This window comes from Nonomuraea sp. H19 (assembly GCF_052068215.1).
Taxonomy (GTDB): Bacteria; Actinomycetota; Actinomycetes; order Streptosporangiales; family Streptosporangiaceae; genus Nonomuraea.
On the sequence record NZ_JBQHCV010000046.1, the window covers coordinates 1 to 45870 of the forward strand.

General features: G+C 65.0%; 33 protein-coding genes and 2 pseudogenes. 21 read left to right on the forward strand and 14 right to left on the reverse strand.

All coding sequences use genetic code 11. The features are described 5' to 3' along the window. Positions 1-294: 294 nt before the first annotated feature. The 3 genes from ACTMTI_RS52210 to ACTMTI_RS52220 form a co-directional block, all read right to left on the reverse strand. On the reverse strand, positions 295-1860 hold the full coding sequence (locus tag ACTMTI_RS52210; RefSeq protein ID WP_441128378.1) for a tyrosine-type recombinase/integrase: 1566 nt from the start codon (positions 1858-1860) through the stop codon (positions 295-297). Positions 1861-3006: 1146 nt separating this feature from the next. Further along, the gene (locus ACTMTI_RS52215; RefSeq protein ID WP_441128380.1) at positions 3007-3414 is read right to left on the reverse strand and encodes a hypothetical protein; all 408 of its coding nucleotides are present in this window, start codon (positions 3412-3414) and stop codon (positions 3007-3009) included. 186 nt (positions 3415-3600) lie between these two features. Continuing rightward, positions 3601-4668 (reverse strand): integrase core domain-containing protein, encoded by a 1068-nt coding sequence (locus tag ACTMTI_RS52220; protein ID WP_441128382.1) that lies wholly within the window; start codon positions 4666-4668, stop codon positions 3601-3603. 11 nt (positions 4669-4679) lie between these two features. Here ACTMTI_RS52220 and ACTMTI_RS52225 point away from each other — a divergent pair, with 11 nt between their 5' ends. The 11 genes from ACTMTI_RS52225 to ACTMTI_RS52275 all read left to right on the forward strand — a co-directional run bounded on the left by ACTMTI_RS52225 (position 4680) and on the right by ACTMTI_RS52275 (position 16312). Next, positions 4680-5015: a hypothetical protein gene (locus tag ACTMTI_RS52225; RefSeq protein WP_441128384.1), complete on the forward strand. Its 336-nt coding sequence runs from the start codon at positions 4680-4682 to the stop codon at positions 5013-5015. A gap of 709 nt (positions 5016-5724) precedes the next feature. Beyond that, entirely contained in the window at positions 5725-6603 is an 879-nt protein-coding gene (locus ACTMTI_RS52230; RefSeq protein WP_441128386.1) for a hypothetical protein, read from the forward strand. Positions 6604-6724: 121 nt separating this feature from the next. Further along, complete coding sequence (locus ACTMTI_RS52235; protein ID WP_441128387.1) at positions 6725-6895, forward strand: hypothetical protein; 171 nt, start codon at positions 6725-6727, stop codon at positions 6893-6895. A 338-nt stretch (positions 6896-7233) separates the two neighbouring features. Beyond that, entirely contained in the window at positions 7234-8793 is a 1560-nt protein-coding gene (locus ACTMTI_RS52240) for a GMC family oxidoreductase (RefSeq protein WP_441128389.1), read from the forward strand. A gap of 650 nt (positions 8794-9443) precedes the next feature. After that, on the forward strand, positions 9444-10220 hold the full coding sequence (locus ACTMTI_RS52245; RefSeq protein ID WP_441128391.1) for a hypothetical protein: 777 nt from the start codon (positions 9444-9446) through the stop codon (positions 10218-10220). Positions 10221-10320: 100 nt separating this feature from the next. Beyond that, positions 10321-10725 carry an acyl carrier protein gene (locus ACTMTI_RS52250; RefSeq protein ID WP_441128393.1) on the forward strand — a complete coding sequence of 135 codons (405 nt, stop codon included), beginning with the start codon at positions 10321-10323 and terminating at the stop codon, positions 10723-10725. Positions 10726-10732: 7 nt separating this feature from the next. Then, positions 10733-11056, forward strand: a complete 324-nt coding sequence (locus ACTMTI_RS52255; protein WP_441128395.1) for a phosphopantetheine-binding protein — start codon at positions 10733-10735, stop codon at positions 11054-11056. Then, complete coding sequence (locus ACTMTI_RS52260; protein WP_441128397.1) at positions 11016-12020, forward strand: LLM class flavin-dependent oxidoreductase; 1005 nt, start codon at positions 11016-11018, stop codon at positions 12018-12020. Before ACTMTI_RS52255 ends, ACTMTI_RS52260 begins: the two co-directional genes overlap by 41 nt. A 30-nt stretch (positions 12021-12050) precedes the next feature. After that, positions 12051-12863: a phytanoyl-CoA dioxygenase family protein gene (locus tag ACTMTI_RS52265; protein ID WP_441128399.1), complete on the forward strand. Its 813-nt coding sequence runs from the start codon at positions 12051-12053 to the stop codon at positions 12861-12863. Positions 12864-13064: 201 nt separating this feature from the next. Beyond that, on the forward strand, positions 13065-15515 hold the full coding sequence (locus tag ACTMTI_RS52270; protein WP_441128400.1) for a non-ribosomal peptide synthetase: 2451 nt from the start codon (positions 13065-13067) through the stop codon (positions 15513-15515). 101 nt (positions 15516-15616) lie between these two features. After that, positions 15617-16312 carry a hypothetical protein gene (locus ACTMTI_RS52275; RefSeq protein WP_441128402.1) on the forward strand — a complete coding sequence of 232 codons (696 nt, stop codon included), beginning with the start codon at positions 15617-15619 and terminating at the stop codon, positions 16310-16312. 70 nt (positions 16313-16382) lie between these two features. Here ACTMTI_RS52275 and ACTMTI_RS52280 read toward each other — a convergent pair whose 3' ends face one another. The 5 genes from ACTMTI_RS52280 to ACTMTI_RS52300 all read right to left on the reverse strand — a co-directional run bounded on the left by ACTMTI_RS52280 (position 16383) and on the right by ACTMTI_RS52300 (position 27752). Beyond that, positions 16383-17903, reverse strand: a complete 1521-nt coding sequence (locus tag ACTMTI_RS52280) for a phosphopantetheine-binding protein (RefSeq protein ID WP_441128403.1) — start codon at positions 17901-17903, stop codon at positions 16383-16385. After that, positions 17903-19612, reverse strand: a complete 1710-nt coding sequence (locus ACTMTI_RS52285; RefSeq protein WP_441128404.1) for a hypothetical protein — start codon at positions 19610-19612, stop codon at positions 17903-17905. The genes ACTMTI_RS52280 and ACTMTI_RS52285 overlap by 1 nt, the downstream gene beginning before the upstream one ends. A 201-nt stretch (positions 19613-19813) precedes the next feature. After that, positions 19814-25606: an AMP-binding protein gene (locus ACTMTI_RS52290; protein ID WP_441128406.1), complete on the reverse strand. Its 5793-nt coding sequence runs from the start codon at positions 25604-25606 to the stop codon at positions 19814-19816. A 141-nt stretch (positions 25607-25747) separates the two neighbouring features. After that, positions 25748-26428 (reverse strand): FMN-binding negative transcriptional regulator, encoded by a 681-nt coding sequence (locus tag ACTMTI_RS52295; protein ID WP_441128408.1) that lies wholly within the window; start codon positions 26426-26428, stop codon positions 25748-25750. A 43-nt stretch (positions 26429-26471) separates the two neighbouring features. After that, complete coding sequence (locus ACTMTI_RS52300; protein WP_441128410.1) at positions 26472-27752, reverse strand: lysine N(6)-hydroxylase/L-ornithine N(5)-oxygenase family protein; 1281 nt, start codon at positions 27750-27752, stop codon at positions 26472-26474. A 1076-nt stretch (positions 27753-28828) separates the two neighbouring features. Here ACTMTI_RS52300 and ACTMTI_RS52305 point away from each other — a divergent pair. Further along, positions 28829-29686: a hypothetical protein gene (locus tag ACTMTI_RS52305; RefSeq protein ID WP_441128412.1), complete on the forward strand. Its 858-nt coding sequence runs from the start codon at positions 28829-28831 to the stop codon at positions 29684-29686. 50 nt (positions 29687-29736) lie between these two features. Further along, entirely contained in the window at positions 29737-30828 is a 1092-nt protein-coding gene (locus ACTMTI_RS52310) for a TauD/TfdA family dioxygenase (protein ID WP_441128414.1), read from the forward strand. 1 nt (position 30829) lies between these two features. Here the strand turns inward: ACTMTI_RS52310 and ACTMTI_RS52315 are convergent, their stop codons facing one another. Then, on the reverse strand, positions 30830-31231 hold the full coding sequence (locus ACTMTI_RS52315) for a hypothetical protein (RefSeq protein ID WP_441128415.1): 402 nt from the start codon (positions 31229-31231) through the stop codon (positions 30830-30832). Between the two features lie 546 nt (positions 31232-31777). On the opposite strand from ACTMTI_RS52315, the gene ACTMTI_RS52320 reads away from it, so the two are divergent. The 4 genes from ACTMTI_RS52320 (at position 31778) to ACTMTI_RS52335 (ending at position 38225) form a co-directional block, all read left to right on the forward strand. Continuing rightward, complete coding sequence (locus tag ACTMTI_RS52320; protein ID WP_441128417.1) at positions 31778-34108, forward strand: lantibiotic dehydratase; 2331 nt, start codon at positions 31778-31780, stop codon at positions 34106-34108. Positions 34109-34278: 170 nt separating this feature from the next. Beyond that, positions 34279-35571 carry an aminotransferase family protein gene (locus tag ACTMTI_RS52325; RefSeq protein ID WP_441128418.1) on the forward strand — a complete coding sequence of 431 codons (1293 nt, stop codon included), beginning with the start codon at positions 34279-34281 and terminating at the stop codon, positions 35569-35571. Positions 35572-35625: 54 nt separating this feature from the next. Further along, positions 35626-36897, forward strand: coding sequence for a condensation domain-containing protein (locus ACTMTI_RS52330; protein ID WP_441128420.1), 1272 nt, complete (start codon positions 35626-35628; stop codon positions 36895-36897). Beyond that, positions 36897-38225, forward strand: a complete 1329-nt coding sequence (locus tag ACTMTI_RS52335) for an FAD-binding oxidoreductase (RefSeq protein WP_441128422.1) — start codon at positions 36897-36899, stop codon at positions 38223-38225. Before ACTMTI_RS52330 ends, ACTMTI_RS52335 begins: the two co-directional genes overlap by 1 nt. Positions 38226-38318: 93 nt before the next feature. Here the strand turns inward: ACTMTI_RS52335 and ACTMTI_RS52340 are convergent, their stop codons facing one another. Next, on the reverse strand, positions 38319-38960 hold the full coding sequence (locus tag ACTMTI_RS52340; RefSeq protein ID WP_441128423.1) for a carbamoyltransferase C-terminal domain-containing protein: 642 nt from the start codon (positions 38958-38960) through the stop codon (positions 38319-38321). Between the two features lie 135 nt (positions 38961-39095). On the opposite strand from ACTMTI_RS52340, the pseudogene ACTMTI_RS52345 reads away from it, so the two are divergent. Next, positions 39096-40825: pseudogene (locus ACTMTI_RS52345) on the forward strand (IS1634 family transposase). 115 nt (positions 40826-40940) lie between these two features. Here ACTMTI_RS52345 and ACTMTI_RS52350 read toward each other — a convergent pair. Both ACTMTI_RS52350 and ACTMTI_RS52355 read right to left on the reverse strand, forming a co-directional pair. Beyond that, positions 40941-41657, reverse strand: coding sequence for a carbamoyltransferase N-terminal domain-containing protein (locus ACTMTI_RS52350; protein WP_441128425.1), 717 nt, complete (start codon positions 41655-41657; stop codon positions 40941-40943). Between the two features lie 73 nt (positions 41658-41730). Beyond that, complete coding sequence (locus tag ACTMTI_RS52355) at positions 41731-42000, reverse strand: hypothetical protein (RefSeq protein ID WP_441128427.1); 270 nt, start codon at positions 41998-42000, stop codon at positions 41731-41733. Positions 42001-42175: 175 nt separating this feature from the next. Here ACTMTI_RS52355 and ACTMTI_RS52360 point away from each other — a divergent pair, with 175 nt between their 5' ends. From ACTMTI_RS52360 to ACTMTI_RS52370, 3 genes are read left to right on the forward strand one after another with little or no spacing between them, the layout of a single operon-like run. Then, positions 42176-43099 (forward strand): ABC transporter ATP-binding protein, encoded by a 924-nt coding sequence (locus ACTMTI_RS52360; protein ID WP_441128434.1) that lies wholly within the window; start codon positions 42176-42178, stop codon positions 43097-43099. Next, complete coding sequence (locus tag ACTMTI_RS52365; protein WP_441128429.1) at positions 43099-43854, forward strand: ABC transporter permease; 756 nt, start codon at positions 43099-43101, stop codon at positions 43852-43854. Before ACTMTI_RS52360 ends, ACTMTI_RS52365 begins: the two co-directional genes overlap by 1 nt. A gap of 9 nt (positions 43855-43863) precedes the next feature. Next, complete coding sequence (locus tag ACTMTI_RS52370) at positions 43864-44667, forward strand: ABC transporter permease (protein WP_441128430.1); 804 nt, start codon at positions 43864-43866, stop codon at positions 44665-44667. 235 nt (positions 44668-44902) lie between these two features. Here the strand turns inward: ACTMTI_RS52370 and ACTMTI_RS52375 are convergent. Both ACTMTI_RS52375 and ACTMTI_RS52380 read right to left on the reverse strand, forming a co-directional pair. Further along, positions 44903-45429: pseudogene (locus ACTMTI_RS52375) on the reverse strand (transposase); the annotation flags it as partial. Between the two features lie 194 nt (positions 45430-45623). Further along, the coding region (locus tag ACTMTI_RS52380) for a phosphotransferase (RefSeq protein ID WP_441128432.1) at positions 45624-45870 on the reverse strand (247 nt) is incomplete at its 5' end.

A 45870-nucleotide genomic window follows, 5' to 3' on the forward strand; every position in this document is an offset into this window, starting at 1 on the left:
CGAATCTAGGCATCTGAGGCGAGTGCCCGAGCCGGCGAAACTCGGGGTCGTACGGAGTCATTAGGTTCGAATCCTGCAGGGCGCGCTTTGATCATGGTTTGACCTGCGGTGATGCGGGATCGGACTCGTTCTAGAATTTTCATCTAGCGGTTGCGTGCTCCGTACGTGCTCGCGCGCACCAACCCCGCACACACCATGATCCATTCGCCACCTCTAACTCCTACGGGAAGAGCAGCGGCCCCGCCTCGCCCCGAGCAGGCGGCGAACACGGGGCCGGATGCTTAATCCGACTGTTCAGCTCCTCAGCGAGATGAGTTTGCCCGCTTCGGCCTGGTCTTCCTCGCCGAACAGCAGGGCCGCCGTCTTCTCGGCCGCCGCCATGGCCACCTGCGGGTAGACGGAGGTGTAGGTGTCGGCGGTGAACGCGCTGGAGGTATGGCCCAGCGTTTCCTGTACCACCTTCATCTCCACCCCGGCCGCCAGCATGAGCGAGGCCGCCCCGTGACGGAGGTCGTGAAGGCGGATCGGCGGCAGCCCCGCCAGGTAGGCCAGCCAGAGAAACTGGTCGGAGACGTGCTGGGGATGCAGCCGGTTGCCGTCGGGCTGGGTGAACACGAACCCGCTGTCGGTCCATGCCTCGCCCATGGTCAGCCGTTCTTGCAGTTGCTGCTGCCGGTGGACGCGCAGCACCCGGGCGGTGTCAGTGTCCAGAGCGATGGTTCGCACCGAGGCGTCGGTCTTCGGACTGCCCTCATGAATCTCCCAGGCCAGCTGTACGAGCTGCCAGTTCACGGTCAAGGTCTGGCCGTCGAGATCGACCTCCCTCCACCGCAGCCCGCACGCCTTGCCTCGGCGTAGCCCGCGCAGTGCGATCAGCTGGTAGAGGGCGAACAGGCGGTGACGCTGGGCCTCCTCGAGAAACAGGCGGGTGTGCGCCGGTGTCCAGACCATCACCGATGAGGGGCGTGGCACGCTGGTGTAGGCGTCGATGGGATCGACCCGCCGCCCGCCCCGGCGTTGCTTCTCCCTCTCCCGGTAGGCCCGGTAGTCGGCTTGCCAGGAACGGACCCGGTCCTCGGTCCACACCAGCGGTCTGAGCCGGGTGTAGGCGGCCATCTCCAGCACGGCGGCGGGGTTGAAGTCGATCAGCCGGTCTTGCCGCATGGCTACGTTGAGCGCGTGCCGCAGGGTGGCGCGGATGCGGTGCATGGTGGCGATGCTGATCGGCCGCCGGTACTTCACGCTCACCCGTACCTGCGGGTCGGGATCAGCGCGGCGTTCGGCGATGGTGTCGTTGAACTCCTCGATCTGCTCGAACATCAACGCGATGTCGCTGACCTTGAGCTGATCCAGCCTGAGCCGGCCCAGATACGGGGTGAGGTAGAGGCGGATGTGGCCCTCGTAGGAGCGGCGGGTGGTCTCCTCGATCTTCCGCTTGCGGTTGAGGAATTCGGCCAGCCACTGCTCAACGGTGATCTCCTGGGTCAGATGCTGCCCGGTCTTGATTTTCCGGCGGACCGTCTCCGCGTTCGGCAGGGTGTCGGTCTCGGCCAGGGTGCGTTTGATCAGGTCGGCGATCTGGGTACGGGTGGCGGGCTCGCGCGGGTCGGCCAGCGCAAGCAGGTCACGCACCTGACCGAGCTCGTCCTTGGCGGCGTCCTGAGTGGCGAAGCCGCTACGGCGCAGCGGCCCGCGCCGCTTACCGTCGGATCCGGGCGGCAGTTCGATCTGGTAGTTCCAGATACCGTGCCGGTAGCTCCATCCGCCGTCGGCACGGCGCAGCTTGGGGCATTGCTGCCCGAGTGCCTTGCCGTCGCTGTCGCGGCAGGAACATCGTTTGAAGGTGCGTCCTTCGGCCATGCTGTGTCGTCCTCTTCTCTTTAGTGCTGTTGCGTGGGCTGGTGTGGCGGTGAACGGGGGAAGCAGGGTTGAGATCGGCGCGGGGTTGCTGCGCCCAGTCCCTGATCGGCTGGCGAAGGCACTGGTCGCCTCGCTCACCTGTGGGGCTGGGTAGGTCCAGTTCCGAGCACTCGTCCGGTGGTGTCGCTCTCGGCCACGGCCCCGCCGATTGCTGGGTACGGGCGCACGGCGGTCCTGTCGCCCCTTGGCGCCGTCGGTACGGCGTGGGGCACCGGGGTCGTCGTGTTCCCGCTCGGCGCGGCCGATGCGGTGGGTGTGGGCCGGGCGAGCACGCCGGTGGTCGTCAGCCCGCCGCATCGATGGCCGTGCCGGACAGGGCGTATCGACGCCCACCTGGATGGCGTTGGTCAAGGCCGAATCCGACGGTCGACACCGATCCGGGAACCGGCGATTGCCGCACGGCGTCGCCGCCGTCTCCTTGCGCATCGCTGCCAGGCGCCACAGAGTAAGGACAGCTCCCGTGCGCGGGAACGCACCCCTGCGTGCGAGCAGGATGAGAAGCCGTTTCCAGCGCGCCGGCCGGAGGATGGCGTGTGTCGTCGCTGCCGGCTCGATGGGTATCTTTCGCGGCAGTCGGGGCCGTCGTCGTGCTGAGCGGTAGGGTCCGCGGTTCGCCTGGTACGGCGGATGATGTGGTTGGTGGTGTCGCGTTGCTCTGCGGTGAAGCCATGTGGGGTGTGGCCCGATTACCTGGGCCACCTGATCCCTGTCACTTTTATAAATACCTGCGATCAGGCCCGGTTTTGGACAGCGCGCAGAGCAAAGGTTTGACTATGATTACCGGACAAAGCACTCGTATTCGGTGCGTGTTCGTACCCTCGACCGGCGGGGATCGCCCCTGCTCGTAGAGGCCGAGGCATGGCGCGTGCAGGATGTGAGCGACGATGGTGAGAATCTGACGCGACCTGCGGATTAAAAGACGGCAGCCACAATGCCACGCCTATCATTCTGTGTTTGAATGTATCACTGCAGCCACCAATGTCATCCCTGAAAATGTCCAAGAATGGCTAACAGTGGTGCACCATATCGCGTGCCGACGAGCAACAATCGAGCAACCGCAGGGCGGATAACGTTCCTTTACCATTCTCATTTGCGATTCCTCCACACGATCTCCGCCCGAGCGGCTGGAGCCGAGGCACGATGCTCGCCAGCCGTACCCGCCACCTCGTGGTCTTTATCGCTGCGCAGCGTCAACTGTGTCACCTGGCCGCAGGACACCTTCGCCTTGTTGATCAGGAAGAGCTCCCTTTGGCCACACACATCGCAGATATTGACTGAAGCTACTGGTGTCAGGTCGATAGAGGCGGCCAGTAGCGAACCGCGCAGGTAGATGCGATGGGGGGCGAGTTGTGCGTGGTATTCCTCATCGAGGGGTTCCCATTCGGGGTGGCTTCCGCGCAGGCGCCGCCCTTGGAGTCTGTAGCCCGCGCCGATGTAGCCGCAATGTTCGATCAGGTCCCAGTGGAGGCGAGCCAGCCACGGCAGAGACTCCAAGGCGGCGACGACGATTGGCTCGAGGAATTTGACCTCGGCATCCCGTTCATGCGTAGGGCGGACGCCGAATGCATGTCCGGACGCATTCCGGTGATTCTTGATCTTCTGCAGTATGGCCAGCGCCTGAAGGGCGTCAAAACTCGGCCCAAGGCCCTGACCTGCCTCTTCATGAACTGCATCCGTTGGTCAGCCAGCGCGCTGATACTCGTTGATCAGCCCGCCGAGAACGTGACGACGCTCGATCCGGCCCAGCGGCAGCGGAATCACGTCGGAGCCATCATTGATGGGAGCTCGGAGGGCGAGGGAGCGGTGCGGCCGGTAACGATTGTAATGATCGGCGTATTCGTTCAGCACGGTGCGAAGGTGCCGTTCGCCGAAGATCAGCGGTCGGTCGGTGCACTCTGTGCGTGCGGTGCGGACCCATCGCTCGGCGAACGCGTTCGCGCGAGGCGACCGCGGCGGGATCTTCAGCACTTGAATGCCGTCGCCTGCGAAGACCTCATCGAAGCTGCTGGTGAACTTCGTGTCCCGATCCCGAATCAGGAACCGGAACGCGCCGGCCCGGCCCTTCAGATCGGCGAGAAGATTACGGGCTTGCTGGGCAACCCAAGCGCCATCAGGGTGCGCGGTCACGCCGAGCACGTGCACGAACCGGGTGCCGACCTCCACCACGAAGAAGACGTACAACCGGCGCAGCGTGACGGTGTCCACCGTGAAGAAATCACACGCCAGCGTGCTCGCGGCGTGGGCGCGGATGAAATCACGCCAGCGGTCATCGCCCCGTCGCGGCGCCGGACCCAAGCGCCGCCGTTTCAAGATGCGGCGGATCGTCGCACCGCTCACCTGATGGCCCAGATGCCGCAGCTCGCCACGGATACGCTCGTAACCCCAACGAGGATTCTCCCGCGCCAGCCTCTGGATCAACGCCACGACCGCCGAATCGGTCGCAGGCCGTCCTATCCTCCGGTGCGGGTAGGTCCAGTGGCGTGCGATCAGACGCCGGTGCCAGCGCAGCAACGTCCCTGGCGTCACCAGTCGGTGAGCACGCAGCACCGCCGGCAGTCCCCTGGCCAGCGCGGACAGAACCGCTCGATCCGCCCATGACAGCCTTGGACGGGACACCTGACGGCGCAGCACGGCGACCTCGTGCCGCAGGACGAGGATCTCCATGTTCTTGGAGGCGTCGCTACGGGGCAGCAGCGTCAGCCAGCCCACGATGCGGCAGAAGAACATGTAGAAGAAACGGAGCGTCACGAGCCTCGAGCATGCCCGACCCAGGCCACTGCTCCGACCAGGAAACCGAGAGCAACCCGCAGCTCAGGACCGTGAACGGAGTATTGACACCCTTCACGCCCGCATCCCGGGCAGTCGACGGGCATGCCGCTGGTCCGCGCTTTGACCAGCACATAACCCCCGCGATCAACCAGCTTCTCGACGATCAACCCGGTCAGGTGGGGAAAGAAGACCTGCAGGCAGGCTTCGCCTGTCGGGTGCCCGGCATGCTGCACAATGAACTCCGCGGCTGCTCAGTTGACGATCAAGTTCTTGGTCGAACCCGATCATCACGGAGCGGCCGCACCTACGCGCAGACCGTTACCTGATCGCCATAAAGGCGGGGCGAGAGGCTTCGCCACCCTCCGTGATCGCGGCACACAGTTTGCGCCAGAGCCAGAGTCCCTTGACCGCTGACAACGTTGACAAACCTAGCGCCTGTCAGGAATGGAGCAGGCCCGCTCACGTCTAGAGTTGTGTCACCTTGAGATCAAGAGTCGCACGATGAGAGGGCCTGCCAGTATGAGCGAGCGCTCATCACTACATCCATCCTGGCCTTTTGAGCATTGTCTCAAGGGGTGAAAATGTATCCGCTGTCTCTGGTGTCGCAGCGGCCGAGTAGGGGGCTGAGAGCCAGGGTCTTGCCATATCTCGTGATCGAAACGAGAAAACGGCCGCCACCCGCCTCCGCGAGGGTGGCTCGTCGGCTGTGATCACGCCCTGAGCGTCTTCCCTTTCGCCTCGGCTTGTTGAGGCGAGCGAATGGAGCAGCTCAACGGTCGGGTGGCGATCCTGGCTTACGCTGCACGCGAGGTTCGGCTGCGACCCGATGAGATCTGTGCGAGGAATCCCCTATAGCCTCTGTGGCGCCTGCTCTCTATTTCGGCACATGTTGTTGCAGACCTCGGCCAGCGGGTTCAGCCTGGCTGGCGAGCCACCCGCACACGTTCGTTCCAACGGCATCTCCCACCTGCCTATCGCTATCCAGGCAGCACGAACCCGAGTGCAGCCGCCGGTACACGTCACGAGAAAGCAACCATGATGACTGCTATCGACCCGGCCTCGACCCGACGCGACACGCCCCTCCCTCTGCCACCGATTCCCGAGCCATTTCGATTGCCCTTCTATTGCGGGGCGTGGCATAACATCGGCGTCGATTACCTGGTGGATTTCGAGACGGCTGCGAAGATCCTCGGTCGAACCCACCCGCGCCTCGCCCCAGCCGACTTCGACGGCCGCGCCTGCTTCTCGCTCAACTACCAGCTTTACTTCGCGCAGTACGGAGACGGCTCGAGCATCACGGAGGAGGTGGAGATAAACATCATCGCCTATCCGCAAGGCGAGGAGCACCGGATGTTCCCGGTGTCGTACGCGCAGTACGCCACCGGAATCGACCAGACCAAGTTGCTCGGCATCGGCAGAATCCACGTGCTCTGCGACAACGCGATGGCCATCGAGGCCGGATCGAAAATATTCGCTGAGCCGAAGCTGCCGGCCCGCTTCACGGCAACCATGCCGTCGCTCAACGGTCCGGAGACGTCCGACTGGCACGTCCGTGTCCTGGACGCCGACTTCGCCGAAGACGGGAGTATCACGCCCGGCGGCCGGCTGCTGTTCAGTATCGACGCACACCTTGGCGGCCTGGCCGGCGTGCCGGTGAACAACACTCCCATCACGGGCTACGGAACCGATTCGGAGGGCCGCCTGCTGACCAGTCGGCAGAGCGTCTACCACCCCTATCAGTACTACCCGCTGGACTCCGAAACGGCCGCACAGGTCTCACTGCATGTGGCGGAGCCGACCTCGCTCGTGGGTCAGGACCTCACGGCGCTGCTGACCAACGCCGCCCCGGCGGGCGTGTGGACCTACCAGTCGGCCCCGGTCGCCGCACACAGCCGACCCTATTACCTCGCCTGAACCGTCTTGGACCGCTGCCGGAACCGGCCGTACCTCATGAATGTTCACTCCTTCACCATCATGCTCGCCAACGCTGAGGCCACGGCCTCCCGAAGGGATGACCGCCGGGAAAGCCGAAGACGTGTCTGCGCGGCACGTCTTCGCCAACGGTCTCCATCGCGACCTCTTCGCCAACGGTCTCCATCGCGACCTCGACGCCGTGATCGCGAGCCTGCCCCGTTCCTGGAGCTTCGGCCCGGCGGAGATCGAGAGGCATCCCGAAGGTGATGGCGAACTCCTCGACGGGTGGTAATCAGAGATCGACTATGCGGACGTGCCATTCCCCTCGGCCGCAGACGAGCCCGGTGTCATCGACCTGGTCTCGGGCTCCTGGCCGACGCAGCCGGTCGGTAGCGCCGTTCTCGGCCACTGCGGTTGTGCGGCAAGCAGCTCAGATCGAGGCTCGTGGACGAGGAGGTCACAAGCTTCAACGCCGAGGACCTGAGCGCCTGCCAGGACCGTCTGCTCGGCAAAGCGCTCTCGTGCATTCCGTTACAGATGCCCGGCGGGCCTCCTCGCTGTCGTCAGGTGCCGGGGCGAAGTACGCCTCGTTCGTAGTCGTGCAATCCATGAGCGGCCGAAGGGTAGGGCATGCGCTCGCCAGTGTTCTTTGACCACATAGTCGTCGGCGCCGGGTCGACGGGTGCAGTACTCGCTGCTCGACTCGCCGAGCGCACCGACCGCCGCGTCCTGCTGATCGAGGCCGGACCGGATTATCACGGCTCAGCCCTTCCACCGGAGCTCCAGGACGGGCGGACACCATCGTTAAGCTCTCACGACTGGGGGTACACCGCCCGCGGTGTCGGCGGCAACGAGTACTGGCTTCCCCGCGGCAAGGTCGTCGGCGGCTGCTCGAGTGTGAACACGTGCATCGCGCTCCGGCCGGAGCCCGGCGACTTCGACGACTGGCCGTTGGGCCGCATGAGTTGGTCGTGGGAAGCGGTGCTGGATGGGTTCGTCGCCATAGAGACCGATGTCGATCGGGTCGGCACTCACCACGGCAGCCGCGGCCCCCTACGGATCGCCCGAACGCCGAGTGAGCGGATGACTCCGCTGTCCCAGGCATTCGCCGAGGCGTGCCGGAGGGCCGGATTCGACAGTACCGCCGATCACAACGAGCCCTACAGCACCGGCGTGGGCGCCCTTCCGCTGAACGTCGACGGTTCGCTGGGCCGGATCTCGACGGCGAAAGCTTTTCTGGAGCCGGCGCGGCAGCGGGCCAATCTCACCGTCATGCCGAACACCTTGGTGGATACGGTGCTGTTCACCGGATCGCGCGCGACGGGAGTGCGGGTCGTCGCCGATGGGCAGGCGCGCGACATCGGCGCGGCCGAAGTGACGATCGCCGCCGGTGCGATCGGTAGCCCGGCGATCCTGCTCCGTTCCGGCATCGGCAAGGCCGAGGAACTCAGCGCACTCGGGATCGACGTCGTCGCCGACCTCCCTGCCGTTGGCCGGAACCTCGCGGATCACTCGCAGGTACCGATCGTCTGCGCACCCGCGCAGGGCGCGGCAGACCCCTCCGCGCCCTGCGCCGAGGTCGTCCTACGGTACCGCGCGCAGGGCTCAAGCATGGCCAATGACATGCAACTGTGCCTGCTCAACCATGTCGAGATGAGCAAGTACGCGCCCGGCCTGGCCGCCTCCGTGGAAGGCAGCCACGCCTTCGTGATCACGGCGAATCTGATGGGGCCGGAGTCGCGGGGCATTGTGCGGCTGGCCTCTCGTGATCCCCGTCAGCGCCCAGTGGTGCACCTCGACCACCTCGCTGCAGCATCCGATCGGGCCCGTCTCCGCGATGGGCTACGGCTGGCGCGGCACATGGCGGACGATCCGGCAGTCAGTAAGTTCATCCAAAGATTCGTGGACGTCGACGGCTGGTCCGTCGACGACGACGCGAGCACGGATCGCTACCTTGCGGCGCACCTGCAGACGGCGCACCATCCGAGCGGCACCGCCGCCATGGCGTCGAGTGCCGCCACGGGCGTCGTCGACAACGAATGCCAGGTCTTCGGCACGGACGGGCTCCGCGTCGCGGATGCCTCGGTCATTCCCTCCTCGGTGCGGGCCAACACCAACTTGACCTGCATCATGATCGGCGAGCGCGTCGCCGCGGCATTGTCCGAAACCGTGCAGGGAGTGGCCTGTTGACGCCGTTGAAGGTCAAGCGTCTCCCGGAGGACGTCGTCAGCAGGGAGAGCGTCCTTATCCCGGCTCGGGCAACGGGTGGCAATCCGGCGGCACTGGCCACTGCGCAAGCGCGGTTGTAAGACCACGGAGACGCTTCGCAGAGTCGCTCGTCGGCGCGCTGGTGGGCGCCATGGAGGGATGCCCGCGGCCGGCATCGGTTGTCATCTCGATTCCGGATCTCTGGATCGCTCTCACCGATAATGACCCAATAGACCGTAGCCCATCTCACGAAGCGCCGTCACTGGGCGTTGACCTCTGAAGCTTCGCATGCAGCTGCCGTTCGGTCGCCGAACGCGGCGCTCCGAACCAACCGAAAGTTTCCGCCTGCAGGAGTTCGACGTGTCCCCGCTTGGTTCGCCCGCGCCTTTATGGATCCGACGTGGCAACGAGCCCATTGTGACTTCGCGGATGCGAATTGTAGCGGCCATTGTAGGAGTCTCTGAGTTAAGCTTGTCAAAGCCCAGGTCAACTTGCCACGTCGCTATTCCTTTGGGGGATCCGTACAATCTCCGAAGTTCACGTACTTTGGCACGTGCTTTCCGAATAACTGCGTGGTAACGTACGAGCCGATACGGTGCATTCTGGCACAAACGGGATGAGATGGGAGCGCCATGGTAAGTGGGCAGCCAACCGCGGCGGGCGTTGAAGTGATCGTGACCTGGCAAAGTGACTCCGGTCATCTGCAGGGACGCGGCAGCGGCGGGCGGATCAACCTGAAGACCGGCGAAGAACTCAAGTTTGGGATTTCCAAACGCTCGGGGAACATCCAGCCGAACGCCGAACCCAGCCTCGGGGCGCTCAAGGTTTCTGCCGAGCAACCTACTGTGTCCAATCTCACCACGAGCACTACCTATGCCGTCGAGAATCTGGAAGGTGGTGCCGAGTTAGTCAAGGTGCGCCCTCGACAGCTGGACTTGGTGATTCCCTTTGAAATGTCACGCATTTTGATCCCGACCAGCGCGGGCGTCACCGAACTCACCGTCTACGCCCCTCCGCCGCGTTTACTCCAGATGGACCTGGCCACGAGGGCGATGGTCTCGTCGATTCACCTGGACAAGACGAGCAAATACTTCCTTGTTCTCGTCGCGCTGTGCGAACCGCGTTTGCGCGGATCCTCTATGGCAGCCGTGCCCTCACTTCGAGAGGTTGTCGAGAGGTTGCGAGGAGTCGATCAATTTAAGGACGCTAATCGTAGCAGTGTCAACTACCACATCGACTACCTAGCGGTTCGAAAGCTTCCCGTCAGCCAGTGGTCAAAGTGCGAGGACGACGGGCCCAAGCATTCCAAGCGTGAGGCGCTGGTCGCCTTCGCCCTTCGGTTCGACCTGGTGAGCGAAGAGGATCTCCGCTTGCTTCCCCCCGGCTCCGCCTCCCGCCGCGCCTCGTGACCGATCACCGCGGCGTTCCGGGAATTTGTCACTCCGCTGAGTCCGGCACATGGTCGCCGGCGCCGAGCGACACGGTCCGCGGTCGGGTTTCCTGTCATCCATGAGGATCGGGGCGGAGCTGCATGACTTACCATTCGATGCATTGTCGCCGCCCGTCAGGCACATTCGATGTCAGCATATCCGGATTCAGATCTTCCGGCTGCAGTCGGTGGTCGCCCAGCGCTGCCCTTCTGAGGAGCTTCCAAAGATGAAGGCCGAATACGAGAACGAAGCGGACCGCACGGCGGCCCTTATCGAAATATGGCGCGAGGTGCTCAGCCCGCAGGATCTTGACGAGAACTCGGATCTCTTCGAGGCCGGCGGAACGTCGATGCAGATCCTCGAGATCGTCGGCCGGGTCTCCGAGGTCATGGACGTGGACGTCCGCCTGCGCCAGATCTTCGAGCACACGACGCCGAAAAGCCTTTCGGTGTTCCTCGGCGCCTCCCTCAAGTCACAGAGGTGAGTCGAGCGTGCAGACCTGGGATCAGCGCTTCGAGTCGCTGCTGCGCGCAGCGCTGCGTGATCTGCCGGACGACCGGCAACTGACCGCGGATCTGGACACCAGGGCCGCCGGTCTGACCTCACTCGCGGCTGTCGATCTCCTGTTGAACATCGAAGCAGCGTACGGGATCTCGATTCCTGAGGAGCTGCTGACGTTCGAAAGCTTTAGCACGCCTGAGGCGCTCTGGTCGCTGGTCAGCCGCCTGGCAGACCAAGCGTCAGGCACCGACATCGCATACCGAGAGCAAACTCATGCTGACGATCTACACCTCGGCCCCATGGTTGACGGGTGAAGCTCGCGAAGAGCCGTTCCGACATCTCGACGACATCACCGTATGGACCGAAGAGCTGAACTGTGCCGGGATGCTGATCTTTTCCGACAACACGTCGTTCGATCCATGGGTCGTCGCCGGTAGGGTCCTGGAGAAGTCGCGCGACCTGATCCCGCTGATCGCCGTGAACCCCGTGTACCAGCACCCGATGTCGGTCGCGAAGAGCATCAACTCGATAGCCGCCGGCAGCGGCCGGCGCGTTGGCCTGAACCTGGTGGCCGGTGGCTTCTCTCGGCATCTGAGAGAGATGGGCTGCACCCTGGACCACCGGCAGCGATATGACCGGCTGGCGGAGTTCGGCGCCATCATCGCCGAGCTGACTTCAGCGGCACGGCCGCTGAAGTACACCGGCGAGTATTACCAGCTGAACGGGCTCCGACCGGCCCCTCCGCCGGTGGCCGGCATGGAGCCGCGCATCTTCGTGTCAGGAACCTCGGACGACTGCATCCGCGTGCAGAAGGAGCTCGGTGCGACCCGGCTGAGCTATCCACGGGAGCCGCAGGAGTACGCCGAGGAGTCCTTGCTCGCGGACAGCGGCTTCCGGCTGGGCATCATCGCTCGAGAGGATTCGAGCACCGCGTGGCGGCTCGCCTACGAGCGCTTTCCTGTCGACCGGCTCGGCGAGGAGTTCCACGATCTCGCCTATGAATCGGTCGAATCCCACTGGCATCGCCGGCTCTCGGAGGATGCCATGAAGGTGAGCGCCCCGATAGGCGGCTACTGGATGTACCCGTTTCGGGCGTATAAAACGTTCTGCCCGTACATAGTCGGCGACTATGCGGAGACAGCGGACCTTCTGCTGCAATACATAAAACTCGGCGCCTCGACTTTTATCCTGGACGAGGCTTCGAGCAAGGACGATCTGTTCCACTCGGTTCAGGTGCTGCGTCTGGCCTGGTCAAAGTACACGGAGAACCGTTCGTGAAGCCTCAGCCAACTCTCGATGGAGGCAAAAGTGCAGAATGACAACCTGCTCACATCCCAGCAGATCGAAGACTATCATCGAGCAGGATTCATCTTTCAGCCCGGCGTGCTCGAAGCGAGCGACGTCGAGCTGTTGAAAAGCGAAGCCGAGAGAGAGCTTGCACAGGATACGCCGAGGCGCACGGTCGAGGTCGACACCGGGCTCCCTTATCGTGTCCACGGCTCTCATATGCACAGTGAGCTGTTCGCTCGGTTCGTCCGCCATCCTCAAGTGCTCGGCATCGCTCGGCAGCTGCTGAATGACGACGTGTACGTCCATCAGTTCAAAATCAACAAGAAGCGCGCCTTCCAGGGTGAGATCTGGCGATGGCATCAGGACTTCATGTTCTGGCACAACGAGGATCAGATGCCGGAACCGCGCGCGCTCACCGTCGCTGTCTTCCTCGACGAGGTGACGGAGTTCAACGGCCCTCTGATCGTTGTTCCCGGCGGCCATTCGGATGGGCTCATCCCCACCGCCGCTAAGAATGACGGTTGGGAGTCGACGTTGACGAACAACCTGAAGTATTCGCTCGAGAGTTCAGAGCGCATGCAAGCGCTGGTCGACCAGCACGGTCTTGTCGCCCCCAAGGGACCGCGGGGTTCCTTGCTCTGGTTCCACTGCAGCATCCCCCATGGATCGGCACAGAACATGTCTCCGATCAATCGATCCCTACTGCTCTTGAGCTACAACGCTGTCAGTAACGCCCTCCCCGCTCCGAGCCCCCGCCCTGAATGGCTGGTAGGCCGGGACTTCTCGCCCCTGAAACCCCTTGAGGGGACCCTGATCGACCCCGTGTCGTAACACGGCATCTAATTCCAGCCGGGCCCTCCTTTGGGGAAGGGGACGGACCCGCTGAGTCCATTCATGAACTTTCCGACGCCCAGATCGGGCGGGTTCAAGGAACTAGCGGTTTGCTTCCTTCCCCAGGGATGCTCGCCCGGCAGGAAGAGCGACGAGCATACGTCGATGGGATGCCGCTGCGAGGAGGAATCGAGGACGAATATGAATGCGCGATATGCACTGGAGAGCCGTGAACTCGATCCTGCGACCGCCGATGCGTTGCGCCTCCTGGCCGAGCGTCACGGGACGTCGGACTCTGCTGTTCTTCTCTCGGCCTTCGCGGCGACACAGTATCGGCACAGTCGCCAGGACCCGGTCACCATCGGTCTTGTGCTCGACGAAGGCCAACTTCATAGTGGTTCCGTCATCGGCTGCCACACTGCGACCGTTCCGCTCCGCATGGCTTTCTCTTCAGGAGTCACCTTCGAGGACCTGCTCGCCGAGACGGCGGTGTCGTTCGATGAATTGATCGAGCATCAGCAGGCGCATGCCGATGCGGATGACGGGTGGCTCCATCACGTCCCTCTCAGGTTCGCTGTCACCGACCTCGACACCTGTGATCAGGGCGTAGCACCTCCCGGCTTTTCCGCTGCACCACTACAAGACTCTGGCGCGGCGGAACTGTCAGGCGCCACCTGTGCAGTGCGGTCAGGGGGAGTGGCGATCCTGCTCGAACTGGACTGCGACCGGCATTCACTTCCCGGTATCGGCCCTCATCGGTGGTGGCGATCGTTCCACGCGTTGCTCGAGGATGCCGTGATGCGGCCTCACGCGCGCGTCGATGAATTGCGCATGCTCTCTGGCGATGAGGAGGAAGAGTGCGTAGCCGCCATCAACGCGACATTCGATGTGTATCCCCATCTGAAGCCGATCCACCAGCCCTTCGAATCAGCCGCGCGCGCTCATCCTGACCGGGTGGCGATCCACTTCGGGGACGTGGCCGTCACTTACGGTGAGCTTGATCGCAGGGCCAACCGGATGGCGCAGTCGCTGGCCTACGCGGGAATCGGTCGCGGGCATGCCGTAGGGATCTGCATGGAACGTTCGCCGGAACTCATCGTTGCCGTGCTCGCAACGCTGAAGGCGGGCGCCGCGTTCGTCCCGCTCGACCCGAGGCTGCCGGCCGGCCGTATCCGAGCGATCATCGCAGGTGGCGAGCTGGCGGCGATCGTCACCGACGAGCAGTTCGACTCGCTGCTGCAGGGCACCGGGGTCACCCTTCTCCATGCTGATGACACCGGCTCGGACGCTCGTCCGCCGTCGGTCGAGGTCGTGCTGGACGACACCGCCTACATCTACTTCACCTCCGGATCGACCGGCGAGCCCAAGGGCGTCGTCATCGACCATCGCTGTGCTGCCGGACGCATCGAATCCCTGATACAGCGGTTCCCTCTCAAGGAGGGTGAGTCGATTCTCCTGAAGACGCCATTGATCTTCGATGTGGCGATCTGGGAGATCTTCGCGCCGCTCAGCGTAGGTGCGACCATTCACATGGCGTTGCCTCGCGGTGAGGCCGATGCCGACTATCTCGCCGGACTGCTGAGCACGCGTGGCCTCGTCGCGGCCCATTTCGTACCCTCCATGTTGAGCGCGTTCCTCGACTATGCGCGACCACAGTCGTATCCCGACCTTCGGTGGGTGTGGGTCTCAGGAGAGGCCGTCTCCAGCTCACTTCTGGATCGCTTCACTCAGCATTTCAGTGCCGAGTTCCACAACCTGTACGGGCAGACGGAGACGTCGGAGGTCGCTGCCTGGACGGGTACGAAGCACGATTCCGTGCACGGTGTCCCGATCGGTAAGCAGATGGGGGTATACCGGCTGTTCGTTCTCGACGAGGCGCTGAGATTGGTGCCACCCGGAGTCATCGGGCAGCTGGGAGTCGCCGGGATCGGAGGGTTGTCCACGGGCTACCAGAAGAATCCGGAGCTCACCGCCGAGCGATTCGTCCCCCATCCTTACCCGCTCGTCCCAGATGAGCTGATCTATCTCTCCGGCGACCTCGCGATGGCCGACGAGGATGGCATCATCTCGTTCCTCGGGCGGTCCGACACCCAGATCAAGATTCGTGGAGCCCGAGTCGAAGCCGGAGAGGTGGAAGCGGTTCTCGAACGTCATCCAGGCGTTCGCAGCTGTGCTGTGACAGCCCACAAGAACAGTGCGGATGAAGACGAGCTGATCGCCTACTTCGTGGGTGATGAGACTTCTGTGAACGTCCTGGCCGCACACGCCGGCCAGTATCTCCCTGAGTACATGCTGCCGTCGGCCTACGTCCGTATGGATGCCTTTCCGCTCGGTCCTTCAGGCAAGCTCGACCGGCGTCGTCTGCCTGATCCGACACCCGCCGATCGAGCGGCGAGGGCCAGAGGGACCACCCCGAGCACTCCCATGGAGATAGCACTCGCCGAGCTCTGGAAAAGCGTACTGGGCTTGGAGTGGGTCGGCTGTGAAGATTCTTTCTACACGGTCGGTGGAAATTCGCTCAAAGCCCTGAAGATGCTGCATCGCGTGAAATCGATGTTCGGCGTGGAGATCTCTGCACGGACGTTTTCCAGCGATCCGACGATATCGGGTCTCAATGAGATCCTGTCGCTTAAGGCGACCAAGAGCCCGTGACACCTGATGCTGGGAGTCACCCATCACGATGCGGAGATCGAGACAGTATGACGACTCGACTGCTCGGCTTGGACTATCCGGGACGACGGGATGAAGCGAGAATGGCCGACCTGGAGCTGTCACCCTTCGGCATCGAGCTGACACCGCTGATGGGGGACTCGCTTCCGGTGCGTTTCACTGCCCGGGACTACGCTATGGACCTGCTTTCCAGATCACCGCTCGCGAGCGACGGTGTGCACGCCATACTTGCCTATTGCGCGGCTGCGCCGATCGCTCAGGAAATGGCGCAGTTGCTGGTGGAGAGGGGTGCCGGCCCGGTGCCGCTGGTGCTTTTCGATGCCGACCCCTGTGAAGCGGACGCACTATGGCAGGGGTACTCGGCGTGTGTCACCGAAGCGGACGGGCAAGCGTCCACCGCACCGTTGAGTGCGTCCGTGCTGTCGGGCCTTCTGCGCGATCCGCGCGCGCTGGTCTGCGTCCTCGAGAAAGACCTGTCCGATCGTGTGCTCAAGAGCCTCGCCGCGGATGACCTCAGCGAAGAGGAACTCGTCTTCTGCCACGAACAGATCATGCGATCCATGCTCGACTATCTCATCTATCTCGTATCCGCGCACCATTCCACGAGGCCCGCATGGGGAGGAAGCGTTCTGCACATCGCTTCCAAAGGCCATCCGTACTGCGGGCCGTGGCAGGGTGCAGCTCGAACTCAGCTGATTCGAGTGACGTGCGATAAAGCAGATCTGCTGCGCCATCCGGACACCGTTGAAGCGGTGTCGGCGTTCGTGAAGTCGCACTGAGAAGCGCCGCCTCCGGCCAGAGGTCGAGCACCCCTTACGGAGCCTGATCCAATCGGCCGGAGGCACCTCTTTACGGGTTGTCAGCCCTGGTCGCCCAGCCGGCGAGTTCGCGTGCCGTCGGATGCTGATAGAGAATGCGAATGGTCACCGGCAGCTCCAGAGCGGTCCGGAGCCGCGCCGCCACACGAGCGCACATCAATGACGTGGCGCCCAGCGCGAAGAGATTGTCATCCGGCCCGACATCGGTTCCGAACAGATCCTGCCAGACCTTGAGGCAGCGTTCGAGGTAGTCCCCATCCGGGCTCGCCGATTCGACTGCGGCGACGGGGGAGGACGTGGTGGAGGGTACGGGGCCGAGCCGACTCCTGGCCGGGACCGCGGGACCGTCGAGGTCCTCGAGTACCGCGGCCAGCTCGTCGGCGAAACCCGCCAGATCTTCACGGGTGAAGATGGCCGGATGGCCCGAGAGCCGCAATATGTCGCCCGTCAGCTCGACCGAGAGCAGCCCATGAGCACCGCGATGAGGGCCGGGATGAAGCACGAGCCCGTTGTGCGACGGTGACATGCGTACTTGGTCATTGACGGTCAGCAGGCAGTCCGGCATGCCTGGTACGGCGCTGCTGGTGAGGCGGCCCACCAGATCGGCGGGTGGAGCGCCCCGATCGAGAGAGTCGAGTAGTGCGTCGAACGACGTGCCGATCTCCGCCTGTACGGTTTGCGCGACCGACACGGGATGGATGACGGGCAGCGGCCGGATGGCCAGGAGGGCGTCGCCGTCATCCGTCAACGGAACCGTGACACGGTCGAGCGACCACTGGAAACGGCGCGCCACGGCCACTCGCGTGCAGCCCATCAGCACCGCTATCGGCGTGACCCCGAGCGCATGCGCAGTCTCGTCCAACCTCTGCCGGTCGAGAGCGGTCTGCAGGATGGCTGCTGTGCGGTCATAGACGAATCGCCGTGCGTCCGCCGCCGACCAGGGCGGGGGTAGGAGGTCGATCTGCTTGAGCCACTCTTGGCGGCACGTCTCGGACGCCTCGGCGACCGGTGTCCGGGCGAACGCGCTGACGCGTCGCTGGGCCACCGTGTCTCCGGGCGCTGCCTGAGTGAGTTCCAGAAATTCGTCGATCAGTGCGGCCAGCCCCGACCCGTCGACGATCGCGTGATGGACGCGGAAGAGCAGCCTCATGCTGGCGGGCGCGGGGCTGAGCACGAGGGAGAAGAGCGCATTCCCGGACGCCTGGTCGGCGGCCGTGGCCAGCTGGTCGAAGGTCCGATCCGGAGACTGGCCGGGGTCGAGCCGCACCACCGAGAGCAACTTGTCCGGAGCGGCGGCCTCATCCCGGCACCAGCGAACCCGTCCGTCCTGCGTGGCCACCTTCGCTCCGAGTTCCGGGTAGCGGCCGGTGAGAGCCGCTACGGCGGCACGCACGTGGTCGACGGTGATGCCGGTGGCCTCGGCCCGTACCTCGAGCATGTATCCCGAAGGCGGTGCGATCTGAGCGGCGAGCAGCATCTGCGCGACTGCTTCTGGAGGGTCGCTCCACTCATCAGCGGCGAAGACATGGGAAGGCGTGAGTATCCGATCCATCAATCCTCACGATCCAGGGGAAGGGTGTTGACGAAGACGTTCGCGCATCGGTATTCGCCTTCGATGAGGCTGGCCACGACCGCGTAGTGCTCGGCGGCCTGCACGTGCTCGCCGAGACGGAAGCGCCACCTCTCTCGCTGGGTGCCGCGGGGGCCGACGGATACAGGCCGTGATCGCCCCTGCGGCAGGTCACCGAGTCCTCCGGCGACGAAGGCGAAGCCGGCCTGTCCGTGGATCGGCCTGTCCCGCTCACTGAGCAGAGTGCACGCGAGCTCGCTGTCCCGTAGCCTCGGTGCGTAGGCCACATGGTCGGCGGTCACCTCGTAGTCGGGGGATGCCGACGTGGACGAGGAAAGGTCTCCGCACCGCTGGCAATGTACGGTGAAGATCGTCAGATCCACGGGCAGACGGTGGGCGAGTTCGACTCTGACCGCGGACTCGCGACGGCACGCGGGGCAGATGACCGGCGTACTGGACACCTGCCGGAAGGCGCGTGCACTGGTGCCGAAGAACCCCCACCAGGTGCCGTGGATCTCCCGCAGGAGCTCGTGCACTGCGGCGGCCTGAATTTCATCAATGGTCTGCCGTACCTCGCGCAGCATGTCGAGCTGTCGGCTTCCGCGCGCGAGCAGGCCTCGGCGAATGGTCCGCTCCACCTCGCCGAGACGACGTTCGTCAATGGGCAAGTGCAGGGACAGCAGAGAACGCAGTCTGCTCACGATAACTTGCTGCGTGCTCAGCTCCTCGTCGGCGGGTTCCGCTTCCTGCACAGCCGGGTGGCGCCGCTGAGCCGATCGTGACGCGGAAAGGTCGACCGGCAACGACGGATCACCCAGCAGCCCGAACCGGGTGAATTCCCTGTTCGCTTCTCCCGCCGCGTTGAGCTCCTCCACCGCCTCACCCAACCGTGCTCCGCCTCGAATCGCGCCCGCCAGGTCATCGAAGAGCGGCCGCTGAGCGATGTGGAATCCCACGGTGCCGATGACGGCGACGGTCGTGCCCTCCATGAAACCCAGCGCGACGCCGACCGACAGCGGGTGCGCGTTGTTGCCGACCGAGATCGAGTCGCAGGACTGCAGAAACGCGAGCTGTACGTCGATAGACGATGCGGCGATCCGGTCCTCATCCCCGAGCTCCTGGCGCCAGCAGCCTTCACCGCGCAGGCACGACGGCATCCTTGTGCGCGCTGCGAGGTCGGCTCCCACCGGCGGTGCGTCGGTTCCCCTGCCGCAAACGAGTCCATCGACCAGCATCAGGCAGCACTCGCGTCCGTGAGTGAGCACTTGAAGGGCCCTGCCAGGACGTTGCAGCAAGGGGCGCAACTCATCCAGTGCCACAGCATCGGCCTGGTCCGCGCCGGCCGCCGTGGGATGGATCAGCGCCATGTCGTCCGCCGCTGCCCTGCTGCTCAGTGTGAGCGTGCGGTAGATCAGGCAGGACAGCGACTCCTGCGTTCGGCTCGTCACGAGGCCGAAGCGAGGATGTCGGTTACCGGGCCAGTCGCCGAGCCGCGCGGCGTCGGCTGCGGTCGCGACCAGGGCGACGGGAACCGCCGCGAAATCATCGAGAACGTCGTACAGGCCGGCCGGGTCGGCGCGGTGATGCGGACGCGAGGTCGCGCTCGCCAGTAACCCTGCGGCGGCATGGGCCATCGGGTCGCCCAGGGAGACGACCACCCCGGGCCAGGCAGCGCCGATCACTTCCGGCAACGCGTCTGCACCCTCAGATCGCAGCACGTTCTCGTACCGTGTGAGTGAGGGCCCGGTCATGACCGGGAAAGCAGAGCCGGGCTGCCATGACGCGGCCAGCCGTGCGTAGCTGAGGGCGTCGTCGCAGCGGACAACGGCTTTCGAAGCCGACATCGTCTCCTCTAATCGTGCTCGTGCAAGCCCTTGCCGCGCAGTGCGGTGTCAGCGGGAGCTCGTGGACAGTTTGCTTTCGAGCGCATGGCAGTCCGCTGCCTGCAGGACATCCCGGACTCTCACCCGAATCCCCAGTTCGGCCTCGATCGCGGCCACGAGCCGCATCGCGGCCAGCGATTCCCCGCCTGCCTTGATAAAACTGACCTGCAGAGGTGCCTCCGGGCCGAGCACCCGTTTCCACAGTGATGGCAGCACGCCTTGCTCCTCAGCGGGAAGAGCGGCCGCGCCTTGCGGGATGACGATGGACTGCCCGCCGGACTCGGTCCCGTCCTCCCTCGTACGGCTCTCCCCCGAGAGATGGGAGGCGAGCAGCGAGCGAACGGTTCGGTAATCGACCTTCCCATGAGCGTTGACGGGCAGGCGCTCAACGACGATGACCGCGTCGGGCAGCATGTAGTCGGGAAGAAGAAGCGCCATGGCCTCGCGCATCACGTCCCGCGCCGAACGTTCTCCCGTCCACTCCTGGTTCGTCACCACCGTCAGGCCGAGACGCAGACCTCCAGTGGGGTTCCGGACACCGACCGCGGCCGCCGCGCCAACGCCGGGGACTGCTCCGGCCGCACGCTCGACCTCTTCGGGCGAGACACGGAAACCGCGTATCTTGAGTTCGTTGTCGGCCCTCCCGAGAAAGTCGATACGCCCGTTCTGCCTGATCCGTACAAGGTCGCCGGTCGGATAGACCGGGGAGTCCACCCCGTCCACGCGAACGAGGTCATGAAGCCTGTCCCCGCACGGGACACCCGCGATTCCCAGAACGCCGGGACGGCCGAAGGGGACGAGGGCCCCATCGTGGTCGAGAACGCACAGCGTAGCGCCTCCGATGGGAGCGCCCAGCTGGGGCAGATCGTGCTCGGATTCGTGTCCCCGTACTTCATGGCAGGTGACTGAGATGGCGCATTCGGCAGGGCCGTAAAAACTCAGCAGGCTGACGGTGCCGTGATGCCGGCGGACGAATCTGGCGGCCCGAGCCGCGTCGTAGGCTTCTCCGCCGATCACGACGGCCCTCACGCTGCCGGGCAACCTCTCGTCGCGCTGCTCCAGATGATCGGCCAGAACGGCCCACAATGCCGTCGGAAGGTCCAGCACCGTGGCCTGATGTGATTCGAGTTGCCGCAGCATCCCCGGGATGCCGTCGGACAAGTCCAGCAGGAGAAGCGTCCCGCCGAGCGAGAGGATGGGAAGCGTCTCTTCGAGAGATGCGTCGAAGAGGAGGGAGTTGGAACCGGCGACCACATCGCTTGACGTCAGCTGCAGCCGGTTGATGAATGCTCCGATGTACGCGGACAGGGCCCGGCGGCCGACTGAGATCCGTTTCGGCTGGCCAGTGGTGCCGCTGGTGCTCACCACGTAGGCGTCCCCGGGTTGCCGCATGAGGTCGTGCGCGGTGCGCAGGCGAGTCAGTTTTCCATCCGATGACCAGCGGAAATGAGCAGAGCCCAGGATCGACGACAAGCGTGCGGCCGGCGCGAGCGGGTCGACCGGCATGAAGACGACACCCTGCTCAAGGCAGGCGGCCAGTCGGCTGCAATAGGCGGCATCCCGCCCGATGTCGATGGCCACCACTTCTCCGGCCGCTGCTCTGGCGACGTTCAGCTCGCGTATCGCGGCACTCAGCAGGAGGGCGAAGTGCTCCTGCGTCGCGGAGGACTCCATCGCGATGACAGCGGGGGCCGCAGATCGACGAGGTTCGATCCTCATGTGGTGATACTGAGGGGGCGGGCCAACGAGGACGGCAGGATCGGAGGAAGGCCACCGCCAGTCCTGCGCTACCGTACCGTTCCTGATTTCATGGACCAGCTGAGACAGGCCGTGACGGAACATGTCCGTCAACCTTCGCACTGTTTCGACCTGGTACAAGGAGGTGTCGAACTCCCATACCAGGCGGACGGATCCATCGGGAGCCATAGGGTCGGCGCCTGCCTGCTTGGGGAGGACCAGAACGTCCAGAGGACACTTGGTCGTGCCGTTCTGCCGGTACTCGACGAGCGCCGTTCCGTGACCCGGTATGTGGGTGTCCGGGAGCGGTGCGTTGTGCGCGCTGAACATGCACCGGTAGAGCGAAGCGCGCCGCCCGCCTTCTGCTTGGCGAACTGCTTCCAGGATCGTGTCATAGGGGATCAGCTCGTAGTCCAGGGCGTCGCGCAGCGCGGCTCTGACCCGGAGGAGGAAGGCCGGGAAAGCGGCGGACCACTCGGAGCGTACGGCCACGGTGTTGACGAACATGCCCAGGGTGGATTCGAAGCCCGACGGACGGGCGCTGACCGCCGACCCGATGACGAGGTCATCTTCACCTGAGATCTCGTGCAGGGTGCAGAGAAAAGCGGCCATCAAGAGTTCGAAGCCGGTGGCACCTTGCCGAGTAGCCCACGCCTGCAGCTCTTCCCACTCCTGACCTTCTACGACGACGTCGACGGAGTCCGCCGGCGCCGGGGCAAGGTTCACAGAAGAGGTTTCGACGTCGAACGGTGGAGCCACCGGCAGATGCGGAGCGTCAGCGAGCCGATCGACATAGGCGGCCAGTTGCGGTGACCCCGGAAGGGCTTCGACCCGCGTGACCTCATCTGCGACGTAGTCACCGTACTCGAGGCCCCGGGCTGTCGAGGAGCTCGGATCGGACCCGGACAGGGCACGCACAAAGTCCCGCAACAGAAGGGTCAGAGACCATCCATCGTGGATGAGGTGATGTTCAACCTGGCTCAGTACCTGCTCGTCATCGGATATGCGGAAGAGACGCCAGGAAACGAGCCGGCCCTTCTCCAGATCCCAGTCGATCCGGCCATGCTCACGGAGCAACATGTCGAGTTCGGCAGGCCGGCCGCCGGCCGTGCGGTCGGCGCGGCGAAGATCCACCACCTCGAGCTCCGGAACCCATGGGGTGCCGATGACAACTCGCCAGCCTTCGGCGCCAGGGCGATACGTGGAGCGAAGGATGGGATGAGCCGTCACCACGGCGGCGAGAGCCGCCGAGATCTTCTGTTCCGTGAGCGTGCCGGGCAGGTGGATGGCGACCTGATTCTGATACGCGGGCACGGAAGGTGCCGACGCGATCTCGTAGAGGGCGCGCGCCTGCGCATGGGAGACGGAGAATTCCCTGTCCGAGGCGGTGAGGGGCGCCCGCTCGCCGGCCACCCGCATACCGTCGGCGATCCTGTCCACGAGCTCGCCGATGCTGGTCGACCCCAGGATCTCGCTGACCCGGACGATGCTGCCGAGCTCCAGCTCGATCCTGCTCCTTAGACGGGCCGCTGCCAGGGAATGGCCACCGACGTCAAGGAACGAGTCGCCGATGTTCACCCTCTGGTCACCGACTACGTCGCGAATCATGTCGAGAATTCGCGCCCGTGCCACGTCGGCAGCTTGACCGGGAGCTTCGTTTCGGGCCGGCGTCCTCGGCTGACGCTGCGCGGGACCACCGGTGATCTGCTGGGCCAGAGCGTCCCGGTCCACCTTTCCGGTGGGTCCGACAGGCAGCGAGGGAAGCGTGAGAATGTGATCGGGAAGCATGTAGGGAGGCAACGAGGCTGCCATCTCCCTACGCAGAGCGACCGTCGTCAGGGCCTTGCCCGGTGCGTACACCACGGCGACGGCGAGCTCCTTGCCGTCAGACCCCTCGACCGTCAGAACAGCGGAGTCCGCCACCGCTTCTATTCTGTTCAGCGTCGCCTGGACGTCGCCCAGCTCGATGCGGTAACCACGAATCTTGACCTGGTCGTCAAGGCGTCCGAGGAACTGCATCGTGCCGTCGGTGGTCCAGCGTGCGCGATCACCGGTGAAGTACATGCGAGCTGCCGGGTCCGACGCGAATGGGTCGAGCATGAATCGTGCCTTGGTCAGCTCGTTGTCTCCGGCATACCCCATGGCCACCGGCACGCCGGCGATGTACAGGTCACCCGGCTGGCCAATGGCACAAGGGGTTCGATCGCTGTTCAGAATGTAGTAGCGGGCGTTCTGGACGGGCCGCCCGTACGGGATGCTCGGCCAGTCGGCGGCCACCTCGCCGACATCGAAATAGTTCGACCAGACGGTCGCCTCGGTCGCTCCTCCGAGTGCGACGACATGGGCAGCGGGGAACCGTCTGCGAATCTCATCCGGGAGAGCGAGCGGCACCCAGTCCCCGCTGAGGAAGACCAGGCGCAGACTGGGGTTTCGAGGTGGTCGACGGCCCGCGGAGACGGCCATCACCTGACTGAGCGCAGCGGGAGCCGAATCCCAGAAAGTGATCTGCTCCCGATCGAGGATGTCCAGAACGCGATCCGGATCCGCCATCTCGTCTGGACTGATGATGCGAATCGTGCCGCCTGCGGCGAGAATCCCGAAGATGTCGTACACGGAGAGGTCGAAGGTGAAGGCCGTGACGAGCAGCAGCCGGTCCTCCGGACAGATCGAATAAGTCTTGTTGACCCATTCGATGAGGTTCACGACGCTTCGGTGACATACCTGGACGCCTTTAGGGCGGCCGGTCGACCCTGACGTGAAGATCACGTAGGCCGGATCGCTCGAGGACGTGCGGCCGGGTTCGCGGACGTCACGGAATCGCTCGATAGCCGTCCAGGTCAGGACCCTGGGCTTCGGGTCATGGGCCGGAGAGGGGGAGGACGAGGGCGCCCGGCGGATCACCACGTCGTATCGTCCGGCGAGTGAGCCGTGCCAGTGGTCGCCGCTCCTCGCCACGATCTCCACGTCGACCGGAGCCGTCGTCTCTGAGGCGAGCTTCCGGAACCAGGAACGCGGCAGTCGCAGGTGGCCTGCTCCGGTCTCGCTTTCCGTGTCGATCACATCGGCGATGATGACGGCTCCGCCTTCGACGACCAGGCCGATCGCGTCGAGTATGGCCTTCCGGGCGTAATCGGGGCCGGGATAGAACTGCGTGACGCTGGACATGAGGACCGCATCGAACCGTCGTTCACCGGCGATGTCCCTGATGTTGTGCGCGAACCCCGTGGAGAAGTGCGTGACGGCCGGCGAGCCGGACATCGCGGCCCGGCAGCGCTCTATCGCGACCGGCGATGGGTCCACCCCGACATATTCCGCTACCAGTCCGCCGAGCTCGGCTGCGAGCAGCCCGGATCCGCAGCCGATCTCCAAGAGGGAGCGCGGATTTCCGCCCGCGGCCACCAGGTTGCGTACGTGCTGCAGGTAAACGGCGACGTCCTCGCGCTCGAACCCTTCTTCGCTCCGGCCCTGGTTGAATCCGGCTGCGCGCAGCGGGTCATCATCCGCGGCGATCTCATCCCAGAGAAGACGCGTGCTCGACTCTTCCAGGTGGTCGACAGGATGCTGGGCGGCGTCCAGGCACATCAGACGCGTGTCCTGGCCGGCGATCCATGCCGACTCCTCCGCCAAGCGCGCATGCCGCCGGCTGGTCATGATCCAGTTGATGTGGAGTTGTGCTATCGGTTCCGCCACGCGTGATGCGGGCCACCGAGGGTCGAGAGGCACATAGGCCGCACCGGAGCACGTGATGCCCAGGATACCGACGATGGCCGTGACCGAATGCTCGACGAGGACGCCGACGTAGTGACCGGGTCCGAGCCCTTCCGCGGTGAGCGCATTGCTGAGCTGCTGAGCTTGCGACCATAGCTGCCCGAAGGTGGTACGAGCACCGTCGCTGGTTTCGATGGCGATGGCCTCGGGGTCCGCTTCGACGGCCCTCTCGATCAGATCGGGCAAAGTGGCCAGATCGTCGAAAGAAACCGTTGTGGCATTCCATTCCTCAGGAACGGGATCCCCGTCGTTCAGATCCCACTGCGCGGCGGGGCTTCCATCGTTGGCGCCAGTCACTTACGCAGCCTCTCTCGATGTGTCGAACGATCAATCAAAGCGGGGAGGTCGTAGGAACCGATGCGAAGCGCCTGCACGAAGTTCTGGACGACCAGGGGTCGCGCTCGGCGTCAGCATCAGCGGCGGAGGGTCCGTGCTGGGTCATGTAAGCCCGCTGAGCCGGGCTCCCGCTTCTTCCTCGACGCCTGTTCCCAGGCCCAGTCTCCGCATCGTGCCGGCCAGATCAGTGCAGGAACCGCCGTTGCCGTCCGCGAACCAGGCGATGACGTGCTCTTGGATCTCCGGACTCTTCTCCTGGCTGACCTTGAACATCGCCTCCACCTTCTCTACATGGAAGGAGAACGCGCCGACCCCGGGTGCGAGCGAGCTGTGGTAATCACACGAGGCTTCGAAATCGAAGCCTGAGCCGAATCGGCTTTCCAGCGTTCGTGCCGTGGTCGTCACCACGGACAGAGTCTCGTTAAGGCTCGCAGCGAGGGTCACCGTCCCGTATAGGTGTACGGTAACGAAATCCCATGTCGGCGCGGCCACGTCGGTGTTGTACAGCGTAGGTGAGACGTAGCCGCCGGGCCCCATGAAGATCAGTTTTGCGGCGGTTCCGTGGGCCAGCGTCGCCCAATGCGGGTTCGCCCGGTTCATGTGCCCTAGCAGGCTGGTGCCGGTGAGCTGGTCGTCGCTGGATGCCGGCCGCCGGACGATGGGCACCTGAGTCGCCTCGGGAACCGTCGTCCCATTGCTGATGAGAAGGGCGAGCGGATGCCGGTCGACGATCTCGACCGCCCAGCTCTCCCCGTCCACCCGGTATATCGGGGGAATCAGCATCCGCCTACCTCCACCTGGTCTGTCGCGGGCTCACGGTTCGTCGTCACACCAGCTCCTTGGTCAGAACCTCGGCCAGCTCGCCGGCGCGGACCGCCGTGAGCGACAGAAGGGTTTCGGACAGGCCGTGCGAATGCTCCCCGTAGCCGAGGACGTAGATGCCGCATTTCACGGACTCGTCGGTCGCCACCCTGCGGTTGCGGTCAAGGAGCAGACGGCCCTGGCCGTCCCGCCGGCAGCGGGGGAGCAGGTCGCCCAGCAGAGATGCGGGATCGGCCCGCAGGTAACCGGTGGCGCAGACCAACGCGTCAGCCTCGACCGTGGTCGTGCTCCCGTCGGGCAGGAACTCGATCACGACGCGCAGGCGATCCCCGGCGTGGGTGACCTCGACCAGTCGCGAGACCTTATGGAAGTGAAGGCGACGGCGCCCGGTCACTGATTCGAGATAGGAGGTCTGATACAGCTGGCGGATGAGACCTTCGTCCACGACCGAGTAGTTGGTATTCGCATGGTAGGCGTGCAATGACCGCCGCACACTCTCGGAAGCCGCGAAATGATGGTCCACGGCCACGGGGTTGAAGATCGAGTTCGTGAAGGCGCTGTCGTCCGCGACGCTGTAGCCATATCGGGAGTGCACGGAATGAACCTGGGCGTCTGCGAACTCGCGGTGCAGATAGTCGACGGCTTCGGCGGCGCTCTGACCGGAGCCGAGGACCACGAATGACGACGGCTTCGATCCGGCGATGGCCTGCACTCCGTCAAGAAGCCTGGAGGAATGCCATATCCGTTCGGACGCCGGTAGACCTTCCGGCATCCGCGGCCGCCCGCCCGCTGCGATCACCACGTTACGGGCCCGGTGAGTCCGCGGCGCTCCATCGCGGCCGCCTACCCGCACCGAGACGTCCACGGCTTCGACATCACCCGGCCCCGTGGCCGACCTGATCCCGATCACCTCGGACTGGTAGGAGACACGGTTCTCAAATTGCTCGGCAGCCCATGCCAAGTACTCGTGGAACTCGGTCCGCAAGGGGAAGAACGTCTTGGTGTTGGCGAAGTCGACGATCCTGCCGCGCGTGTGCAGGAACGACAGAAACGAGAATCGACTGGTCGGATTGCGCATGGTGACCAGATCCTTCAGGAACGGCACCTGCATCGTCGCGCCCTCAATCAGCATGCCACGATGCCAGCCGAAGCGCTCTTGGGCCTCGAAGAATCGCGCTGTGACCGCTCTGCCGGCTGAGTCCATCTCGTCCAGAGCGATGGCCAGCGCGAGATTGGCGGGTCCGAATCCGATTCCGGCGATATCGAGCACCGCGTCGGCGTCCATGCTCCCGTTCCCGTAACTCTGGCTCATTGTTCATCCAATCCGGTCAGCGAACAGGGGGAAACACGGTCGGCCTGGCTGGTCCGGTCGCCCTCGACGAGCCGCGGAGCCAGCTGCGTGACTGAAGAACACGGCCGGGATGGCCAGTAGGTCGCGCCGAAAATGCTCGATTGTTGATGCGGTAACTGTCGACTCGGTTTTTGCCGCGAACGAATCGACGGCAGCCTGCCGTCCAGTTCGGTGGGCTTCGCGTGTGCAGTCGCGAGGCACGGATCAAATTATCCGTTCATATCCGCCACCAGTACTGACATCGGTCAGGGGGTGTTGGCCTTCGGCTCGATTCCTTCGCCGGTCCCCAGGGCCGGAGAGATGTGGCGACCGCGTCGACTCACCGCATAGCCGCAGGTCATTGAGGGAGATCAGGAGCCGGCGGGTCCTTCGCAAGCGCCGCCCCGACCGAGCGAGGCCAGGCATTCCTCCAAGGCGAGCGTCGCCAAGGAAGCGACGAACATCCACGAGGTTGGGCATGTCGGGATTGTTGCGCATGCCGCATCGGGGGTTTAGAGTCCCAATCCAACGGTGTACGGTCGGCATTTGCCGTTCGGAAGATCGGGGCCACGTCGACATTTGGCTCCCTTTGCGAGGGCTGCGGGGAATGGCGAGTCGGGCTGCGTTTTCTTCTATGAGGTTCAGGGACGAGGCTTCAGCAACCGTTCGAGCGATTTCATGCGTACGGCGAGAAACACGGCCGGCGCGGTCATCTGATCAGCATCGGATCCGCTTCCCTCTGCCAGCCGGGCTCGGCTCTTGACGTCCTCGGTGCGTCAGGGCTGCACACCGAACACCGCCGCAACCACTCGGCCGCATGACCGCGAGTGCGGGGACGCGGCCGCCGGGCGCCGCGTTCGGGGGAGTCTCGGCTCGCAGATCGGCATCCGCGTGCGGCGGACGCGCGCCATCGAGGCCCGGGAGGAGCATCGCGCGGACAAAGTGCAGGACGACTCCCCATCCGCACACGTAGGGGCTGAACGGCGATGTCCACGATGCCGCATCCGCCCGTGAGCCGAAAGGAAAAGCCGATGATGATCGATGCACGACAAGCTCTCCCGCTGCAGACCGCGGCGCCTGGAGTGGCGCTCTTTCCGGCAGAGTTCGAGCGGGTGCTGGCACGCCTGCGCACGGACATCGATGACCTAGCCGCGGCCGAGGATCTGACGGTGCTCACCGCGCCTCCGGTGCTCCCCCGTAACGTCGTCGAGCGGTCCGGGTACGTGCGCGAGTTCCCGCATCTGCTCGGTTCTGTGCACAACTTCGGCGGCGACGCGACCGAATGGCTGGCCCGGCGGGCTGAGGCGGTCTCGGGCGGCAAGTGGCACGATCGCCAGGAAATAGCCGACGTGGTGCTCACGCCTGCGGCGTGCTATCACATCTATCCGCTCCTGGCCGGCGCGACGCTGACCGCACCGGCGCGTTTCGCCGTGGAGGCGTGCTGTTACCGGCACGAGGCGACCGTCGAGCCAGGACGGTTCCGGTCCTTCCGCATGCGTGAGCTGGTATTCGTTGGGACCGCGGACGCCTGCGTCGAGTTTCGCGATCGCTGGCGGCAGCGGGTGGCGGACTGGCTGACCGCCCTGGGACTCGACGTCGCCACGGAGACGGCCACCGACCCGTTCTTCGGCCCTGGGGCCAAGTTGCTCTCCGTCAATCAGCGTGCCCAAGCGCTCAAGTTCGAACTGGTGGCCCCAGTGGCCGACGGCCTGAGGCAGGCGGTGGCCTCGGCCAACTGCCATAAGGACCACTTCGGTGAGATCTTCGAGATAGAGCTGCCGGACGGCAGTCCGGCACACAGTGCCTGTGTCGCCTTCGGGCTGGAACGCATCGCGCTCGCGGTGGCGTACGCCGAGCGTGACGGTGCTCCCACAAGCGAGTCGCGGTAGAAGGTGCTCGGTGCAGCTGAAGGGACGATCATCTCCAGCAAGATCACCACTTGGACAAGCTGCTCTCTCAGGATTCGGTCACGCATGGTCGTGCTGACATCGACCAGGGCACTTCCCTTGCCGGCGTTGATAGCGTCGTCGACCTCCGAAGTGATCCCGATGATCAGGCTCTCGACCTGCCGATCTCGATGCCGATTCGCGACCGAGGAGTCACCATGATGCCCCCGACCATCCTGAGCCCTGAAGAATCAGCGTTCGACTGGCTGCTGGACGCGGCCGACCATATCCGCAGCACGGTTCGGACGCGGGGCGCGGCCCTGATTCGCGGCCTGCCCATCCGCGAACCCGCCGATCTGACGATCGTCAGGAAAATCCTTGGCGTGGAACCGTATCGGGCGACGGAGCTGTTCGGTCAGCGCACTGTCTACAGTGACGGAGTCGCTTCACCGATCGAGTGGCCGACTGACCGCGAACTGTGCCCTTACCAGGAGGAGACGTTCAGCGCGGTCGTCCCCAGCATCGCTCTGACCGCGTGCGTGCGCCCGCCCGAAGCGGGCGGGGAGACCTGCCTTGCCGACTCGCGCGAGCTGCTGCACCACCTGCCGGATGAACTGGCGCGCCGCTTCCAGGAACTGGGCTGGACGCTGACGCGAGTGTTCCGCGAAGAGTTCGGCATGAAGTGGAGTGAGGCTTTCGGCGTCGACTCCTTCGACGCGTTGATCGAACTGTTCGCGCAGATCGGAATCGATCACGACTGGGTGTCCAAGGGCGGACTCCGCACGGTCCGCCGGCGGCGGGCGACAGTGGTCCACCCGAAGACGGGCGAGGAGTGCTGGTTCAATCAGGCGGCGTTCTTCAACTCCGCGAGCTTGGAGCCGAGAGACCTGGCGGTTCTGCGGCGGGCATTCGGGCCGGACCTCCCGATGGAGACCGGTTACGGCGACGGCTCTCCGCTGACCGAGGATGAGGTGTCCGCAATCCAAGACGCCTATGCCAAAACGGCCGCAGCCGTCCGATGGCAGGCGGGAGACCTGATCGTCGCGGACAACGTCCTCACCGCACAGGGCCGCCGGCCTTATAAAGGGAACCCGCTGTTCTTCACCTACCTGGGCGATCCCGTGCCGCTATCCGTCTTGTCATAGGTCAGGCGGGCTCTGGCTGCCGGGCAATACTGGCAGGTTTCAGTACTAAGCACTGCCGACGAGCCTGCATACTCGCACCAGCCGTAATTGCGGAAAGGCCGGGTGTTCCCACTCGGTGGCTGGCGACCGACGAACATGCTGCAGCACCAGGTGTTTCGTGGAAACCGCGCGTATTGCAGCGCCACGGTCCTGGCTTTTCCTTGGAGAAATCGATCCCGTGCTGCCCAGGAAATGTGTGATCGATACGGTCGAGACGGTATGACAGCAAAATGATCGCCGTTCTGGAGGAGTCGTGCGGGGCGATATTGAACAGGTCGGAACCAAGCTTCTGCATCAGGACGACCGAGTTCGTCTCCGGCTGCTGGAGCCGGCGCCGGGCGAGCAGACCACAATTCACCAGCATCCCTGTGATTACGTCTACGTCGTTGTCGCTCGACGGCCGAGCAGCACTGATGGCCGCTGGCCGAGCCTATGCGGTGATCGCCGAGGCGGGTGTCCGGGATGATCGCCGGGACTCCAGGCTCCCCGCTCAGTCCCCTGCATCGCTATTCGGCGGCCCGTCGCCGATTCCCTGCGTACCGTGCGGCGATGAAGCGACCGCGGTGGGGCTCGCGAGTGGGGGCGAAGCTGGCCGGGGCACGGAGCCTGGTCCTCAAGGAAAAATCGAGGAGCTGTGCATCGCGATCATTCCGTCGAGCGTCGGATATGTGGGAACTTTTCGAAGCTCAGGCTCACGGTCACCCGCTCGGGACGATGGTGCAGATGACGTGTTACTCCGCCGACTATCAGGGAACGCCCGCGCCCAGCTATGAGATCGCAGAGATCGTCTGGCTCACTTATGCATATCGGGATCGCATATCGGGCGTCGACCAGGTGATCTTCGATTACCTTTCCCGCGAAGGAAGTTTTCTTTGACGCTTTTCGGCGCATTCTTGAGGGAGGGGCCCCGGTGACTGCCTCTGAATTTCTCCGCCTGCCGGGCGGACGATGGTCTATTTGGCGTGGCATGGTCCTCAGAGGTGCGGGGTTCCCAGTCCGCCAAGTCGAGGCGATCAGCGATCCGCAACTCGCCTTGGCTGCAGATCAGTGCATAAAGGCGAAGGCTGACCAGGCCCAGGGTGATGATGCGGCCGAATACGAAGCCGAGTTCGCCGCGGCGCTGGCCCGAGTCACTGACGCCGTCCAATCCGTCGCTGCCGATCCGCGCCTGCGTGAAGCCGTCACCTGGCAGAACCCTCACTTCCTCGACACCTGCCTGGACAGGGGCGGAGGCGAGCCTGGTGGCCGCGGCAGCGCAGTGCGCCGGCGGGAGATGGCGATCGCCAACTACCTGCAGCGGTACACCACGAAGAACGACTCGATAGGGTTCTTCGGTCCGGTGGGCTGGGCCGAGTGGGATGCCACGGCTCCCCGGCCGTCGCTGCTCGCGGGGCAGTCTCTGCTGAGTCGACGCAGCGTCTCCTTCGAGGTATGGGCCATCGACGCGGTGGGTGCGACCCTGGCCAAGCGGCCCGAGCTGCGGCATGGTGTTCCCCCGCGCCGGGTGCCCGCCCACCGGTTCCACGACGACCACGTCGTACTGGCGAGCGGCGAGCGGGTGCCGCTGTCCGCGGATGCCGCCGCCGTAGTGCGGCGATGCGACGGAGTGCGCACGGTACGGGAGATCGCCGAGGACCTGGCGGTCGACGAGGAGGAGCTGCTGCTGGTTCTTCTCGACGAACTGTGCGACCGGGACCTGTTGCGGCTTGACTTCGAGGGGCCTGTCGAAGCGCGAGCAGAGCAGCGCCTGCGGGCCCGGCTGGCCCGGGTGCCGGAGCCGGAGGCCAGACAGCGGGCTCTTGACGATCTCGATCGGCTCATCCGGGCGAAGAACGACGTCGCCGCCTCTGCCGGCGATCCGGCCCGGCTCAGAGGCGCGCTGGAAAAGCTGCACGTCGAGTTTCAGCAGCTCACCGGCAACAGCGCCGTCCGTTCGCACGGGAAGACGTACGGTGCGCGAACAACGGTTTACGAGGACACTGTCCGCGATGTCACTGTCACGCTGAGCGGAGACATGCTCGATGAACTGGGCGAGCCGCTCTCACTCGTCCTGGACAGCGTGCGCTGGCTCGCTGCCCGTATCGCGCGCGACTACCTCAGCCGGCTCGACGCCTTATACGACCGAGCCTGCCTCCTGCTCGGCACTGCCGAAGTTCCGCTGGCACGGCTGCTGGCGTTGGCGACCCGCGAGTTCTACTTGGATCGAGACCTTCCGCCCCTCGTTCAGAACGCGATCGAGGAACTGCAGCGGCGCTGGGCGGACATCCTGGCGATCCCCGACGGGGTGCGGCGGTACAGGGTCGAGCCCACTGAGATCGCCGACCGGGTCCGGACCGAGTTCGCCGCATCGACGCCACCGTGGGCGCGCGGGCAGCAGCATTCCCCTGATGTCCTGCTCGGGGCGGAATCCCTCGACGCGGTCGGCCGTGGTGAGTACCAGTTCGTGCTGGGAGAGCTCCACATGACGCACAACACGGTCGAGATCCAGACGTTCGCGGACCAGCACCCCGACCCCGATCGCCTTCTGGCGATGACTCATGCCGCCGTCGGCGACGAGCGGATGGTGCTGATCGTTCCGCGCGCTTGGGATGATCTCACCCGAACCATCATGCCCGCGTCACTGATGTCGCCGCGCTACCGGTACTGGAGCCGCGGCGCCGACGATGTGTCCCACGTGCCAGGCGAGGTGATTCCTCTGGCCGCCCTCACGGTGGCACGGGTCGGCCAAACACTCATGGTTCGCAGCGATGTCGATGACCGGCGCTATCCGCTGTCCGAGGTTCTCGGCGATTACCTGTCCATGGTCTCGGTGAACGCGTTCCGGATGTTGCCGAAATGGCCGCACCGCCCGCGGGTGTCCATCGGGCGGCTCGTCGTCGCCCGCGAGTCCTGGCGCCTTTCGCCGAGCGAGTGCGGTTGGGCTTACGCGGCGGTCCGCGGCGAACTGAACGAACAGCTCCGCTATCTACAGATGCGGGAGTGGGTGGCCCGCAACAACCTGCCTCGGCGAGCGTTCTACTCCGTTGCCATCGAGACCAAGCCGGCGTACGTCGACTTCACGAGCCTGCCGCTGATCAACAGCCTGGCCAGCACGATCCGGCGTATGGCCAAGGACGGCTCGGACGGCGACATCACCTTCACCGAGATGTTGCCGGCGCCGCAGGAGTGCTGGCTCTCCGATGGAGACGGCGAACGATACACATCGGAATTGCGCATGGTGGTCACCGAGCGCGCCTGCTGAGGCGATCCGGACCGGGCTCCACAGGTTCCTGCTATTCGTCAGTACTTGGAGCAGGGCATGCCTCGTAGGCTGCCAGCAATGCACAACCGATCTTGGGGCGGGCCGCCTCTTCGCGTCATCGACACAGAACCGGTTCGAAATCCGCAATCCATCTCGCACGGCAAATCCCGATGACCAGACTCACGGAGGGCAACGCCATGAGCCGATCGACTTCTTCGAGTTCCCTCTGGCGGCCTTGGACGCCGGTCACCCAGCAGGCCGACCTGCAGATCACCGAGGCGCGCGGATGCCGAGTACGCGGCGCGGACGGCACCTGGTACCTGGACGGCATCTCAGGTGTGCTGAACGTGTCGTGCGGCCACGGGCATCCTCAACTGATCGAGGCCGCGGTCGACCAGATGCAGCGGCTCGTCCATTACGATCCGATGGCCGCCTCCCACCAGCCCGCCGAGACTCTGGCACGGCGGCTCGCCGAGATCATGCCGGGCGATCTCAATGAGAGTTTTCTGATCAACAGTGGTTCCGAGGGGATCGAGGCGGCGCTCAAGATCTGCTGGCAGTACTGGCGCCATCTCGGCGAGAATCGCGAGCGCATCATCTCCTTCGAAGCCGGATACCACGGCACCACCGCCCTCGGTCAGGAGTTGTCGAGGCTGCCGTTCACCCTGAACGACTGGCCGAACCGGTTTCCTGTGGACCACGTGGCCCTGCCCACGGAGCCTCGTGCGCTACGCACGGCGGAAGGCGCCGAAGCACTGCTCGGGCTCTTCTCCCAGGCGCTCAAGAGCGGGACGCCGGCCGCGGCGGTCATCGTCGAGCCGCTGCTGGGGCTGGGCGGCTGCACGGTGCTCCCCGAGGGGTTCCTCGCCGGGCTCCGGCGGCTGTGCGACGAGCACGGGACGCTGCTCATCCTGGACGAGATCTTCACCGGCTTCGGCCGTACCGGCCGGATGTTCGGCTTCGACCATGACGGGATCACTCCCGACATCGTCGTCACGAGCAAGGGGATCAGCAGCGGGCTGGTCCCGCTCGCCGTGGTGACGGCCACGACGGCGATCAAGGAAACGTTCAGGAACGCCCCGGTCGCCCAGGGACTGCGCTACGGGCATACGACGGGCGGGCACGCGGTCGCCGCCGCAGTCGCGAAAGCCGTGCTCGACGTCATGGGCGAAGAGAAGCTCGTGGAGAACGCGGCGGCCCAGGGCGCCGGAATCCGGTCAGGCATTGATGCCTTCCGAGCGCACCCGAAGATCACTGACATCCGCGGGCTGGGCCTCGTCATCGCCATTGAGGCCGACTCGCCGGAGTCGGCGGAAGCCATCGCGACGGGGGCGATGGACAACGGCCTTCTCGTGCGCGCCGAGCGCGGCGTGGTGCGCATCGCGCCTCCATTGACGATCACCACCGACGAGTCGATCGAACTCGTCGACAAGCTCAGCAGGGCCATCGCCACGCTCGGTTGAAGTCGCCACCGGGCCCGAACGTAATGCCTGATCTGAGGAGGAAGAGGAATGCCGGTGAGCTGGGGTAAGGCCACGCCAGGTCCGACATCGTTCGTCGAGATGGCTCGGCTGGCCGGAAACTACGCGCACTGGCACAACCTGGTCTACTCCACGGCGTGGCTGACCGGACGGCTGGATCACGCGGCTCTGCGCGAGGCGTGGCGCGTCCTATGCCTGCGCCATGACGTCATGCGCAGGGCGTACGTCTCACCGGACGAGGCGTGCACGTACGAGGACGTGCTGACCGAGGTGGAGTTCCACTCGGCCGATACGGACGATGAAGCGCTCGAGACGATGCGCCGGACCCTCGTCGGGGCTCCTTTCAGCCTCGACGCCATAGGTCTGTCGCGCGTCGTTGTCGTGCAACGCGACGACCGGCGGCATCTGTTCGGGATAGCACTGGACCACCTCATCACCGACCTCACCTCGTGGAACCTTCTCGTAGCGGAGTTGGGCGAGCTCTACGAGCGTGCGGTCGCCGGTGAACGGATCAACTGCGAAACCGAGGGCGCCGCCTCCTACCAAGAGTTCGCCGCGCTGCTCCGGCAGGAGTTCGCCGGCCGATGGGGGGAGGAGCGCAGAGCGTTCTGGCGTGCGTACACCGAAAGGTTCGGATCTTCCCCTCCCCCCTTGCCGATCGCCGGTGCGGCGGAGAGCGAGCCCGCGCTGAAGATCGTGCGTCGTGCGCTGCCGGCGGACGCGCACTCGAGGGTGCGGCATCTGGCGAGACAGGCCAGGGCGACGCCGTTCGTGGTGGTGACCTCCGCCATTTTAGCGGGCATGAAGGAGGCGACCGGCGCCTCGAGCGTGGGGGTCAGTGTCGCTCACCACGGGCGTGCTCTGCCGTACACGGCCAAGACGCTCGGACAGTTCGTCCAGCGTGTCCCCCTGCATCTCGACGGCGAACCGGGCGGGCCGCTGGAAACGGTCCGCGACGTCTTCGGGCAGAGCCTCGACGTCTTCGATTACGCGCTCCCGCTCGACATCGTCGAACGGTCCTGGGGCCTGGACCTGACATCCTCGATCGGTGGAAATGGGGCGCATGTGACCCTCGATCAATCAGGAGAAGGTTTCCGGGGCTCGCCTCTGGCGGGTACGCAGGCGGAGCCGGTCCAGGTGCCCGCACCGGGTGGTCATGGCCTGGTCGACCCCCTCATCTTCGCGTGGTGGTTGGACGAGGCGGTCCCGCGCGTGGTCGTGTACTACGACGAAAGCCTGATCACCACGGAGGCCGTCGAGACCATCGTGGACGTGGCGGCGCGATTCGCGGTCTCGGACGGCCGCTGATGAGCTTCACCGGCGCCTTCTGGCGCAGCGGCGACGCCGGCTTCTCTGACGCCGCGCTCGCGACCATCTTCAACGGTCGCAGGCCCGCGCGACGCCCGGCAGCGGTGCTGCGTGCCGCTGATGCCGTCGACGTGGCGGCCGGGGTGAAACTGGCGGCCGCGGAGGGGTGGAAGGTATCGGTCCGCTCCGGCGGACACAGCTGGGCCGCCTGGTCGCTGCGCGAGGACGCGCTGCTCATCGACCTGGCCTCGCTCAACGGGATGCACTACGACGCGGGCACCGGAATCGCCGCGGTCGGTCCGGCGGCACGCAGCGGACTGGACCTGGACCCGTTCCTCGCCGCGCACGGCCGGTTCTTCTCCGTCGGACACCATCCCACCGTGAGCATGGGCGGTTTTCTCCTGCAGGGCGGGATGGGCTTGAGCTGCCGCGGCGGGGGCTGGGCCGTGGAGTCGGTCGAATCCATGGACGTGGTCACCGCATCCGGGGAACTGGTCCGCTGCTCCGAGACGGAGAACGCGGATTTGTTCTGGGCGGCGCGCGGGTCGGGTCCCGGATTCTTCGGTGTGGTCACCGAATTCCGGCTGCGCACTCGTCCCCGCCACCGGAGCCTGATCCGATCCACTTACGTCTACCCGGCTGAGGTGGCGACCGAGGTGCTGACCTGGTTCCACTCCGTACGGCGCGACGTGGATCCGTCGGTGGGCTTCCTCGCCATCGGAGCCACTCCGCCCGGTTCGGACTCTCCTGTGGTGATCATCGATGGGGTGTCCTTCGACGGCGGCCCGTCCGCGTTGGCCCCGCTGGAGACGTGCCCAGTGGCCGACAGAGCGGTGAAGTCCACAGCTGCTCAGCCGACGACCTTGAGCGCGTTGTTCGCCGAGCAGTCAGCCGGAAGCCCCGCGGGCCTTCGTTACTTCGTCGACAACGTTTACCTCGTCGGGAAGACATCGGACCTGGTGCCGGCATTGGTGGCGGCCTTCACCGACCTGCCCACGCCCCAATCGTCGGTGATTCTCAGTGACTTCAGCCCGCAGCTGTCGCGAGCGTTGCCGGACATGGCTGTCTCGCTTCGCCCCAACCTGTATTTCGCCGCGTACGTCGCCGGCCGCGGCCCGGCAGACGACGAGAAGTGCCGTTCCTGGTTGAACTCGGCCATGAACAGGTTGTCGCCGTACTCGGACGGCTGCTACCTCGGTGACAGCGACTTCACCGTCCGCTCGGACAGAATTCTGTCCGATGCGGCCTGGTCCAGGCTGCAGCGCATCCGGGCCGTCCGCGATCCGGAGGGGCGATTCCCCGGCTACCTGGGCACCCCCGTGCAGTGAACCCGGCTCTCGTCGGCAGGTTCCCAGCCCGAGCCGGCGGCCGGGTAGGTCGCCGGCATCAGAGCATGAATTTTGCGGCGAATTCCTGAGCCTTCAGCTGGAATGAGCTGGCTGCCCGGTCCGCGGACGGCGGGGAGTGACGAAGCTGTTGTTGATGACGTAGCCGTCGAGACCGTGTTTCTCGCCGTACGCGATGAGATCGCTGGTGCGGTTGATGAAGCCGCGTCCGTTGTTGTTCAGCGAGGTGTTGCACAGAACGCTGAAGCCGGTGCGGTCGCGGAACGCCTCGAGTAGGTCCACGATGCCTGGATTGCGGTCCCGTGTCACGGTCTGAGTGCGCGCGGTGCCGTCGACATGGGTGATCGCTTTGAGGTCGTCGGAGGTCACGTGGTTGAAGTAGAGCATGTACGGGTCGACAACCGACCCGGTGAACCACTTGGGTGCGTCGGACTCCAGCGCGATGGGCGCGATCGGGCGGTAACCCTCGCGGCGCTTGATCCTGTTCAGCCGGACCGTGGTCTCCTCGGTGAACGGTGCAGCCAAGATGGAGCGGTTGCCCAGGGCGCGGGGTCCCAACTCGTAGCGTCCGCGTGCCCAGCCGATGATGTCGCCGCGCTCGATGCACTCGGCGACTTCGCCGACGATCAGCGGGCACACGAGGTACTTGGCCGGGTCTGGTTGGACGTCTTCCGCGAATTCCTCACCCGCGTACCCCGCGTTCCGCAGCTCATCCATGATCCAGGGCATGTTCGGGTCTGAACCCGCAGGTCAGCGTGGCCCGGCTTGGTGGAAACGGCAGAAAGCCCTAGTGACACGACTTCGCCGATGACCCCATCACGACATGCACACACGCTGCTACGGTCTGGTGACATGTTCGTCAGGACAGCGACCCGGAAGAACAAAAACGGCACCACGGTGCGATACCTCCAACTCGCCCACAACGAGTGGGACCCCGTCACCAAAGCCGCCAAAATGAAGGTCCTGCACAACTTCGGCCGCGAAGACCAGATCGACCGCGCCGCCGTCGAACGCCTGGTCGGCTCGCTGTGCCGGCTGCTGGACCCGGACCGCGCCGCCGCCCTCACCTCGGGCGCGGACCTGACCTTCATCGGCTCGGCCGCCTACGGCGGCGTCTATCTCCTCGACCAACTGTGGCGGCAGCTGAAGATCGACACGATCATGACCCGCATCCTGACCGCCACCCGGCGCAGCCTGTTCACCGAACGGGTGCTGTTCGCCCTGGTCGCCAACCGCGCCCTGGACCCCTCCTCCAAGCTGGCCGCCTCGCACTGGGCCGGCCGCACCGCCCACATCGACGGCCTGCCCGCCTGCTCCGACGACGCCTGCTACCGGGCGATGGACTGGCTGCACCAGGCCCAAGACTCCGTCGAGCGCAAGGTGTTCGACCAGGTCGCCACCCTGCTCAACCTCGAAGTCGACCTGCTGTTCTTCGACACCACCTCCACCTACTTCGAGATCGACGAAGGCGACGAGCCTATCGCCCGCGACGGACGTGGCGTCCCACTCCCCGACCCCGGCCCCGACTCCGAAAACGGCGACGGCGGTGGTGATGAGCCGGCGATGAAGGGCTTCCGAGCCCGCGGCAAGTCCAAGGATCACCGCGACGACCTGCCGCAGATCGTCATCGGCATGGCCGTCACCCGCGACGGCATCCCGGTCCGCGTCTGGTCCTGGCCCGGCAGCACCACCGACACCGCCCTGATCCGCCAGGTCAAGGACGACATGCGGGACTGGACCCTGTCCAAGATCGTTGGGTCGGGGACCGCGGCTTCGCCTCCGCCGACAACCGCCGCTACCTGCGCCAGGGCGATCACCACTACATCATCGGCGAACGGCTGCGCTCAGGCTCGGCCGAGGCCAAGGCCGCGCTGTCACGCCAGGGCCGCTACCAGGACGTGGCCGAGAACCTGAAGGTCAAAGAGGTCCGAATCGGCGAGGCCGACCGGTTCGTGATCTGCTTCAACCCCGACGGCGCCGAACGCGACGCCGCCATCCGAACCCGCCTGATCGCCCAACTGGAGGAACTGATCGCCGGCACCGACACGCTCAGCGCCACCAAACGCGCCGAACTCCGCGGCGTCATCTCCACCAAGCCCGGCCTGAACCGCTACCTGCGCACCACCCCCAACGGGCTGCTGCGCATCGACGCCGCCAAGGTCAAGGCCGAGGCGAACCTCGACGGCAAATACCTGCTGCGCTGCTCAGACCCCAAGCTGCCGGCCGAGGACATCGCCGTCGGCTACAAGCAACTGCTGGAGGTCGAGCGGGGCTGGCGCGACATGAAGCAGGTCATCGATCTGCGCCCGGTCTATCACCGGCTGGAGGAACGCATCCGCGCGCACGTCATCTTGTGCTGGCTGGCACTGCTGCTGATCCGCATCATCGAGACCACCACCGGCGCCACCTGGAACCGCATCCGCACCGAGTTCGACCCGCTCACCATCGCCACCTTCACCGGCCCGACCGGCACCTTCCGCCAGCGCGCCGAACTGACCAAGACCCAGCGCGACATCCTGGCCAAACTCGACATCCCGACCCCGAAGAAGATCGTCGACGCCATCCCCGCCGCAGAAGCCTGACCAGGCACAACACCCCCACCTAGTGACACGCCGCATCAGCGCGCCCACACGCGTTTCCGCAGCTCAGAGCCCATATCTGTGTGCTTTTCTCGCTACACATCTGCGGAACGCGGGCCTACACCGACCACTCAATGCCGGCTTGGCCGGTGTAGTACCACTGGGCGTCGACTGCCGTGCCGAGCGCGGAACCGCTGTCATTCGGGCACGGGGGAACGAACACCGACTCGAACAGGCCGCTCTCATGCCACATCCTGTTCCAGTCACAGTTGAGGCCGCACCCGCCCGAGACCAGCAGCGGCAGACCTTCGGTGAGATTTTTCTCGGCGTAGTCATAGAAAGCCTGGAAAATCGCATCGGACAGTCGCTTGGCGGTGTTCTTGTATTCCTGCGACTCGACGCCTTTGTTGTACACGTGCGACCACGACATATCCGCCTTGGACAGCGACGAGAAAACCCGCTCCTGCTTCAGGATGTACTCGGTGGTCTTTCGCTCCTGCCGAGTGATCGGAACGTCCTCGGCGAAACCGGTCAGCGCCATTTGCTTGCCTGCGTCGTTGAAGCGGAACACGGCACCGCCGGGGGGCGTCGGGTCGGCCAGCGCGAACAGGTACGCGTATTTGCTCCCGGGGTCGCTCATCACCTGTTCAAGGTGCGTGGCTTCGCCCTTGGCGTTCACGCGGTAGAACGATCCGATATGACCTTCCCGGACGAGCGCGTAGTATTCCTGGCCGGGAACCGGCGGCGCCATGCCGAGCGAGGAATAGATGTGCGAGCGTTCGTGAGTGGAGGAGAAGCATCTGACTTTCTTGCCGAAAAAGCTTGCCTTCTTCATCCGAAGTGGAGCCCTCACCGACTCCGAAATATCCCGTGTGCGAGGGCGGGTTCGCAAGGGAGAACCCTTTCATTCAGCCTCCCAGCGCCACGACGTCCGGTTGGCGGTCCAGCAGGCCGAGGCCCCTGGTGATGACCTCGGCGGTCAACCTGTCATAGCGCGGGAAGTTGTCCTTTTCCGCCTCCAGCGCAAACAACAGCTTGCCGTCCTCGATGGCGACGATGCCTCCGTCATGGCCTTCCTTCATAGCCAGAATCAGCATACCGATTCCTCTGATAGCGATGGGTGGTGACGAATGACGGTGGACTGATTTATGCTTGTTCTCGGTCGCTTCGATGCGCATGCCCGCACGGATGACTTGACGGCGAGTTCGGGGGCCTGTAAGAGGAGCCGACCACGGAGGCTTGTGGCGCGGGGGATCAGGTTATCGACCGGGCGCGCCGGCCCGATACTGACACCGGTCAGGAGTATGTCGGGACTCCGAGATCATGTTTGTGTGTAGGATCTGGTCCGTGTCCATGCAATCGCTTATTCAGGCTCAGGGCCTGGTCAAACGGTTCGGGGAGTTCACCGCGGTGGCGGGGATCGACCTGGAAGTGGCGCCGGGGGAGGCGTTCGGGTTCCTGGGGCCCAATGGGGCGGGGAAGTCGTCGACGATGCGGATGATTAGCTGTGTGTCGATGCCGTCGGCGGGGTCGCTGCGGATTCTCGGACGGGATCCGGTGCGGGAGAGTTCGGCGATCCGGGCGCGGCTGGGGGTATGCCCGCAGCTGGAAAATCTGGATCTGGATCTGACGGTGACCGAGAACCTGACGACGTATGCCCGTTATTTCGGACTGTCACGGGCGCAGGCGCGGGCCAAGGCCGTCGAGCTGCTGGAGTTCGCCCAGCTGACGGAGAAGGCGTCGTCAAAGGTGGCGCCCTTGTCGGGCGGGATGAGGCGGCGGCTGACGATCGCGCGGGCGCTGGTGAACGATCCGGAGCTGGTGCTGCTCGATGAGCCGACGACGGGGCTGGATCCGCAGGCGCGGCATCTGTTGTGGGAGCGGTTGTTCCGGCTCAAGCAGCAGGGCACGACGTTGGTGCTGACAACGCACTACATGGACGAGGCCGAGCAATTGTGTGATCGGCTGGTGGTGATGGACGGAGGACGGATCGTCGCGGAGGGGTCGCCGCGGCAGCTGATCGAGACGTATGCCTCCCCCGAAGTGGTGGAGCTGCGGTTCGGGACGGATGAGCTGGCAACGTACGTGGAAAAGCTGGATGGGATCGGGGATCGGATCGACCTGTTGCCGGACCGGATTCTGCTCTATGCGAAGAACGGCGATGGGGCGGTAAATGAAGTGCATCGGCGCGCGTTGACGCCCTCCAGCGTGCTGATCCGGCGTTCGTCACTGGAGGATGTGTTCCTGCACCTGACCGGCCGGACCCTGGTCGACTGATGGCGCATCCGACGATAGCCGTGTTCGAGCGGAACATGGTGGTGTACAAGCGTTTGTGGCGGACGTCGGTGTTCGCGTCGTTCGCGTTGCCGTTGCTGTTCCTGGTCAGTATCGGGCTGGGGGTAGGGCGGTATGTGGGCGACATACAGAACTTTTCCTACGTTGAGTGGATCGTGCCCGGGGTGCTGGCGTCGACGGCGTTCCAGATGATGATCAGCGAGTCGACGTATTCGGTGATGGCGGCGTTCAAGGACTATCGCTCGGCGCACGCCGCGTTCGCGACGCGGGTGTCGATCGCGGACCTGTTGCGAGGCTGGTTCCTCTACCTCGTGGTTCGGGTGGAGATCGCGGTCCTGGTGTTCCTGGTGGTCGTCGCGGTCGGGGTGGGGTTGTCCTCGCCGTGGGTGGCGATAACGCCGGTACTGGCGGCCTTGCTGGCGCTGGCGACGGCGGCTCCAGTGACGGCATTCGCGGCCAAGGTCGACCACGACAGCTATTTCGAGTTGCTGTTCCGGTTCGTGATGATTCCCGCGACGCTGTTTTCTGGGGTTTTCTTTCCGGTGGAGCAGCTGGGCTGGCTGCGCGTGGCGGCGTACGTGTCACCGCTGTGGCATGCGGTGGAGCTGTGCCGGGCGGCGATGCTCGGTCTGCCGACGTCATGGCCGTGGCTCGTGCACGTAGCGGTGCTGGTGGCCTATGGGGCCGCCGGGTGGTGGTGGGCTTCGCTCACGTTCCGTCGACGGCTTCAGGATTAGGTGGGCGTCATGGTGACTTTGCTAGTGGCGCGACAGGTGTCGGCGAGCCGGGTGGGTGCGGTGATGAACCGTAACCTGGGGGCTTTGCGGAGCGGCGCGTCGTATTGGCTGGTGTTGTTGGCGGGGTTCTTCGAGCCATTGCTGTATCTCCTGTCGATCGGTGTCGGCGTGGGTGCGCTGGTGAAGAACATCCAGATGGACGACGGCGCGCTGGTGCCGTACGCGGTGTTCGTGGCTCCGGCGATGCTGGCGGCGTCCGCGATGAACGGGGCGCTGGCTGAGACGGCGTTCAACTTCTTCTACAAGATGAAGTACTCCAAGACGTTTGATGCGATCCTGGCTACGCCGGTGCAGCCGATCGAGGTGGCGTTCGGTGAGCTGGCGTGGGCCATGGTGCGCAGTGCCCTCTACACGGCGATCTTCCTGGTGATCATGGTGATGTTCGGGCTGGCGGAGCCTTGGTGGGCGCTGGCGGCGTTCCCGGCGACATTGCTGGTGGGGATGGCGTTCGGCGCGGTGGGGATGGTCGTTTCGACGCTGATGCGCGGCTGGCAGGATCTCGACCTGATCACAGTGGGGCAGTTCTCGTTGTTCCTGTTCTCCGGCACATTCGCGCCCGTAGGCGGGTATCCAGCGGCGGTAGAGGCGCTGGTGGCTGCTCTTCCGCTGTACCACGCCGTGGAGCTGGTGCGGGGTCTGGCGTTGGGGCTGGTGTCGTGGGGGTTGCTGGGGCATGCGCTGTATCTGCTGGTGATGATGGTCGCGGGCTTGTGGATCACCTCGCGCCGGATCCAGCGGTTGTTGTGCTCGTAGTGGATGACGGCACTGGTGTGCCGGCCGTCGCCGGAGAAGGTCGAAAGACCGCCGCTACGCCGGCCACGAGGCCCCTGGCGCTTGGCTCCTTGGTCTGATCACGCTAAAGACGCGCGTTCGCATATTGATCACCATCACCACTCCAAGCTCAGGACATCGCGCAGGGGGAGGGGCCCGGTGTTATCGATGAGCGGTTGCGCTCGGCCAGCCAGGAGACGGTGCGTTCTACCACTCAGCGATGACGTCCCAGCCGCTGACTGGACTCGATCCCCCGGCGGGCGATACGCGGGATGATGCGCACCAGCGGCTCCGGCGCGAGGCTGCCGTGGACGTTGGCGGCACTGATCACGACAGCGAGGGGCAAGCCGATCCGCTCGGTGATGAGGTGGATTTCCGACCCCTTCTTGCGCGATCGATAAGATTCGGACCTATCAGCTCCCCACTTCGACAGCCCGCACGCTGACGGAGTCGATCGCGCACCGCGACCAGTCCAGCTAACCGCGGGCGCCGAGCTCGTCCAGGCGGATCCGGTACAGCTTGGCCCACACCCGCGCGGCGCCCCACTTGGCGAAGCGACGGTGCACCGTCTGCCAAGAGGCACCGAGCACCGGCGGCAACGGCCGCCGCGCACTCCCGGTGGTGGCCACATACACGATCGCCGCCAGAATGACCCGATCGTCCACCCGGCGCCGTCCGCCACCTGCGGCCGCGTCGGCGCCGGCGGAACCATCCGCTGGAACAACATCACAATTTATCGGGCATCAGCCGTCGAAGGAACGCATCCACGAGCCATTCAACGATCAATCTTCGAATGAGTGACGTCCAACACTTAGCAGGAGGCAGCGCTCTAGTGCTTTGACCATAAACGATCACCGGGTTGTTGCAGGCATGAGTGCTCCGTCCGTCAACGCCAGTGATGGGAGTAGACGACGATCATGGTGGGCCGGGGGATGAATTCAGCGGTAGCCGGTCAGACCGTCCGCCAGTTGTTCTTCGTCGCCGTCCCGGTGCGCGGATAGGGCCTGCTGCAGGGCGAAGGTTGTGCGAATGATGGCGATGCGGGTGGCCATCGTGCTGTCCGACCAGCCGCCCAGCGTGAGTACCCGATTCAAGAAATGCGTGCCGTAGCTGGCCTCAACGGCCGCAAGGTCCTCGGCGGGATCACCGATCGTGACCTCATCCCAATCGATCACCCCGCTGAGC

Coding starts and splice junctions, on each gene's coding strand:
- ACTMTI_RS52210 (WP_441128378.1), bottom strand. CDS start 1,860: ATGGCCGAAGGACGCACCTTCAAACGATGTTCCTGCCGCGACAGCGAC.
- ACTMTI_RS52225 (WP_441128384.1), top strand. CDS start 4,680: ATGCCCGACCCAGGCCACTGCTCCGACCAGGAAACCGAGAGCAACCCG.
- ACTMTI_RS52230 (WP_441128386.1), top strand. CDS start 5,725: ATGATGACTGCTATCGACCCGGCCTCGACCCGACGCGACACGCCCCTC.
- ACTMTI_RS52240 (WP_441128389.1), top strand. CDS start 7,234: ATGCGCTCGCCAGTGTTCTTTGACCACATAGTCGTCGGCGCCGGGTCG.
- ACTMTI_RS52245 (WP_441128391.1), top strand. CDS start 9,444: ATGGTAAGTGGGCAGCCAACCGCGGCGGGCGTTGAAGTGATCGTGACC.
- ACTMTI_RS52250 (WP_441128393.1), top strand. CDS start 10,321: ATGAGGATCGGGGCGGAGCTGCATGACTTACCATTCGATGCATTGTCG.
- ACTMTI_RS52260 (WP_441128397.1), top strand. CDS start 11,016: ATGCTGACGATCTACACCTCGGCCCCATGGTTGACGGGTGAAGCTCGC.
- ACTMTI_RS52270 (WP_441128400.1), top strand. CDS start 13,065: ATGAATGCGCGATATGCACTGGAGAGCCGTGAACTCGATCCTGCGACC.
- ACTMTI_RS52275 (WP_441128402.1), top strand. CDS start 15,617: ATGGCCGACCTGGAGCTGTCACCCTTCGGCATCGAGCTGACACCGCTG.
- ACTMTI_RS52280 (WP_441128403.1), bottom strand. CDS start 17,903: ATGGATCGGATACTCACGCCTTCCCATGTCTTCGCCGCTGATGAGTGG.
- ACTMTI_RS52295 (WP_441128408.1), bottom strand. CDS start 26,428: ATGCTGATTCCCCCGATATACCGGGTGGACGGGGAGAGCTGGGCGGTC.
- ACTMTI_RS52300 (WP_441128410.1), bottom strand. CDS start 27,752: ATGGACGCCGACGCGGTGCTCGATATCGCCGGAATCGGATTCGGACCC.
- ACTMTI_RS52305 (WP_441128412.1), top strand. CDS start 28,829: ATGATGATCGATGCACGACAAGCTCTCCCGCTGCAGACCGCGGCGCCT.
- ACTMTI_RS52315 (WP_441128415.1), bottom strand. CDS start 31,231: ATGCTGGTGAATTGTGGTCTGCTCGCCCGGCGCCGGCTCCAGCAGCCG.
- ACTMTI_RS52325 (WP_441128418.1), top strand. CDS start 34,279: ATGACCAGACTCACGGAGGGCAACGCCATGAGCCGATCGACTTCTTCG.
- ACTMTI_RS52335 (WP_441128422.1), top strand. CDS start 36,897: ATGAGCTTCACCGGCGCCTTCTGGCGCAGCGGCGACGCCGGCTTCTCT.
- ACTMTI_RS52340 (WP_441128423.1), bottom strand. CDS start 38,960: ATGGATGAGCTGCGGAACGCGGGGTACGCGGGTGAGGAATTCGCGGAA.
- ACTMTI_RS52350 (WP_441128425.1), bottom strand. CDS start 41,657: ATGAAGAAGGCAAGCTTTTTCGGCAAGAAAGTCAGATGCTTCTCCTCC.
- ACTMTI_RS52355 (WP_441128427.1), bottom strand. CDS start 42,000: ATGCGCATCGAAGCGACCGAGAACAAGCATAAATCAGTCCACCGTCAT.
- ACTMTI_RS52360 (WP_441128434.1), top strand. CDS start 42,176: ATGCAATCGCTTATTCAGGCTCAGGGCCTGGTCAAACGGTTCGGGGAG.
- ACTMTI_RS52365 (WP_441128429.1), top strand. CDS start 43,099: ATGGCGCATCCGACGATAGCCGTGTTCGAGCGGAACATGGTGGTGTAC.
- ACTMTI_RS52370 (WP_441128430.1), top strand. CDS start 43,864: ATGGTGACTTTGCTAGTGGCGCGACAGGTGTCGGCGAGCCGGGTGGGT.